Genomic DNA, 55,812 nt, shown 5'->3' on the forward strand with positions numbered 1-55,812 from the left:
GCCTCCAGCCGGATCCGCTCGCGAAACGCCTGCCGTTCAGGCGTCAGCCCACCACCCTGCGGATATCTCACACAACCGGCATACCGCGACGATCACACCTCGTCAGCCCCCAACGACAACACGCCACAAAGGTCAGTAGATGCTTGCCGTTTCATGTTGCCTTTGCCGATGGCGGCTGCCCATGCTGTACCTGTCGGATGCGCTGGGCAAACATTCGGGTGACAGAGTTAAGAACCTTGGGATCGGCTGCGGCTGGACCGTCTGTGTTGATGTTCACATAGGCAAAAACAGAGTCCAGGCGAAGGGTGATCGAAGTGCTGCAATAGTTCTTGCCGATGCAGTAGGAGGCCGTGAACGCTGCGTCGACGTCCGGGATCTGTGCGGGCCCAACTTGGGCGCTTGCCATCTGAGACTTGCTCTCCGTGTACCGGCCGATGGCCTGAGACCGGGTTCGGAAAGATTGGAGACCGAATCCAACAGTGCCTTCGAGGTCAGTCGCAGCGTAACCCTGGGTGCCGTAAGCCAAAGTACCGCCGTCTTTGGGGTTGGCGCCGTTGAGATGAAGCGTGCCAGATTTCTCCCATCCCGGAGGCACGTCGCCCGAGTCCGGTAACACCGCTTTTACTTGATCTTCGCGCAGGACTCTGACGACTTGAGACGAAGGCGCATCGCTCTGGGTGGGACTGTGCTGTTCAGCGTCGGTCCCGGTCGCGCATCCGAAAAGCAACGAAATCGCCCCAATCGCGCATACGCCCTGAACTGTCCCCTTGGCGCGCATCACGTTCCCCCTCTACGGCAAGCGATCAAGCCCGACGATCATATGGGGTGGAGGCTCGGCAGGTCGTCCTGCCGGACCGCGTCGGCCCAGCCCGGGAGGCGCTCGCCCGGGCGCTCGGTGAGCATGACAGCGAAGGACCGGACGTGGCGGGTGAGAGCGTCGAGTACGGGGCAGTTGGTCCGGACGGCCGTGAGCTGGAGCTGCTCGGGCTCGGCGAGGGTGTCCGGGTGTCGGAGAATCCATCCGGCGACGGCGCGGGGTGAGGGTGGCCGGGCGGTCACCGGTCGTGGTGAGGTGCACTTCTCGCGCAGGTAGGCGCGAACGCGCCGGCGACTGCCGTTGTAGCCGGGCGGCATGATCTCCTCCCACAGCTACCACGCGTTGGTGGAGCCCTCGTTCCAGCGGTCGTCTAGGTATGGCTTGTAGTCGTCGAGGACCGAGGACCGAGGACCGGTTTTGCCACTGGCCCGTGAACAGGTCTTCCGGCTTCGCGGCGTCGGCGAGCCGTTTGACGGTGTGCCAAGCCATGCCGAGCTGTCGCTGGACCGAGCGTCGGCTGTGTCCTGCCTCCAGCAGGGCGTGGACGGTTGCGTGCCGAGCCCGGGTTCGGTCGGCGAAGCGGTGACCTGTTGGCCATGGTGACGCGGACGGGTCCGGGGCCGGGGCCGGTGCGGTCTCGGGGTCGGGCTGAAGCGCCGCTGCTGGCGTCAGGACACGCAGGCAGCGACGGTGCTGGGCGACACTCCGCTCGGCGGCCTCGCTCAGGTTGTGCCAGAGATGCCACCTGTCGGCGACCTGCACCCCCTGCGGTGCTCCGGCAGCGGCGCCTTCGGCGAAGAACGGTGCGCGGTCCCGGCAGACGACCTCGACACCAGGTCGCTGGGCGAGCCAGGCGGCCAGACTTGAGGCTTCCCGGTCCGGGAGCAGATCGATCGGCCGACGAGTTTCGACGTCCGCCAGCACGGTGCCGTAGTGGCGGCCCTTGCGGGTGGCGTACTCATCGACGCCGACCACCCGCGGCGCGGGCACCTCCGGCTCGGGCAGTGCGTCGACCAGGCGCAGTACCGTGCTCCGGCTGACGGACATGCCGAGGACGGCGGCCAACCGGGCGCCGGCTCGTCCGGCCAGGGCAAGACCGATCGCGGCCAGAGCGGAGCGCAGCCGCTCGGTGCGCTGGCCGTACCTGCGGGTCAGGCCGGGTATCTGTTCCACGAAGGTCCGCCGAGCGCACACGGTGTCGCGGCAACGGAACCGCCGAACCCGTAACCGGAGCACGACCCTTCGTCCGGCGCTCGGTACGTCAGCAGGAAACCTCAGGTAGGAGCTGTGCACCCGGGTCGACCAAACTCCGCCCCGGGCAGGCGGCGCCGACCCTCGTGCCCTGCACGTCAACGCGTACTATCTCGATATTCACGTATACCGACAGCACCTCGATGTCCGCGACCGACGGGAACAACAGCTCCTTCCGGAGCACGACCTCTTCCACGGCCCGGACTTTCAGCCCAATCACCCTCCTGGCGGCTGCTTTTCAGGCGACTTCCGACGCTGTCCAGAGGCGCCCGGACGTCACTCAGAGTGGCCGCTGCACGGAAGTTGAGCCAGAGCCGGTTCTCGTGAACAGAGCCACTGAACCACTCCGGTTGCGTCACAGGCATGCGCCGCGCTCTCCTCTCACCACTGCCCATGATGCCGGGTCGGCAGGACTCCTCCGAGGCGCCACGACGGGGGCAGGCTGCTCCGTGGGCAGCACAGCGCGAGGTGCGGCGCACCGGTCGAGCGAAGAGGGAATCGCTGGCCCAGAGGGTGATGGAGTCTGGCATCACTGCCGTCGCTGCTCGACGTTCGGGCGCTCCTGGGCCGCCGCTCCTCCCTCGCCGCCGCACCGGCCCCAGTTCCTGCTCGCCCTGTCGTGTGTCGGCGACCGCGTCACCGGTGAGTGGTGCCTCTTAGGTGATCGGCCAACGGGGACCGTCTTCAGCGTCGTTGGCCCACATGTACTGGGCCGCACCGCTGTCCGTGACGGTCATCCCGAAGTCGTACACAGAGGGACTGCCCACCTCCAGCCATGTGTCCCAGGCCGCTTCCAGTTCGTCGGCCAGGCGGCGGGGGGCGCCCTGGGTGGCGACCGTACGACCGCCCCCGATGGCCGAGAGCACGGTCCAGGACCGCTCGGTGTCGTGGATCCAGGCGCTGAGTCCATCCGCGTCACGGGCGAGGGCTACGCCCGCCGATCCCACGTAACTGGCCACGGGCTTGCCGAAGATCGCCACAGTGGCCGCCTACAGCCCGAGCCCGAACGCGACCGCGATCGGGGCGAAATCCGTTGCGTAGCCGCGCATCCCGTCGCCACCCCAGTGCAGGGCGACGATCTCGTTGCTCTCGTTCACCACCACCGACCCGGAGTCCCCGGACCGCGACCACACCCCCTGCGGATTCAGTCCGAGGTCGGGGATCATCACGATCGACACCTGGCCGAGCAGCATCCAGCGCTCGCTGCCGTCGTGGTTGTGTGCCTTGTAGGCGCCGAGCGTGCCCTCGACCACCCCGTGCGACACCCCGGTGCGGTACCCGCGTTTACGGACGACCGAACCGATCCGCGGCGAGGAGATGGCGGTCGCGACACCGATATCGGCGATCCGTCCGACCTCCGCCGTACGCGCGCCGTCGACCGAGCACAGCGCGGCGTCGAAGGAGCCGGAGACAAGACCTCCGGGGAACAGTGATGGGGTGTCAGGCGCCAAACACTGTTGGAGCGAACCGAGCCGTTCGATCGTCGGTGCCGGATCGGTCTGCGGCGCCGGCTGCTGGATCGCATCACCGACCGCACCGCAGATGACGTGGGCGTTGCTGACCGCGACCGGCAACCCTGCCGGGTCGCGGAACACGCAACCGAGCGTGCCCGCGTGGACGTCTCCGCCCGCAATCGCCGCGGGCCCGAGCTGGATTCCGCCCATGATCGGATCCCTGCCCGGCACGCCGTAGGTCTGCTGGTCCGGAATCCCGGCCTGCTCCAGTTGCGGTGTGCCGGCGACGAGGATGTACGCGAATCCCCCGATGGAGTCCGGCAGCCCCGCGGGGGGGTCGTCCGGATTGCTCACCAGAAGTCGCAGCGTGTATTCGTCGGCCTCATCGACCCCGACGTCGATGCCGTTCACACCTTCGAGCTGCAGTAGGCCGAAGGCGCTTTCGTTGAGCGCGGCCGCAATCTCGGCCGGTACCTCGTCCGCGGGCATGTGGGCACTCCTGCCGGTCTAGACGAACTCGTTGGCGATCAACTTGTGCAGGTCGGGCATCACCCCGATGAAGGCGCCCGGAGCCCCCGCGCTGCTGTTGAGCGGGCGAGTGAGCACGCTGCGCATGCGTCGCGCGGAGATCCTCCCCGGCGACCCGGTCGCCGGGTTGAGGGTCTGGAACAGGCCCTGCACCAACAGGCAGACGCCGGCGATCACCGGTGCCGCCGCCGAGGTCCCTCCGAACGGCGGTGCGGTCCAATAGCCGTCCGCCTTCGTCGGTGCCGTGGGGTTGCCGCAGGTCACCACGTTTTCCACCCAGGAATAGCAGTCGATACGAGTACCGAAGCTGCTCACCACCCCATTCGTCGCCGGATTTGGGGCGGCCAGCCTCCCGTGCGGGGGCGCGGAGGAGCCGCCGCCGACCACTATCGCTCCAGAGTCCTGGAAGTCCGGGCTCTGTCGGTCCAGCATCCGATGGCCCTGCGGATCGACGAACTGGTCGAGCGGGGCGCCACTGTTCCCGGCCGCCTCGATGACGCTCACCCCGCGCGCGGTCGCGAGCCGGATCGCGGCGAACACCGCGGGGTCGGTCTCGACCGGGACAAAGTGGTTGGTGCCGCCGATGATCGCCGCGATCTGGGCCTCCAGCAGCAGGACGTCGCCGAGTCGCAGCTGCGCCTGGACGACCATCACCGCATTGGCGATCTCCTGGCGGCTCTGGAAGGAGTTGAACGGCGGATTCGTCTGGTTGTACGACATCACCCGAGTGGACGCGGCCGGCGCGATGCCGCAGATTCCGACGGTGTTGTCGGTGCCGATCACCTCACCGAGCACGGCGGCACCGTGCGGGAAACTCTTGGTGATGTTGTGTCCGCCGAGCAGCTGGATCCCGGTTGGCAGGTCCTGGTGGCCGAGGAACCAGCCCTGTTCGACGTCGATGAACTGCAACCCTGAGCCGTCGGCACCCTTCGCCCACGCCGCCTGCACGCCGATGCCGTCGAGCGCCGGTCGCAGATAGCCCTGCTGGTTGAACAGCGGGTTCGGGGTGCCGACGACAGGGTCGGACGCCAGCGGCGTGGTGTACGCGAATTCCACGGTGCCGGTCAGCTGGGACAACACCGCGGCCAGTCCGTCGGTGTCGAATCCCGGCGGGCAGTCGATCGCGAGGAAGTTGTTGAAGTCGGGTGCCGGGTAGTCTGGGTCCGCAGTGCGGGCCTCGTCGATCATCACCTGGATCTCGTCGCTGGTGTGTGTGTCGAAGACGCGGCGCAGCCACAGGTTCGGCAGTAGCGAGTCGATCACCGCGATCACCGCTTCGAACCCCGGCCCGACCACCGCGTTCGCGAAATCGGTGAGAGTGAGAGCACCGCCAGGACCGAGCGGTACGAAGGTGCCGTCGACCACCTTCACCGTCACCGAAGGCACAAGCTCGCGTTCGAACAGTTCCTGCGTCACGCCGACAGCGGGATCGAAGCGCAGCGATCCCTGCTCGAACCCGTTCATTCGCCCGAACGGGACGGCTGCGTCGTCGATCTCGTCGGTGACCGGATAGCCGAGACCGCTGTACTCCGCGCCGAGGTCCAGGTAGGTGGATAGGTTCAAGCCGTGCAGTTCGAATGCCTCGCCGTTCCGGGGATGGAACAGGATCCGACCGAACTCGTAGGGGCGCATGGCGCCCCCGTCGTACAGGGCCTCCTCCGGCCCCACGGGAGCGCCCAGGTTCAGACCGGACGCCAACAGCTGGGCGTGCTTGTCATCTACCCACGTCACCGTCTCGCGCACCCTTCGGAGGTATGTCACTACCGACGCTCACGAACGGCGCGAACGTATCCCGCTCGGGGGTGCGTTCGGTGATGACACGCTGGTGATGTCGGTGAACGGCTCCGCCGACAATGCGGGGCGTAAAGGTGCGCCGTGCCACCAGAGATGAGCCGCGTTGCCCGAGAGGCTGCTATGTCGCGTCAAGCCCACTTGACGTAGATCTTCTTTAAAGATCACCAACAGCATCCGGGACTCTGGACAGAGCCAAAATTCGAGTTCGACATCAACCTTGACCTCCGCCTTCAACCCCACATCCCAAAGACAGCCTTGCGACTCCTCCTCGGCGCGCTGGCCCCAGTGCGTGGCGCCTTTCGGATCTCGGCCTCGACCGGGGCACCGCCGCCGTCCGCCGCATCCTTCAGCGGACCGCCGCAGGCGGGCTCACCAGGCTGCCCACCAAGACCCGGGCCTCCGAACGCCGCATCGCCCTCCCCACCCGCTGTGCCCAGTCGCTGAAGCTCCACCGCGAGCAGCAGCAGCGCGAACGTGAGGCCGCAGGTACCACATGGCAGGACAGCGGGCACGTGTTCACCACTGCGCGGGGCACACCGACCGACCCGACCAACCTCACCCGCGCCTTCACCACGCCCCTCCGCAAGGCCGGCCTCCGCCGCATCCGCTTCCACGACCTCCGCCACTCGACCGCCACCCTGCTCCTGGAACAGGGCGCCGAACTCGTCGTGATCAAGGAACTCCTCGGCCACGCCCACATCGGCGTCACCGCCACCGTCTACGCACCCGTCCGACTCCGCCTCCAGCGCGACGCCATCGACACCCTCGGCACCGCGCTCAACGGCCCGGCGATCACCGGGGCGGCCAACGGCGACGGCGATGAACCGCCACCCTCCGTGTGCTCCGTCCGCTGACGTTGCCGTCAACTACTGCCGTCACCACACGCAGAAGCCCCGCCAGGACGCACCTGACGGGGCCTCATATTCGCACTCGCGTGGACTTGGCAGAGTTGTCCACCAGTCAGTGGAGGATCGGGGAGGCTCTACAGGAGAGTCCGCATCTCATCCTTGGCTGCACCGACAAGTGAACGCCACCAACTCTCTTGTGCAATCTGCTCCCGAAGATCTTCCACCAGCTTAACTGCGTTCATGTCTTCAGCCAGCTGGCGGAGCCTTTCGTGATATGCAGGAGAGATCGTGAGATCATCTTCATAAATCCACTCGCAGAGTGGATCGAAAGCCAAGGCATATTCGCCGACCGTGAGGAACTCTCGCACATTCCCGGATTACTTCCCCCCGAGTAATAGGGGAATCATCCAAGAGTTCTCCGATCACGCTCCGATGGTGCGACTCCTGCATCACGCCACCCAATCACTTGTAGGGGTACCCAGTGATAATCCGATCACTGGCCGGCTCGTAAATTACCTTAACGTCCACCCCGTATAGGTGGATGCCGGGGGAATGGATCACGTAGCAGACTGCGGACGGACTCCGCGTCATCCTCTTCGCACGTGTCGGGCTCGTCATGATCCGGTAGCCAGGGTGCCGACATGGCCGGCGTTCCTTCTCGACTCGGTTGTTCTTGGAGCAGAGCAGGTGTGAGAAGAGGACTGGCGGGCGTCGAAGCTGTGTGCTGGGGAGGGGGTGTCATTCGGCGGTGGAGCTGCCGGGGGTGACCAGGCCCGTCTCGTAAGCGAGGACGACGGCCTGGGCGCGGTCGCGCAGGGCGAGCTTGGCGAAGATCCTGGCCACGTGGGTCTTCACGGTGGCCTCGCTCAGGGTGAGGGCTTCGGCGAGTTCGGTGTTCGACAGGCCTCGGCCCATCAGGGCCAGCACCTCGCGTTCACGAGGGGTCAGCGCGGCCAGGTCGCGGTGGATCGAGGCAGTGCGGGGCGCGGTCGGCGCAGTGGCGGGGTGGCGCGCTGGGCCGGCCTGGTCGGCCTCGTGGGTGGTCGCGTAGCGCTCGACCAGACGGCGGGTGATCGAGGGGGCGAGCAGCGCGTCGCCCGTGTTCACGAGTCGCACGGCTGCGGCGAGGTGGGCGGCGGTGACGTCCTTGAGCAGGAAGCCGCTCGCCCCGGCGGCGAGCGCCGCGTAGACGTAGCGGTCGAGGTCGAACGTGGTCAGCATAAGGACCCGGCAGTGCGGGAGCAGCCGCAGGACGCGCTTGGCGGCTTCCAGGCCGTCCAGTCTGGGCATGCGGATGTCCATCAGGAGGACGTCCGGGCGTAGCCGTTCGGCTTCTGCGACGGCCTGTACGCCATCCGCGGCATCGCCGATGACCTCGATGCCGCGCGAGGTGAGGATGAGGCGGAAGCCGGTTCGGATGAGTTCCTCGTCGTCGGCGATGAGAACACGCGGGGCGGCGGTTTCCCTGTTCGGGTTCGGTCCCGGTTCCCGGGTGTTCGGGATCCGGTTGGGGACGTGGGGGACGCGGCGGTCGGCGGCGGGCTGGGTCACGGGCGCTCCAGGGGGATGCGTGCGCGGACACGGTACCCGCCACCGACGCGGCGCCGGGCGTCGAAGTGGCCTCCGTAGACGGCGACGCGCTCGCGCAGACCGATCAGGCCGTGTCCCGCTCCGTCGTTCCGGCGCAGGTGGCCACCGGATCGGGCTCCCGTACTCGCGGGGCCGGCGGACAGCACGCTCGGCCCGCTGTTGAGCACCTCGACCCGCAGACCATGGTCCGCATAGCGCACCATCACGGTCGCCGTGCCGCCGTCGCCGTACTTGAGCGCGTTGGTCAGCGCCTCCTGCACGATCCGGTAGGCGGTGACGTCGATGCCGGGCGGCAACGGGCGCGGTTCCCCGGAGATGCGCACCTCGACCGGGAGGCCGGCGAAGGCGATCCGGTCGACCAGGACGCCCAGTTGACTCAGGCTCGGCTGGGGTGCGAGTGCGGAGGGGTCGCCCTCGCCGTCGCGTTCGCTCCGGTCGTCGTCGCCGTCCGGCGACGGTGCCAGCAGGCCCAGCAGGTGCCGCAGTTCTGTCATCGCGTCGCGTCCGGCACCCTCCACGGCCTGCAGCGCGGTCTCCGCCGCGTCCGGCAGGGTGGCGAGCACCTCACGGGCTGCGGTCGCCTGTACGACCATCAGGCTGACCTTGTGGCTGACGATGTCGTGCAACTCCCGGGCGATGCGGGAACGTTCGGCGGCCACCGCCGTGCGGGCGGCGGCCTCCCGCTCGCGTTCCAGCAGCCAGCGCCGGTCCTCCAGGATCCTGCGGTAGCGGCGGTGAGCGCGCGCCAGCAACAGGGTGGCGCCCCCGGTCACCGCCAGGCTCACGGTCGTGAGGGCGATGAGCAGCCAGCCCGTCTCCGATCTCCACACGTCGTCCATCGTGCCAGCCGGCCGGGGAGCGAGCGTCCTTCTCCGGGTCCGCCTCGTACATCGCCAGGATGACCGCCGCCGCGGGATACCTCCGGGGGCTGACGCTTGGGGCTGTCCACGCCGCCTACCGTCCCTGTCATGACCACCGAAGACATCAACGGCGCAACCGCGCAGCCCAGTACGGCCGCCGTGCGCGGGCAGGACGTCGTCCGGGTGAGCGACCTGCGCAAGGAGTACGGCGACACCGTCGCCCTGAACGGGGTGTCGCTGGAGATCGGCGCCGGGGAGGCGGTGGCGGTGATGGGGCCGTCGGGCTGCGGCAAGTCCACTCTGCTCAACATGATCGCCGGCCTTGACCGGCCGAGCGCCGGGCGGGTGCGTGTGTACGGCGAGGACCTGGGCGCGATGAACGAGACCGGGCTGGCGCTCTTCCGGCGCCGCCGGATCGGCATGATCTTCCAGTTCTTCAATCTCATCGACGACCTTCCCACGATCGACAACGTCGCTCTGGCCGCCCAGCTCACCGGAACGCCCACCCGTCAGGCGCGGCGCCGGGCGCTGGAGCTGCTGGACGAACTCGGCATCGCCGACCGCAGGAACGTCTACCCCGCCGCGCTCAGCGGCGGCGAACGCCAGCGCGTGGCGGTGGCCCGCGCGCTGATGAACCGCCCCGCGCTGCTGCTCGCGGACGAACCCACCGGCGCGCTGGACAGCCACGCGGGCGAGCAGGTCATGGACCTCCTCATCGACCTCAACGAACTGGGCCAGACCCTGCTGCTGGTGACGCACGACCAGACACTGGCCACCCGCTGCGCCGGCCGCCTGGTAATGATGGCGGACGGCCGGATCACCGGCGAGCGGACCCTGGAGCGGCCGGCATGAGCGCGGTGTGGCGGGCCTCGCGCGCGGCCGTGCGCCGCCGGCGGCTCCAGACCTCCGTGATCGCGGTGGTGGTCCTGGTCTCCAGCATGGCCCTGGTGGTCGCCCTCGGCCTGCTCGATGTCGCGTCCGGTCCCTTCGACCGGCTCTTCGGCCAGGCGCACGGCGCGCACGTCATTGCCACGTTCGACGCGGCGAAGGTCTCCGGCGCGGAACTGGAGCGGTCTGCGGAACGTCGGGGCGTACGGGCCTCGGCCGGGCCGTTCCGGCAAGCCGTGATCGACATGCCGGAAAGCGCGGCGTCCCAGATGCCCGGGATGGCGCCCGGCCCCCTGACACTCGTCGGGAGGGCGGGCCCCGGTGGCGACGTCGACCGACTGGACCTGTTCGCCGGGCACTGGGCCACCGGCCCGGGCCAGATCGTGCTGGCGTTGCCGGACGCGCCTGGGATGGGCAACGGGCCGCACTCGCCGCTCGGCAAGCGGATCCGACTGCCCGGGCAGCGGCCCCTGACCGTGGTGGGCCTGGCCTCCAGCGTGAGCGGCACCGCGCAGGCATGGGTCTCCCCGCAGCAGATCACGGCACTGCACCCCACGACATACCAGATGCTCTACCGGTTCGACCGGGCCGCGACAGCCCGCGAGATCAGTGAGGATCTCTCGGCGGTGAGCGCCGGTCTGCCGTCTGGATCGCTGGTCGCCCACCAGTCGTACCTGACCTCGAAGGCGCAGGTCGCGGCCAACCCCAACGCCTACGTGCCGTTCCTCATGGCCTTCGGGATCCTCGGCCTGCTGGTGGCCTTCCTGATCGTGGGCAACGTGGTCAGCGGCGCCGTCGTCTCCGGCTTCAGGCACATCGGTGTCCTCAAGTCCCTGGGCTTCACGCCCAATCAGGTCGTCGCGGTCTACCTGGTGATGGTCTGCGTCCCCGCCACGGCGGGCGCGTTGGTCGGCACGGCCCTGGGCGGGGTGGTCGCGCCGCCGCTGCTGCACCAGGTCTTCCAGGGCGCAAAGCTCGGCACCGCGACCGTGCACCCGACGATCAACTCCTGGGCGTACGCGACCGCCGCACTCGGCATGCCCCTGACGGTACTGCTGGCCGCGCTGATCCCGGCCCTGCGCGCACACCGGCTCCCCGCGGCACGCGCCATCAGCGCGGGCAGCGCACCGCACGGTGGACGGCGACCGGCCGTACAGCGGTGGCTGAGCGGGGTCCGGCTGCCGCGCTCGGTGACCCTCGGCCTGGGCCTGCCCTTCGCCCGGCCCGGACGGGCGCTGCTCACCGTCGCCTCGGTCCTGCTCGGCGTGGCCACGGTGACCTTCGCCACCGGTCTGTCGGCCACCATGGTCTCCTACGGCCACGCGGAACAGGACTACGGCAAGGCACAGTCGACCGTCTGGCGAGGACAGCCCAGGTTCGGTCAGACCGCCCCGCATCACAACGACGCCGCGACACAGACTCTCCTGCGCGGTCTGCCCCATGTAGCGGACGTGGCCGCAGTGGGCTTCATCAACGTACGGATCCTCGGCAGGAGCGAAGGAGTGGCGATCGAGGGCGTGCGCGGGGGACCGTCGACTCCCCCGGACAGCCTGGCGCGGGGCCGCTGGATGAGCAGACCCGGCGAAGTGGTGGCCTCCGGCAGATTCCTCGCCAAGCAGGGACTGCGGCTCGGCGACTCCTTCACCCTGACCGCGGCGGACGGCCGCCAGGAGCGCGTGACCCTGGTCGGGGAGATTTTGGCAGGCCCGGAGGACTGGATGCGCGCGGACTGGTCGACGGTGACCGCTCTGGCACCGCACGCGCAGGCCAACCAGTACTGGGTGCGCCTCACCCGCGGCGCCGGCTTCAACGCCTACAAGAAGGCCGTACAAGCCGCCGACCCGGGGCTCTACCCGGCAAAAAACACCGTGCTGAACGCGGACGCCGTGACCGTCATCGGCTCCGCGTCCGTACTGACCCTGATGCTGACGCTGGTCGCGGCGATGGGCGTGTTCAACACCGTCGTACTCAACGCACGGGAGCGTCGGCGCGACCTCGGGATGCTCAAGTCGATCGGCATGACGCCACGCCAGGTCACGGTGATGATGGTGGTGTCCATGGCCGGACTCGGGCTGGTCGGCGGGATCCTGGGACTGCCGCTCGGGGTCGCGGCGTACCATGTGGTGATCCCGGTCACCGAGCGCGCGGCCCAACTCACCTTCCCGGCACGGATGCTGGCCGTGTGGCACCCAGGAGTGATGACCTTGCTGGTGCTGTCCGGGGTGGCGATCGCCGCACTGGGTGCGGTGCTGCCGGCTCGTGCGGCGGCACGGCAGACCATCGCCCGCGTCCTGCATACCGAGTGACGGCCGGTGATCGTCCCTCCTGTGGCGTCGACTCGTCAGACGAGACCTCCGTCGGCCCCAGCCTCCCTGCGTCGAGGCCAAGACCACGTCGGCGTGCGCTTGCCGGAACTGACCGCGTGTAGGGGATCTGGTCCCTCACGTTGGGGGATCGGGCTCCGTCTTCGTCGTGGACGACGGCACACGCCGTGGTTGAGCGCCTTCGAGAAGATCACCCGGCGCTCCCCCACGGCCCCAGGCAGCGAACTGCCCGGTGATCGGCGCCGGCTTCGCAGCCGGGCCGTGTCAACAGCTGTCGCCATGGGTCAGCAGTCCGGGAGGGTCGCCCTCGCCGGTCTCCAGCCAGTCACGTTCCACATCGGTGAGCCGGTGGGCTGCGGCGGCCAGGGAGTCGCGGACCTCCTCGGGCCGCCGGGGCCCGATGAGGGCGACGACCGGGAAGGGCTGGGAGAGGGTCCAGGCGAGGGCGATGCCGGTGGCGGAGATCCCCGCGCGCCGTGCGAACAGGCGGGCGCGGTGGACCCGGGCGGCGTTGGTCTCGCTGTACCAGCTCTCCGCAAGCGGACCGGTGCGCAGCTCGTCCGGGTCGGCCAGCGCGTGCGCGCCGCGGCCCTGGCTGGCCCACGGGTACAGCCGGACGGTCCCTTCGGAGAGCCAGTCGCGCCAGGCGGAGTCGTTGGAGGTCACGGTGCCCGGGTAGATGGGGTGAACCATGTTGATCAGGCTGTACTGGTTGCTGATGCCGACGGGCAGCGGCAACCCGTGTGCTCGCGCGTAGGCGACGGCCTCGACGACCCGTGGCAGGGTCCAGTTGGACATGCCGTAACCGCCGATGAGGCCGCGATCTACGAAGCCGGCGAGGACGGTGACGAACTCCCCTACCGGGACGTCGGTGTTGTCGCGGTGGAGCATGTAGAGCGCGGCGTCGTCGCGGCCCATGCGCTCGAAGCTCTCGGTCAGTTGGGGTTCGACGCGGTCGGGCAGGCACTCCGGGGTGTGCGCGCCCTTCGCCAGCACCCAGACGTCCTTCTCGACGCCACGCGACCGTGCCCAGGCGCCGAAGGTGCGTTCACAGCAGCCGGGGCCGTAGGCATGGCCGTAGAGCCAGGCGGTGTCGAAGGCGCGGCCGCCGCCCTCCCAGTAGGCGTCGTAGACGGGGAAGCCGCGCTCGTTCTGGCCGAAGGCTGAGGTGCCGAGGAGCAGCGGCGGGCCCTCGGGGCCAGGGGGCGGCGCGGAGGCGGGCCGGGGGGTGGCGGTCATGTGGCTCTCCTGGTGTGTCGGGCTCATCGGGAGGGGGCGGGCGCCGCACCGCGGTGGTACGCGACCGGTGCGGCGCCCGTGGGTCCGTCGGCGGACGGGGCGCGGGTCACACCGTGACGGCGACGGCCCGGCGGACCTCGTCGGCGATGTGGTCCAAGTGCCCCTCGGTGAGTCCCGGGTGGGACGGCAGCGCCAGCAGTTCCTGGGACAGCCGCTCGGCGACGGGGAGGGAGACCCCCTCGTGTCCGGCGAACGCGGGCTGCTTGTGCAGCGGGAAGGGGTAGCGCAGCAGAACCGGGACGCCTCGCGAGCGCAACTCGGCCGCGATCTCCCCGGCCGGGCGGCGGCCGCCGCCCGGCGCCACGCGCACCGCGTACTTCCAGAACGCGTGGGTGGTGCCCTCCGGCTCCACCGGCAGTTCCAGGCCCTCGACACCGGCCAGCCGCTCCGAGAGGCGGGCGGCGTTGCGGCGGCGGGCCTCGACCATCTCGCCGAGCCGTTTGTGCTGGGCCAGGCCGATGGCGGCCTGGACGGAGGTGAGGCGGTAGTTGTAGCCCACCTCGTGTGCCCAGATCATGCCGGGGCGGCCCTCGATGTGGCCCTCGCCGTGGCTGCGCAGGCGGCGCAGCCGCTCCGCGTGGTCCGGGTTGTCGGTGAGCACGGCGCCGCCCTCGCCGCCCGACGTGATCACCTTCTGCTCGAAGAGGCTGACGCAGGCGAGGTCGCCGAAGCCGCCGATGGGACGGCCGCCGATCTCGGTGCCCAGCGCCTGCGCCGCGTCCTCGACGACCGGGACGCCCGCCTCGGCGGCGACGGCGGTAAGGGCGGCCATGTCGGCGGCGATGCCGTTGATGTGGACGACCACGATGGCCTTGGTCCGGTCGGTGATCAGCGACTTCACCGAGTCCGGGTCCAGGCAGTGGGTGTCCGGTGTGACGTCGGCGAAGACCGGACGGGCGCCGAGGTACACGACGGGGCTCGCCGAGCCGATGAAGGTGTGGGCGGGCACGATGACCTCGTCGCCGGGCCCGACGTCCAGGACGTGCAGCGCGAGGTGCACGGCCGCCGTGCCGGTGGACACCGCGACCGCGTGCTCCACGCCCTGGCCGGAGGCCAGGGCCGCCTCGAATTCCTGGACGGTGCTGTTGCCCTGCCCCACCAGGCGGTTGGAGCGCAGGGCCGCCACCGCCGCCTCGATGTCGTCGTCCGTCAGCTGGGGCCACCGCGGTAATTCCTGGAAAGAGTTCAAAGAGTTCAAGGTGTGACCTTTCGGTTCGGAAGGGGAACGGTCGGGCATGGGCACGGGGGCCGTCGGGCGCGGCCGTGGTTCATCGCAGTCCGAGCGCCGCGCACACGGTGCCGAACAGCTCTGTGTTCTCGCGGAGGCCGAGCACCCGGTCCGCGAGTGGACCGCGGGCGGCGACCGGCACGGTGACCCCGGTGTGCTCCTGCGTTCCGCCGGGTCCGGTGGTGGCGTACCCGAGCAGCATCCGGCCGCCCTCGTCGGTGACGAGGGTGCTGGACAGCCCGGCCGGCCGTGCGTCCTCGGGCAGGATCTGGGTCGCGTGGCCGTGGTCGGCGGTGACGATGACGAGGGTGCGGGGATGGTGTCCGGCGTATGCGAGGGCGACCGCGACCGCCCTGTCGAACGCCACGGTCTCGCCGATCTGCCCACAGGGGTCGGCCTCGTGTGCCCGGTCGTCGATCGAGGCGCCTTCGACCTGGAGGAAGAAGCCCTTGCCGGTGGCCCGGTCGCGGCGGGCCGTCAACTGGCCGAGCGCGGCGCGGGTGGACTCGGCCAAAGTGGGTGTGCCGGCGGGCCGGGCGGGGTTGTGGACGGCGCACCGCTGGGGCGCGGTGCCACCGGGCGCGGCCGGTGTCCCCGTCCATTCCACGGGCAGGTAGTCGGGCGCGAACAGACCGAGCACGGGCCGGTCGGTGCGGGCCGCCGTCAGTTCCGCCCGGTCGCGTACCACCTGGTAGCCGGCCGCACGGGCCTGCTCCAGCACCGTACGGCCACGGTACGGGCCGTCCCTGACGGTCTGTGCGAAGTGGTCGGCACCGCCGCCGAGGAGGACGTCGGGGCGGGCGGCGACCGTCTGCTCCACGACGGAGCCGGCGCCGCCGGCCGCCCGGGTGTCCGCCGGGCACTCGGCCATGTCGGCGGGGCCCTTGCAGGACCGGTCCGTGACGTGGGCGGTCAGGGCGGCGGGGGTCGCGTCGGCGACCGAGGCGGTGGTGACGATGCCTGTCGCGTAGCCGTGGCGGCGGGCCTTCTCCAGCAGCGTGGGCAGCGGCCGGTTCGTGCCGGGGGTTTTGGAGACCCGTCCGTTGACGGTCCGCCGGCCCGTCGCCCAGGCTGTGGCGCCGGCGGCGGAATCGGTGACGTAGACCGGCCGCCCCCGCTCGTCCACGGAGAAGGTGGTGCGCCGCCCCGTGGTGTCCAGTGTGTCCAGGGCCAGCCTGCCGGCGGCGCCGACGGAGTAGTCGCGCGCCGCGGTGATCTCCGCGTCGCCCATGCCGTCGCCGATGAGCAGGATGACGTCGTCCGCCGGCGCGCGGCCTTGGACGTTGCCCGCCGGTGCGCGGTCCCGGTCCGCTCCGACCGCCCCGTGGGCGGTGGAGGCGGCGGGCAGGGTGACGAGGACCAGCAGAGCGGCGGCCAGGGCGGTGCCTCGCCGCCCCGTACGGCGTCCGGTGGAGGTGCGGCTCATCCGGCCCGGCCCCCCACGGGCGTGGCCGCGTCGTCGGCCGGTGCGGGGTCCAGGACGACACGGGTGCCGGTCGCGGCGGCACGGCCGGCGGCCGCGGCCACTTCCTGCGCGCGCAGCGCTTCCACGGCGGTGCAGGGACTGGGGACACCCCGCGTCATCATGCCGAGGAAGTCATGGATCTCCTGCCGGTAGGCGGTCGCGAAGCGGTCGGTGAAGTCCTGGTACGGGGGGTGCTCACCGGGGGCGGGCGGGCAGCCCGTGCCGTCCTGGCCGAGCAGGCGCAGCGGGGTCCGCGCGTCGAGCCCGACCGCGTAGGAGCCCTCGGTGCCCAGCACCTCGACCCGGTGGTCGTACCCGTGCGGGTCGAGCCGGGACGCGGTGAGCACCGCGCGGGCGCCGTCGGCTAGGGTCAGGACGGCCGTGGCCACGTCGTACCCGGCGCCGCCCAGCAATCGGGCCCCGTCGGCCTGCACGGCCACGGTGGGCTGTCCGGTCAGCCAGTGCACGGCGTCGATGTCGTGGATGAGGCAGTCGGTGAAGATGTCGCCGGCCGTCCGTTCGTACGCGCCGGCCGGCGGTTCGTGGTCGAAGGCGGTGCACCGCACGAGCAGGACGCGGCCGAGCCGGCCCGAGCCGATCCGTTCGCGCAGTGCCCGGTAGGCGGGGTCGCAGCGCCGCTGGAAGCCGACGTGCACGCGGGCGGCGGCGAGAGCGCCGGCCAGCTCGCGGGCCTCGGCCACGTCGGCGGTCAGCGGCTTCTCGCAGAACGCCGGCACACCCGCCCGTGCCGCGGCCAGTAGCGGGGCCCGCCGCTGTGTCGCCGGGGTCGCCACGACCAGCGCGTCCACGCCGGCGACGACCTCGGCGAGTGTCCGCCGCACCGTCACACGGGCCCCGGTCTCCTCCGCCAGGGCGCGGGCCAGCCGGTGGGCGCCGTCGGCGTCGACGTCGTGCACCACCACGGCCGGTGGGTCGGGAAGCTTCAGGAGCGTACGGGCGTGCAGCCGGCCCATGCGGCCGGCCCCGACGATTCCCACTCTCATCGAAAGTCTCCGTAACAGCCCGTCGGCGCCCCCGGGAGGAGTGCCGGTATCAGGTCCTGCGTCAGTCGAGTACGGCGGCCCACCGGGGGTCAGTCACGTCCACGCCGCAGGAGGTGAGCTTGGTGCGCAGCTCCTCACGCAGCCCCGCCAGGTCGGCCTTGGACTGGCGCAGACCAGCGGCGAGCCGGGTGCTGCGGGTCCGGTAGCCCGAGGGGGCGTCCGTCCGTTTGTTGAAGTCCTCCAGCAGGAGGGCGTCGACATGCGCCGACCAGGGCAGCTTGTGGATGCCCGCGGCGATCTCACTGGGCCGCAGCCGGTGCCAGTAGGAGATTCCGCCGGCGTGGACCAGCTCGGGGGCGAAGACCTTGGTGCCCGGGTACTGGTGGAAGTGGCCGATCCGCAGGCCCGCGGCCAGGGCCATCAGCTGGTAGAACATCAGCCCGTCGAAGACGACGCGGATCACCTCGTTGCCGTTGTGGAGATGGTGATGGCGCTCATGGCTGCGCACCTCCCGGCCGTCGTCGAGGACGTCCACCACTCCGCCCTGCGGGAAGGGCAGCCGGGGCCCCTCCAGGGCCATCACCCGGGCCAGCGCCCGCTCGTGGTAGGGCTCGATGAGCCGCACCGTCGCGCCGTCGATCTCCTTCTCCGGCCCCGGGGGGACGTAGGCGTACGCGGCGGGCGTGACGGGGCCGCCGATGGCGCGCTCGATCTCGGGGCGCGCCCGGGGGTCCAGGGCCAGGAAGGGCGGCGCGGCCAGGGGGATGGGGCCGTAGCTGAGCGGGCCGCTGACCACCACGCCCGGCTCCAGTCCGTCCGTGCAGCGGTCGAACCAGTCGGTGTCGGTGACGAAGCAGTCGACGTCGACGATGCCGAACGGCCGGTTCACGTTGCGCAGCAGAAGCTCGAAGATCTCGTGGCTGCCGACCCGGTCGTCCATGTCGAAGACGGGCAGGCCACCGCTCATGCGGTCGCGCAGCGCGGTCTCCTCGGCGTTGAGCGCGGAGCACACGAAGACGCAGTTGAGCCGCTCGGGAACGAAACGCAGGAAGTGGTGGACGACGTGCAGCAGGCCGGAGGAGAAGAAGCAGAACCACGGGGGGCGGTCCGCCGGGAGCCCGGCCAGGAACTCCCGGAAGCGGTGGTCGAGGTGTGTCAGGGACTCCCCGGGGCGTGCGTCGCCCAGGGGCTTCCCGGTCGGATCGGAGGTCATCACCATGTCAGGGCCATTTCGTCGTGGCGCGGGAGCTGGCCGGGGTTCAGACGACGTCCCAGTACTGGCCGAGCAGGAAGGGCATTCCGTAGGACACGGACTTCTTGCCGTTGGGCTGGTACGCGGACCGCGGCAGCGTGCGGAAGTCGATGCTGACCCGGCTGATCTCGGTGTCGTTGACGACGTTCCCGTGCCAGGAGTTGGCGCCGTCGAAGACGATGACCTCGCCGTACTCCGCGTGCACCGGCTCGTTGTCGATCCACAGGGTGTTGTTGCCGAAGGCCCGGGTGACCGGCACCCAGTAGTTGACCTCCGCCGGGTCGTGCCCGAAGTCGCGGTCGCGGTGCCAGGAGCCCACGGCGACGGAGTTGCGCAGGTGCACGCGGAAGGTGGGCACCCGCTGGAGGTAGACGTCGTCGACCGTGTCGCCGAGCAGGTGCCGTGCCAGCGTGCGGTACGCGGGCGAGACGATGTCGAAGTTGTCGTAGAACTGCTTGTGGTACGGCGTGCTCTGGTCGGTCTCCCGGGTGGCGAGCCACTCGCTGGCCGCCAGGCCCTCCAAGTCGTCCACCTTCAGCACCTCGCGCACGACGTCGGCGAGGGGGTTCTGGGTCACGTCATAGCGGAGCCTCGTGTACTTGGCCATGTGTTCTCCTCACACCAGCATGCGACCGCGCAGGCGCTTGCACCGCCGGTACCAGCCGCCGACCAGTTCATCGATCACCGGGTCGCCCGTCTCCCCGTCGCTGACCTCGTGGGCCCGGCCGGCCGCGCGCACCGCCAGCCGGCGGGCGGCGAGCCGCAGGGGGATGGTGGGGATGGTGAGACGCTCCAGGTGGTTGCCCAGCCGCTCGAGCGTGCTGAGTTCGAAGAACTCGCGCTGCCAGCGAAGTTCGTTGTGGCGCCAGTCCTTCAGACCGTTGAAGCCGCGGCCGTCGTTGTGGTGCATGACGTCCTGGAGGTCCTGGACGATCACGCGCTTGCCGGCGGCACGGACCAGGGTGGCGAGGATGACGCCGAGCCCCTCGAAACCGCGGTAGTGCCCCTCGGGGAAGCGGATGTTCTCGATGGTCCAGCGATTGACGCACAGGATGACGTCGTCCACGGCGTGGACCTCGTAGCGGTCCGACCCGTAGTCGTGGACCTTGTCGTAGTCGGTGACCCGGCCGCGCCTGGTCTCCTTCTCGTTCCACCAGGCCAGCGAGACGGTGTCGGAGCCGCCGACTGAGCCGAGCATCCCCACGGAGTCGTCTTCGAACACCGGCTGTGCCACCTCGGCCGGGTTCTTCCGCAGCTCGACGTCGTCGTGGAGCATCACCAGCCCGGTGATGTCGGAGTTGGCGGCCGCCTGGTCGAACATGGCGTTGTACGCCGAGAACAGTGAACGCTGGTTGCGCATGGTGAACACCGGGCTGCCCGGTGCCCGGACCCGCTCGATGCCCGGCAGGCAGATGCGCTCGAACAGATTGCCCGGGCCTACGCATACGCCGTAACCGATCATGTGGTCAACCTCCCCTGGCGGTAGCGAACATGGCGGGACATCAGAACCGGTAGGTCTCCAGCGAGCCGGTGCGACGGACGTCGAGCGTGGCGCAGTGGAAGCCGCCGCCGAGGGTGCGCGAGTGGGTGAGCTGGAGCGGCAGCACGTCCATCCCGTGCTTCTCGAGCAGCTTGATCAGGCCGGTCTGCCGGCGGTCCACGACGGCCAGGTCGGGTCGCACCACCAGCAGGTTCATTCCGATCCACACCGAGCAGTGCGGCTTGTCGCCGGTGAAGCCGATGTCCACCAGCTCCGGGCAGGTGATGGTCTCCCACGACCGCAGGAAGTCGGGCATGTTCCGGTCGTTCACCCGCGAGGGGTTGATCAGCACGAGGCCGGGCCGCAGCGGCACGATGGTGGAGTCCACGTGGGTGGATGCGTACAGCCCCCGGCAGGGGTGCACCGTGTAGGTGTCACCGACCGCTGACTGAAGCCACTTGGCGCCGAGTTCGTTGCCGCTGTCGGACACCAGGTAGAGCAGGTCGGTGCCGAAGCGCAGCACGTTCGCGGCGTCGAACACCGGCTCCACGTCGGTCAGCCGCTCACCGGCCGGGGCCTGCGGGTCGTACGAGGCGTCGGCCAGCCGCGGCTTGGGCGCGGAAAGCCACCGGGCCCCGCTGGCGAAGTAGTCCAGCAGGATGTCCTTGTAGGCGAGCGACTCCAGGAAGCGGGCGCGCAGCGCCATCGGGGTCTCGATCACGGTCCGGCCGATGGACAGCAGGCCGTCGCGCGGGCAGTAGTCGTGGAACCCGTCCGTCTCCCAGTCGGGGGTCCTGATCAGTGCCGCGTTGTCGCGTGCCTGGGGCCGACGCACCGCGACCCCGAGCTTGGTCAGTTCCTCCACCAGGATCTGGAGTTCCTCCTCGGTCTCCTTCACCACCCGGTCCGGGTAGGCGCCGGACGGGACCTGGTCCTGGCTGTCGTACTCACTCGCGTACTCCACCGCGAAGACGCTTCGGTCGGCGCGGGGGACGCGGGCACCCACAGCCGTTCCGACGATGATCTCCTCCAGCGGGTCCCATTCGTTGTGCACGCTGACAAGGCTCATGACACTCCTCACGTGGATGGGCAGGGGTGCGGCGACCGGTGACCGGTGCGGCGTGGGCCGGCCCGCGGCGTAGGCCGCCGGCCCGAGGCGCGGCGGTGCGCGGAAGGCAGGCCGGGACATGTGCCACCCGCCGGTGTCGGCCCCGGCAGGCACGGCGGACGACGGGAGTTCGGAAGGAACGGCGGGAACTGCCTCGACGGTGCCAATGGGCGTTCGGCCCCGCTCCGGGGGACCGCGCGGGATCCCGGTGCGGCGTTCCTCAGCGGTGCCGCCCGGACCACCGGACCGCCTGAAGGCTAACAACCGCCGCCTCGATTCGCGACTGTGTCCGCTGCCGCTGCGCGCTGTCTCGGACGAGGTCGCAACCTGGGCTTTCCCGGGCGCGCGGTCGCGCAACGCAGCGCCTTCCGCGGCACCGGGAGGGCGGCGCGCGGTGCACGGGGGTCCGGGCGACGCGATGGGGGCGTCCGGACGAAGAACGCGACGCGCACCCGGCTGGGTGCGCGTCGCGTTCAGCGGCGTACGGCTCGTGCGGCCGGTGTCCCCTGGGGCGTGTGGCGGGTCAGCGGCGCGACAGAGCGTCGGCCACGGCGGTCTGCGACGGGTCGATCGTGGTCCGCCCGTCCTCGATGTCCCACAGCGTGTTCTGGAGCAGCCGGCCCAGGGTCCAGCCGGCCGCGCGTTCGCGTTCCAGTCCCAGCGCCTCGGTCAGCAGGTCGAAGCGCCGACGGACCACCCGCAGGGGGTCCCCGGCCGCCACGAGTTTCTCCCAGCCGGTGTCCAGCGCGGGCCACAGGTCGAAGCCCGGGTCACCGGCCAGGGGTTCGGGGTCGATGGCCAGCCATGGCTCACGCTCGGCGGCCAGCACATTGTCGTAGTGCAGGTCCCAGTGCAGCATCCGGTCCCCCGGCTCGCCGACCAGCTCGGTGACAGCCGACGCCCAGCCGCGCAGGCGCTGTCGGTCGGCCGGGTCCGTCAGCGAGCTGACCGCCGCGGGCACGGCCTCCAGCATCTCGCGGGCGATGCCGCCAAGACCGCGCAGCCCTTCGGGCGCCGGGACGGAATGCAGCCGGGCCAGCAGCCCGGCCAGCGTTCGCACGGCCACGTCATCGTCCTTGACGGACGCCAGCGTGCGAGAGGCGTCCAAGCGTTCCAGCAGCATGGCGCTGCTGACCGGGTCGTGGTCGAGCAGCTGTACGACGCCGTTGCCGTTCCAGGCGCGCAGCCCGGTCAGCGCGGCGGTCGTCTCCTCACGCGGCATCTGAAGCTTGATCGCGACCCGGGTGCCGTCGGCACGCCGTGCCGGCACCACGAGCGAGGCCTCACCGGAGGCGACGCATCCGTCCCGCTCCAGGTCCCACCGGCTGAGCAGCTGCGCGACCAGGTCGGGCAGGCCGGCGATCCAGGCCCGTTCCTCCTCACCACCGCTCCTCGACAGGGACGCAGCCAGGGCGTCGGGGACTTCGATTCTTTCCTGCGTGCTCATCGGTCTTTCCTTCACGGGGGAATTGCCCGCCGCGGCCCCGCCAGCGGGACCGAGCGGTCTACCAGGGTCGCGCGGTCTCCGCGCGGTCGGCCGCGGGGCCGGCGTCCACTGAGGTGCCGTCCGTGGCTGTGGCCGGGCACCTCACTGCTGGCCGGCCTGGTGCACCGGGGCGTCCGTGTCGCCGTCGCCGACGTCCGGAACCTGCTCGTCGATCCTGTCGGCATCGGCCCGCTCAAGCTGTTCGGCCACGCGCTGCCATATCTCGGCGCAGCCCCGGGCGAGTTCGGCGATGACCTCGGCACGGTGCGGCGGCACGTTGGCCAGCAGCCGGTCCCAGTCCTGGCTGCGCACGGCCACCACGTTGAGCCAGCGCAGCAGGACCCGGCCGTCCTCGGTGAGCCGTATGGACGGGTCGCGGCTGAGGTGACGCAGCATCAGGGCGCGCGAGGGGACAGTCTCCTCAGCTCGCTCGGCAGGTGTGGGCGGCTTTTCGGCGGCCGTCGGCCTCGCCCGCGCACCGTCACTTCCGGGCAGCGGGCTCTCGCCCCGGCGCAGCCGTTTTCGGACGTCGGAGGCGGTGCCCAGGGACACCCCGGCCTGGGCGGCGATCTGACGCAGCGGCGCCGTAGGGTTCTCCTGGATGAAACGGGCCGCCAACCGCCGTCCCTCCGTGGCGTCCAGGGGCCGGGTCCGCCCGTCCCGGCCGACCCGTACGTTCGACTGTGTAACTCCCGCGGTCGAACAGGACCGCAGGGTTCCCACCGTTGCTGCCGAGAGTCCGGTCGCCCGTCCGATGGCCCGGTCGGACCAGAGCGGGTGGCTGCTGAGGATGCGGCTCGCGGCGGCCTTGCGGTCGTCGAGGGAGAGCGGCAGGCCGTGGGCGATGTTCGCTTTGACCGCGAGGACGAATGCCTCCTTCTCCTCCCCCTCGAAGTACCGGACCGCGATCTCGGTGGCGCCGCGGAGCCCAGCGGCTCGCAGCCGGTGCATACCGTCGATGACCCGCAGGGTGGAGCGCATCACCACAATGGGGGGAAGTTCCGCTCCGGATTCTGCGAGAGTACGAATGTGTTCGGCGTCCTCGCCGGAGCTGCGGGGGGAGTCGGAGGCCTGGAGCGAATCGATCGGCACCATGATCACGTCGGACAATTGGAAGCTATTCCCGTCGGATTCTCCCAGGCACGCCATTGACTGGTCGCCCGATCGAACAGGGCCGTTACCTAAAAGAGGTTCCATTACCTATCCTTTGGTCGCCGGGCATTGACGGCAGCACGAGCCAGGGCCTTCGATCTCTCACCCGGCATATGCTTATCATCTATGCACGGTTCGGTAAAGTAACCGCAAACGGCCGAAAGGTGATCCCGGGACGGCCGGGGCACTCGCCGACGGGGCCACCGGCGCCGCACAGCAGACCGGCGGGACCGGGGGTGCCGAACAGGAGCGCGGGGCGTCGGCCCGAGCCATGCACCCTTTCCAGCCACCGCTGACCATCGAACGGTCGCCCTAGCCGACACTTTTTAACGCAAAAGGATTCACTACGCGGCGGAAACACGTCGCACCGTCCGCCACCTCCCGCCGCCGTGCGGCGGCTCGGCCTCATGTACGGCAGCCCCCACCCGTGTTCCCGAGACCACGCAGGGAGAACAACATGAAAGCGCTCGTACTGGCCGGCGGAGCGGGCACGCGTCTGAGGCCCATCACGCACACGTCCGCGAAGCAGTTGGTGCCGGTGGCCAACAAACCCGTCCTGTTCTACGGGCTGGAGGCGATCGCCACAGCCGGCATCACCGATGTCGGTATCGTCGTCGGTGACACCTTCGGTGAAATAAGCGACGCCGTAGGGGACGGCTCGAAATTCGGTCTCGACGTGAGTTACATACCGCAGCCGAAACCCCTGGGACTGGCTCATGCCGTCCTGGTCGCCCGCCGTTACCTGGGCGAGGACGACTTCATCATGTATCTCGGTGACAACTTCGTGGTGGGGGGCATCGAGGGCCCCATACGGGACTTCCGCGCCGCCCGGCCGGACGCGCACCTGCTGCTCACCCATGTGTCCGACCCCCGGTCCTTCGGCGTGGCTGAACTGGACGCTTCCGGGCAGGTGTGCGGGCTGGAGGAGAAGCCCGCCCACCCCAGGAGCGACCTGGCCCTGGTCGGGGTGTACCTCTTCTCCCCCGCCATCCACGAGGCCGTGCGAGCCATCAAGCCGTCGTGGCGCGGAGAGTTGGAGATCACCGACGCGGTGCAGTGGCTGATCGACGCCGGCCGGGACGTGCGCTCCACGCAGATCACCGGCTACTGGAAGGACACCGGCAACGTGGCCGACATGCTGGAGGTGAACCGGCTCGTGCTGGAGGCGACCGAGCCGCGCTGCGACGGCCTGGTGGACGAGCACAGCGACCTCATCGGCCGCGTCTGGGTCGAGGAGGGCGCCGAGGTACGCAACTCCCGGGTGGTGGGCCCCGCCGTGATCGGCGCCCGCGCGGTCGTGGCCGGCTCGTACGTCGGACCGTTCACCTCCATCGCCGAGGACTGCCTCGTGGAGGACAGCGAGGTCGAGTTCTCCATCGTGCTGCGCGGCGCCTCCATCAGCGGGGTGCGGCGCATCGAGGCGTCGCTCATCGGCCGCCATGCGCGGGTGACGTCCGCGCCGCCGGTGCCGCACGCCCACCGCCTCGTACTCGGCGACCACAGCAAGGCGCAGATCTCCTCCTGATGCCTCCTGGCCCCGACCCGTTCCGACCGGAAGGCGGAAGCCCGTTCCCATGACCACACATCTGCTCGTCACCGGGGGAGCCGGTTTCATCGGTTCCCACTACGTCCGCCACCTGCTCGGCCCCGAAGGCCCGCCCGGTTTGGTGGTGACCGTGCTGGACGCCCTGAGCTACGCCGGCAATCCGGCCAACCTGGCAACCGTGCGCGACCACCCCCGGTACCGGTTCGTGCACGGCGACATCTGCGACGCGGCGCTGGTCGACCGGGTGATGGCCGGGCAGGACCAGGTCGTGCACCTCGCCGCCGAGTCCCACGTGGACCGCTCCCTGATCGACGCCTCCGCCTTCGTACGCACCAATGTGCACGGCACCCAGACGCTGCTGGACGCGGCGCGGCGGCACGGGGCGGCGCCGTTCGTCCAGGTGTCCACCGACGAGGTCTACGGGTCCATCGAGCACGGCTCGTGGACCGAGGACGAACCGCTGCGGCCCAACAGCCCCTACTCCGCCTCCAAGGCGTCCGCCGACCTGCTGGTGCTGGCCCACCACGTCAGCCACGGCCTGGACGTGCGGGTGACCCGCTGCTCCAACAACTACGGGCCCCACCAGTTCCCGGAGAAGCTGGTCCCCCGCTTCATCACCCTGCTGATGGACGGACACCGGGTGCCGCTGTACGGGGACGGGCTGCACGTGCGCGAGTGGTTGCACGTCGACGACCACGTACGGGGCATCGAGGCGGTCCGCACCCGCGGCCGGGCCGGCCGGGTGTACAACATCGGAGGGGGCACCACGCTGAGCAACAGGGAGCTGGTCGGGCTGCTCCTCGAGGCGTGCGGTGCCGACTGGAGCAGCGTGGTGCACGTCGAGGACCGCAAGGGGCACGACCGGCGCTACTCGGTGGACTCCACCCGGATACGGCGGGAACTGGGCTTTGCGCCGGCCACCGGCCTGGCCGAGGGGCTGGCCGCCACCGTCGCCTGGTACCGGGCGAACCGCTCCTGGTGGGAGCCGCTGCTCCCGGCCGGCTCGCTGCCCGCCTAGGGCGTCGCCTTTCGGACCGCGCCCGGCAAGATCCGAAAGCACGCCCCCTGGGTTCCCTCCGCCCGACGCCGGGCGCGCATCCCCCGGAGACCGACACCATGTCCCCGTACCCTCGCCCGCGCTGGCTCGTCACCGGTGCGTCCGGCATGCTGGGGCGCGAACTCACCTCCCTGCTGCTACGCCGGGGTGCGGCGGTGACCGCGCTCGGCCGCGGTGCCCTGGACATCACGGACGGCGTGGCCGTGCGGGCCGCACTGGCACGCCACCGGCCGGCGGTGGTGGTCAACTGCGCGGCGTGGACCGCGGTCGACGCGGCGGAGTCGGAGCCGTCGAGGGCCATGGCGGTGAACGGCGACGGGCCGCGTCATCTCGCGGGGGCCTGCCGCACCCTGGACGCCGTCCTGCTCCAGCTCTCCACCGACTACGTGTTCGCCGGGTCGGCCGCGCGGCCGTACCGGGAGGACGATCCCACCGCTCCGCGCACGGTGTACGGCTGCACCAAGCGGGCCGGGGAACGGGCGGTGCTGAGCACACTGCCGGAGGCCGGCTACGTGGTCCGCACCGCCTGGCTGTACGGGGCGGGCGGGTCCAACTTCGTGGCCAAGATGATCCGCCTGGAGGCCGAGCAGGACACCGTGCGCGTGGTGGACGACCAGCACGGCCAGCCGACCTGGACCGCCGACCTCGCCGGCCGGCTGGCGGCGCTGGGCTCGGCGGCACTCGCCGGAGCGGCGCCCGCCGGTGTCTACCACGCGACCAACACCGGCAGCACCACCTGGTACGGCCTGGCCCGCGAGACGTTCCGGCTGCTCGGCGCCGATCCCGACCGGGTCCGTCCCACCACCAGCCGGGCGCTGGCCCGGCCGGCCACGCGGCCCGGCTACAGCGTGCTGGACCAGCCGCGCTGGCGGGAGGCGGGCATGGAGCCGTTGCGGGACTGGCGCGCCGCGCTGGCGGAGGCGTTCCCCCCGCTGTGCGGTGCGGTGGGCCGTTCGGCGGTGCCCCGGCGGTGAGGTGCCGCCCCCGGCAGGGGGCGCACGCGGACGACGGCCCACCGGTGGAGGTCCACCGGTGGGCCGTCCCGTCGTGCGCTCAGGCCACGAACCGCTCGCGCAGGGAGCGGTGGAAGGCGACGCACTCCCCGTACGCCGGCAGCAGGCCGCGCCGCTCCATCTCCGCGACACCGGGGGCCTGCCGGTCCTTGTGCGAGAGCACCGGCTCGATGTCCTCGGGCCATGCGATGCCGAGGTCCGGATCGAGCGGGTGCACGCCGTGCTCCCGCCCGGGCGCGTAGCCCCGCGAGGTGAGGTAGACGACGACGGCGTCGTCGGTGAGCGCCATGAACGCGTGGCCGAGCCCGGCCTCGACGTACAGGCTGCGGTGCGGGTCGTCGAGGCGGACGGCGTCCCAGTCACGGTAGGTGGGCGAGCCGACGCGGATGTCGACCACCACGTCCAGTACGGCACCGCTGAGACAGGTGACGTATTTGGCCTGGCCGGGCGGGACCTGGGCGAAGTGCACGCCCCGCAGCACCCCGCGCCGTGAGACGGACCGGTTGACCTGGGCGACGCCGGGTTCGTAACCGAGCATTGCGCTCAGCTCCCGGCCGCTGTACAGCTCCTGGAACGCGCCCCGGTCGTCGGCGAACGCACGGGTCTCGGCCAGCCAGGCGCCGTCCACACTGAGCGGACGCATCCGCCCTCCTCTCGTCAGAAGCGGTAGGTAGCGAGGGTTCCGGTCCTGCGGACGTCGAGGGTGACGTCGTGGAAGCCTCCTCCGAGCACCCGGGCATGGGTGAGCCGCAGCGGCAACCCTCCGGTACGAGTCGGTCACGGGACGCTCGCGGCGGTGTACGGGGCTTCAGGCGGCGGGCAGGTAGCGGGCCAGCCGGCCCCACATGGCGTCGTCGTCGGCGTCCCCGGTGTGGGGGCCGGTGAAGCGGCTGGCGTACTCGGCGATCTCGGCGAGCGTCCAGCGCAGTTCGTAGAAGCGCAGGAACACCGGGCGGCCCTCGGGGGCGGCACCGAACACCCGGGTCAGGGCGGCCCAGTCGCGTTCCGGTGGGGCCCACATCGCCCCGCCCCAGTCGATGATGTTCACGTCCCGCCCGAACAGGACGTTCGCCGGGCTGGGGTCTCCGTGGGTCAGCGCGGGGCGTTCGCCGCGCCACTGCGCGGTGCATCGGGCGGCCACCCGGGCGGCTTCCTCGCGCAGCGCGGTGAGGTGGTCCCACCGCCGGGCCACCAGACCGGCCAGCCGGCCGCCGTAAGGGCCGCACTCCGCGGCGCCGCCGTTCAGGGCCGCCTCCAGCGCCTTGTCGAGGTCGGTCTCGAAGGGGAGGCGGAAGTCCTCGGTGGGCACGTCGACGTGCCGGGCGGCGGGCGGCTCGAAGCCGTGCACGTCACGCAACTGATGTATCAGCAGGTCCAGTTGTGCGGGGCTGGGTGGTGCCGAGGGGGCGGTGGCACACTCCACGTACGGGAAGACCACGACGGGGAAGTCGGCCAACCGGTGCACCACCCGTCCGTCCCGCCCGGCGAGCGGGGCGAGCACGTACTCCTTGCCGCTCTCGCGCAGCAGGAGCGCCACTTCGTACGCCCCGGGGAAATGTCCGTCCAGATCGCGGCGGACACTGATCCACAGGGGTCCGCAGCGGTAGGACCAACTGTCCTCGCCGAGCGGGAAGAATTCCGGCTCGGGCAATTCCCGGCCGCTCGGTATGTATTCCTGGAAGTTCTCCTCGACAAGCCGGACGAGGCTCCGGCGATCCACGAGCTTGTTCTCCAAGAGCATGCCAGAGAGTAACACCGGGAACGACCACGGGGCTTTTTCCTCACGGGTGTTCAACTGTCCGGTGCCGGGGAGCTGCGGCGGGGAATGCGGCGCGCCGCCGGTAATCCATCCGCCGATATGGTGGGCCGATGGAGAATGACAGTGACGTACTGCTGGCGCACCGACTCGCCGATCTGGCGGGCGAATTAGCGCTGCGATTCTTCGGACGGCGGCCGGCCGCGCGGCACAAGAGCGACGGCAGCCCGGTCAGCGAGGCCGATCTCGCCGTGGAGCGGGCGATGCTGGCGGTGCTGGAGGAGGAACGGCCCGGGGACGCGGTGCTGAGCGAGGAGTGCGGCGCGCTGAGGACCACGTCCCGGCGCCGCTGGATACTGGACCCCATCGACGGGACGATCCCGTTCCTGGCCGGGGCGCGCGACTGGGGCAGCCATGTGGCCCTGGAGGTCGACGGTGCGCTGCGGGCCGCCGTGCTGACCCGGCCGACCGAGGGTGTGAGGTGGTGGGCGGTCCAGGGCCGGGGGGCGTTCGCGTCGACCGACGGACAGCCGTTGTCGGCGGCACGTCCGCTGCGCATCCCCGGGGCCACGGTGCCGCTGGGTGAGACCCGGGTGGGCGGCTTCCTGATGCCGGGCTCCCCCGTCGAGCCGGTGCGCGGCCGGGTCCGGTGGGTGGAGTCCCCGGTGTGCCTGGTCGCGGACCTGCTGGAGGGCCGGGCCGACGCGGTGGTCGACGAGGGCGGCCACGTCTGGGACCGCGCCCCGGCCGCCCTGCTGGTGAGGGAGGCCGGGGGGCGTGTCGACGACCTGTGCGGCGCCAGCCGGCTGGACGGACGCTGGCTGGTGTACGCGGCGGACGGCGTCGCGGACGGGCTGACCGGGCTGCTGCGGGACGCGGGGGTGTGACGTCACCGGCCGGCACCGCCGCCGGCCTGTCCCGGGCGGCCCCCACCGCTCAGGGCAGCGCCTCGCCCTTGACCGCGCGGCGGAAGGTGTCCGCCGCGCGGTCGATCTCGGTGTCCGAGGAGCCGGGGTGGACGCCGAATCCGGGGCCCAGGTAGCCGTCGGAGACGCCGGTGGCCAGGGCGAGGGAACGCGCGAGGACGCTGTCGGTGCGGGGCAGGGCGCCGGGCTCGAACGCGTGGGGGGCGGGGCGTCCGCCGGGGGCGCGGAAGGGCACGGTGGAACGGTCGCCGCGGCCGAACGCGGTGAGCGCGGGCAGCCCGCCGTAGTAGTGCGTCGGCGAGTCGAGGAGCGTCCGGGTGCCGAGCCGGGTGGCGACGTCCCGGGCGTGCGCGGCGTCGTCGAAGACGTACACGGCGGTCGTGCCGCACTCCCCCTCGGGGTCGTGCAGGTGCCGTCGGCGCACTCCGGGCAGCTCGCCGACGGCCCGGACCAGCCGCTGTTTGACGTCGCGGACCCGGGCGAGGATGCGGTCGAGCTTGCCGAGCTGGGCGAGCGCCACGGCGGCGTGCAGTTCGCCGAGTCCCAGGTTCATGCCGAGCAGCAGGTCGCCCCGGCCGCTGTCCTGGCGGTAGGGGAACCAGCCCTGGTCGTGGAAGGAGTAGGCGCGCTGGAAGACCAGCGGGTCGTCGGTGAGCACGAACCCGCCCTGGAGCGAGGTGATCACCTTGTAGTGGTTGAGGGAGAAGGTGCCGGCGCTGCCCAGGGTGCCGAGCGGGCGGCCCCGGTGACTGCCGCCGGCGCTCTGGGCGCAGTCCTCCAGCAGGAGCAGACCGTGTTCGTCGGCGAGGGCGCACAGGGCGTCCATGTCCGAAGGGGCGCCGAGCATGTGCACGGGCATGATCGCCCGGGTGCGCGGGGTGATCCTGGCCCGTACGTCGGCCGGGTCCAGGGTGAGGGACTCGTCGATCTCGGCGAGCACCACATCGGCACCGCAGTGCAGTACCGCGGCGATCGAGGCGACGAACATGTAGCCGGGCACGATGACCTCGTCACCCGGTCCGATGCCGAGGGCCACGAGGGCGGCGACCAGCGCGGAGGTCCCACTGTTGACGCCGAGGCAGTGGGCGGCGCCGAAGCGCTCGGCCGCCGCCCGTTCGAAGCGGCGCACCCACTCCCCCTCGCCGGGGTCGTCGAACGCCTCTCGGCCCGCGTACCAGCGGTCGAGCACGGCCATCACATTGGCGCGCTCCTCGTCGCCGAAGAAGCGGTAGCCCGGTCCCGGCACTGTGGTTCCTCCTGGTGTCGCCCCGTGGTCCGGGGTGCGGTGTCAGCCGGCCGCGAGCAGGGAGGCGAGCCGACGGGACAGCGCGATGGTGGTCAAGGACGGGTTGGCGGCGCCCAGCCGGGGGAACACGGCCGGCCCGGCGGCGTACAGGCCGGGCAGCGCGGGGAAGGCCTGGCGCGCGTCGAGCAAGCGGCCGAGCGGCAGGCTGCCGCCCTCGTGGTCCTCGGTGCCGAGCAGGCTCGCCCAGGTCTCGGGCCGGCCGGTGGACTGGCCTCGGGTGTGGTCGGGCAGCACCCGGGTGTTGTCGCGGTCGGCGTCACCGAAGCCGGCGAACTCCAGCGCAGTGGCGGGCAGTCCCAGTTCCCGGGCGGCCGCCGCCCAGAAGTCGCGCAGCAGGTCGCGCTGTCCGCCGATCATCTTGTGGTCCTCGGGCAGCAGTTCGGTGCGGACGTGCGCCCGCCAGGGCTGTCCGGCGGACGGCCGGCACTCCACCACGCTGTCCTCGTTGGGGAGTTGCTCGCCGGTGACCCGCACGTCCAGCAGCGCCTCGCCGTGCCCCTCGTCGTACACGTCCATCCGCAGGTAGGAGCGCAGCACGGGGTCCGCCGGGAGGTGGTACGAGCCGGGTGCGGGCAGCCGGCCGGCGGGGAGCCGGACCACGAAGCCCTGCACGATGTGGTCGGCGAGGCCGCCGAGCCGGGGGGCGCGCAGTGCGCCCGCCTCGGTGAGGGCCTGCGCGGCCAGCCGGGTGCTCTCCACGGTGCCCGCGCACAGCACCACGGTGTCGGCGGCGACCGTCGCCACGGTGCCGTCGGCGGCGCGCACCCGGACCCCGCGGGCCCGTCCGTCCCGCACGTCCACGGCGAGCACCTCGGTGTCGCAGCGCACCCGGACGCCGGGGGGCGGGGTGGGGCGGCCGCCGGGCCCGCGCCAGGCGGCCAGGGCGGTGTATGCCTCCCAGCGGTCGGTGCCGGGCAGGTGCCGGCAGGCCCGGGGCAGCGGGTGGAACTCCCGGCCGCCGAACGGGGTCCGGGCGGGCTGCGCGGGGTCCCACAGAACGCCGCCGCTCCAGGCGGTCAGGTCCGCGGTGACCCGGTCGTACCAGGACGGCCCTCCAGCGGCGGTGGTGGTCAGGTCGGCTACGACCTCGGCGGGCCACGCGGGCGGCCGCAGCGCCCAGTCCTCCAGCGGCAGGATGACGCCGTGCCAGTACAGGGACCGGCCGCCCAGCCGGCATCGCAGCCCGGAGATGCCGGTGTAGTGCGGGGGCGCGTCGGACAGCCAGGGCCGGTGGAAGTGCGGGTCGCGGTCCGGCGCGAACACGACCTCGGTGGCGGGCCCCCGCGGGTGGGTCATGTGGATGTGGGACAGCTCCTCCCCCGGGCCCGCCTCCAGCAGCAGGACGTCCTCGGCGCCGTGGCCGGCGAGCGCGGCGGCGAGTTCGACGCCCGCCAGGCCGCCGCCGACGATCACCGTTCGGGCGTGCCCCGGCAGGGGCCCCCACGGGCCCGGTCCGGCGACACGGGAGGCGGCCGGGTCGTGGTGCGACGGGGGATTGCCGGACATCTCTGACTCCTCGCCTGATGCTTTCCCGCCTCCGGCCGCGGAGAGGCGACCTGATATCCGGGCGGCCGGTTCGCCGCAGCGTACCCATCCCGTTCGACTGCGTGCCTTACCCGGTCGAACACGGCCGGGAGTTCCAGGTGGTCCGTGCGCACCGTACGCACTGTGGCGTACGGCTGGTGGGGGTGCGTAAATTCTGATGCCCATCCGTCGCATTCTCGAAAACGAGGGCATTCATGGGAAATGCACTGGCGATCTCCGGTGGACCGCGTCTGACGGAGCGGGAGTGGCCCCGTTGGCCACAGCCGGGCGAGCGGGCACTGAAAAGCCTCGAGGACGTATTGACCAGCGGTCGCTGGACCATCAGCTGCGCATATCAGGGGCGGCAGTCCTACGAGCGCCAATTCGCGGCCGCATTCGCGGACTACTGCCGTTCGGCGGTGTGCGTGCCGATGGCGACGGGAACCGCCTCGCTGGCCATCGCGCTGGAGGCGTGCGGGGTGGGGGCCGGGGACGAAGTGATCGTGCCCGGGCTGAGCTGGGTGGCGTCCGCGTCGGCCGTGCTCGGCATCAACGCCGTACCGGTGCTGGTGGACGTCGATCCGGCCACGTACTGCCTCGATCCGGCGGCCGTGGAGTCGGCGATCACGGAGCGGACCCGGGCCATCACCGTGGTGCACGCGTACTCGGCCGTGGCGGACCTGGACCCGCTGCTGGACATCGCCCAGCGGCACGGTCTGCCCCTGATCGAGGACTGCGCGCATGCGCACGGCGCCGGTTACGGCAACTGGCCGGTGGGTGCGTTCGGCGCGGCGGGGGTGTTCAGCATGCAGGGCAGCAAGTTGCTGACCTGTGGCGAGGGCGGTGCGCTGGTGACCGATGACGCGGAGATCGCCAACCGCGCGGAACACCTGCGGGCGGACGGGCGGGTGCTGCGCCAGGAACAGGTGGGTGTGGGCGAGATGGAGCTGGAGGAGACCGGCCGGCTGATGGGCAGCAACGCCTGCCTGTCGGAGTTCCACGCGGCTGTGCTGCTGGACCAGCTGGCCCTGCTCGACGGGCAGAACGCCCGCCGGGTGCGTGCCGCCGACCATCTGACCGGCCGACTCACCGACATGGGGATGACGGTGCAGGACACCTCGCCGGGGACCACCGCCCGGGCGTACTACCGCTACATGGTGCGGCTGCCCGACGAGCTGCTGGCGGTGGCGCCGGTGGACCGGATCGCCCGGGCGCTCACCGCCGAGCTGGGCTTCCCGGTGATGCTGACCCACCGGCCACTGAACGACAATCCGCTGCACCGGCCCGCCTCGCGCCGGCGGTTCGCCACCGACGCGCGTTACCTGGAGCGGGTGGACCCGGCGCGGTTCGACCTTCCGGTCGCCAAGCGCATCCACGAGAGCGTGGTGAGCTTCGGCCACGAGGTGCTGCTGGCCCCGCTCGACGCCATCGACGACATCGCCCGGGCGTTCCGGAAGGTCTTGGACAACGTCCGGGAGATCCACCGCTGAAGGGGGTCACGGAATGGAAGGCAGCACGTCCCCACGGATCGCCGGGCCGAGCCGCTCGGCGAGGACCTCCGGGGTGGACACGTGCAGCGTGTGCATCCCCAGTTCCGCCCCCACCCGCAGCACCGTGACGCGGTCGTCGACGAGCAGCGTCTCGGCGGCCGCCACCCGGCAGCCCCGCAGGGCCTCGGTGAAGAACGACAGCTCCGGTTTCACCCGGCCCACGCGCCATGACGAGTACAGCGCGTCGAACAGGGCGAAGTGCCCGTAGGCGGCGTCCTTCATACGATCCCAGTGCTCCGCCTCGTTGTTGGTGAGTACCGTCGTCAGGCCCGGCCGCTCCTGCCGCAGGCGGCGCAGGGCGCGGAAGTTGTCCCGGTGGGCACGGACGGAGCCCAGGTACGCGCGGTCAAGCCACCGCGCCTCCTCGTGTGTATCGGCCGGTGGCCCCGCTCCGTCCGCGACGAGGGTTCTCAGCACCTGGTGCACATGGCAGGCGCCGCTCTCGTATCGGGGCGCCGACGCCTCGACGCGCCGGGCGAGTTCGGGGCGGTCCACGCCGTACCGGTCGGCGACCCGGTCGAGGAAATCCGTCTCCTCGTTGATGTTGTTGTAGAGCACGCCGCCGGCGTCCACGAACAGTGCTCGAATCATGCTCCAGACCCTTTCCCCGGGGCCGGTGACGGCCCCGCAGGCTCAACGCCCCAGCAGGGGGGCGTAATGACCGCTGTCGGTGTGCGCGCAGGCGACCAGCATCCGGTACGGCTCCCAGTCCTCGTAGGACTTCCTGCCGGGCTTGGCCAGCTCGCGCTCCAGCCCCCAGGTCTCCAGCTGGATGGAGTGGCCGATCAGCAGGTCGGCGTCCGCGTCGGTGCGCAGCAGGGGCCGGGCCAGTTCGGCCACCGCCTCCTGGAGCAGTGCCCGGTCGGCGCGTTCCCGGGCGGTCGGCCCGGCGTCGGCCGGCGGGGGCGCGAAGGCCAGCTTCACCAGTTCGTTCAGGTCCAGTTGTACGGGGGCGAGCACGGCGAACTCGAAGTCCAGCAGGGCCACCACGTCGGTGCCGTCCCACAGCGCGTTGACCGGGGAGAGGTCGCCGTGGTTGAGCACCCGGGGGGCGTTGGGCAGGACCGCCCAGTGGCGGTCGAGCGCGGCACTCAGCCGTGCGTGTTCGTCCCGGGTGAGCACCCCGGCCGTGTGCAGCCGCAGGAGGGCGGCCCCGGCCTCGTCCGGGGAGCGCGCGTAGAAGGGGTTGTGGGGCCGGACCACGGCCGCGGCGGCAGCCGGGTCGACCCGGTGCACCGCCCGGGCGCGCTCCCACAGCCGGCGGGCCGCGGCCACGCGCCGTTCGCCGTCCAGGGTGTCCCAGGCGTCGTCCAGGCTGGTCGCGGCGATCTCCCGGGTGACGACCCACTCGAAGCCGCGGGTCGCGCCGGAGTCGAGTACCGTCGGGTAGCCCACCTCGGGGGGCAGCAGAGCGGCCAGCCGGGTCTCGCGGACCAGGTCCCGGGCGCCGGCGGAACCGGCGACGCGTACGGCGAGCCCGCCGCCCAGCCAGGTGGCGTTCGTCCAGCCGGTCGCGCGGCGGGCGGCCGCGAAGTCCGCGCCGTGGCGCCGGAAGACCTCGGCGGCCACGGCGGCGGTCTCGGCGGCGCGCGCCGCGCGTTCGGCGCCGGTGGTGACGCCGGTCATCCGTGCGCCCTCAGTCGCAGCGACACGACCAAGCGCAGCGGGTCCGGACCGTCGGGCAGCCGGAGCAGCGGCGGTACCTCGTGCCACATGTGCGGGCCGAGGAGGCGGGCGTCGCCGTCGCGGTCGTACATGGGCTCCAGGAAACCCTCGCGCAGGACGCGCATGGAGCCGACCGTGCCGTAGCAGAGCGGGAACTGGAGGTTGAACCGGTCGAGGTCGGTGTCCTCCTCGGCTCCGTGCGGGCCGATGTAGTCGCCCTCGCGGTAGACCAGGACGAACACCCGCTCGTAGTGCAGCCGGCGGCCGGTGATGGTGTCGACGACGGGCAGCAGCTGGTGTGCCGCGTGTTGGGCCCAGTCGAGCAGGCCGTGGTCCCGCAGGACGGTGGTGACGCGTTCGGCGCGGGCCGGTGAGTCGGTCTTGGCGTCGATGCGCCGCAGCCGGAAGCCGTAGCCGAGCGCGCCGTCGGCGGAGGTGTGCTCCTGGGCGTCGAGTTCGACCTCGTCGCCCAGTTCGCGGTAGGCCGACAGGACCGCCCCCTTGAGCTCGGTGACGTCGACGACCCGCGGTATCTGGGCGCAGCGGTAGGCGGAGTAGTGGGCGCGCAGGGCGTCGACGCCGATGTCGGCGCCCTCGGTGCGGAACCGGCCGGTCGAGGCCACGGGATGGGCGGAGTGGACGTCCACAAGAACCTCTCTTTCGCGGATGGTCGTCACGGTGGGCTGTCCTGGACGAGGCCGGGCACGCGTGACCCGGCGGGGACGGGCCCGGGGTGGGTCAGGCTGTGCCGAGGACCACCAGGCGGCGGCTGCTGACGGTGAAGGTGCCGCCGGACTCGTTCATGACCCGCGCCTGGGAGAAGCCGGCGGCCCGGAACCACTCGAGGATCTCGGGGGCGGTGAACATGCGGACGCTGTAGCGGGCCCGCTCCGCCTTGCCGTCGCGGATGGTGATCTTCTCCGCGTAGTAGCGGCTGGCCTCGGCGTCCAGCTCCTGGATGTCGACGGCCATGTCCGGTCCCCGGCGCAGGATGTCGACGTGCATCTCGTGATTGGCGAGCACGCTCGGAATGTGCCGGTAGGGGGAATGCATGTCGAGCAGGAACCGGCCGCCGGGACGGAGTGCGCGGCGATAGCGCCGGAGAATGTCGCGGTCCGTCTCGTCGTCGAAGTAGCCGAAGGAACTGTACCAGGAGACGGCCGCATCGAATTCCGCCTCGAAGGACATGTCCCGCAGGTCGACGCGCCGGTAATCCACCTGGACGCCCATTTCCCTGGCCTCGCTGCGGGCCATCGCGAGAAAGCGCTCGTCGCGGTCGATGCCGACCACCCGATAGCCGCGCGAGGCAAGCACGTTGGCGTGCCGACCGTGCCCGCACGGGGCGTCCAGGAGGTCCATTTCCGGTTCGAATCCGCCGAGTGCGACCATGCTCGACGCTTCCTTCTCACTCAGTTCCGGAGTGAGATCGGGGAGATCGAAGTAGTCGTAGTCGTCACCGAAAAGGGCGTCCCAGTCCACCTGCGGCTTCCTTGGATTCATATTCCTCAGGCTAGGACCGGGGCCGTAATCGCCGCAACGATTTCAATCGTCGTCCGGGTACCGCTATTTCATTCGCCGTGCCAGGCGCGCCACAGTGCGGCATAGGCGCCGCCGGCGGCCAGCAGTTCGTGGTGGCTGCCCAGTTCGGTGATACGGCCGTTCTCGACGACCGCGATCCGGTCGGCGTCCTCGGCGGTGTGCAGCCGGTGCGCGATGGCGATGACGGACCGGTCGCTCAGGACGGCGGCCATGGCTCGTTCTGTGTGCCGTGCCGTGGCCGGGTCGAGCAGCGCGGTGGCCTCGTCGAGCACCAGAGTGTGCGGGTCGGCGAGCAACAGGCGTGCCAGTGCGACCTGTTGGGCCTGTGCGGCGGTGAGGTCGTGCCCGGTGGTGCCGACCGGGGTGTCCAGGCCGTCCGGCAGGGCCGCCGCCCAGTCGCCGGCGCCGACCACCTTCAGGGCGCGGCGCACCTCGGTGTCGTCGGCGACCGGCCGGGCGAGGGTGAGGTTCCCCCGCAGGGTGTCGCGGAAGATGTGGTGTTCCTGGGTGACCAGGGCGATGCGGCCGCGCAGGTCCCGGGTGCTCAGCTCGACCAGCGGTACGCCACCGAGGCGGACCGTGCCGGAGCCGGGGTGGTAGATGCCGGCGAGCAGCTTGCCGAGGGTGGACTTGCCGGATCCTGAGGGGCCGACCACGGCAAGCCGTTCGCCCGGCGCGAGTTCCAGGTCGACGCCGTGCAGTACGGGGCGCCCCGGCACGTAGGAGTAGGTGACCGCGCGGGCGGTGAGGTCCTGGCCCGCGGGCCGGGCGCCGGTGGGCTCGCGGTCGGCGGGCAGTTTGCTCACCCCGAGAACCCGGGCCAGTGAGGCGGAGCCGATCTGGAGCTCGTCCATCCAGCTCAGCACGTCGTCCAGGGGGAAGATCAGCTGCCGTACGTAGAGGGTCGCGGCGACCACCTGGCCCAGCGAGGCGAGGCCCTTGCTGTGGAGCAGCCCGCCGATGGCGAGGGTGGCGACCAGCGGGACGGCGTAGCTGAGCTCCACCAGCAGGTACCAGGAGCTGCGCAGCCACATGGTGTGCCGCTCGGCCCGGTAGGCCCTGCCCAGGTCGCGGTCGAGCGCCCGGCGGCGCCATTGCCGGAGGCCGAACGCCTCGGCGGTGCGGGCCCCTGGCACCGTCTCGGCGAGGCTGTCGCCGAGCGCCACGTAACTGGCCCCGCGCCTGCGGTAGGCGATGCCGGAGCGCCGCAGGTACCAGCGGGTGCCGATCCACAGGGGCGGGATGACGAGAAGGCTGGGCAGCGCGGTGAGCGGGCCGGTCAGCAGCAGGGCTCCGAAGGTGAACAGGCAGGTCAGCGAGGCGATCAGGGTCTCGGGCACGGCGTAGCGGACGGTGTTGGTGAGGGCGTCGGTGTCGCGCGAGGCGCGGGTGATCAGGTCGCCGGGTTCGGCGTCCTCGACGGTGGACAGCGGCAGGTCCACCACCCGGTCAACGAAGTCCTCGCGCACCTCGGCGGTGATCTTCTCGCCGAACCGGCAGGAGCGCTGCACCGCACCGTAGGTGAGCGCTGCCTGGGCGACCAGTGAGGCCAGCAGGGCGAGGGCGAGCAGGTCGACGGTGCCGACCGTGGTGCCGCCGACCACCTCGTCGATGAGTCGGCCGATCAGCCAGGGGGCGACCAGGCCGCACGCCGCGGCCAGTCCGTGCAGCAACAGCAGCCGGCCGAGGTCTCCGGTGTGACGGCGGGCCAGGGCGCGGGCGTGCCGGCGCACCTCGGCCGTGTCGGCGACCGGCAGTGCTGCCCTGCTCATTCCGTGTTCTCCCGGGTGACGAGGCTGGTGGCGGGCGCGTCCCCGATGGGCTCCGCGCCGGACTCGCGCTGGATGACCCGGCGGTACGGGGCGCTGGTGGCGAGCAGGTCGCGGTGGCCTCCGGTGGCGACGACCGAGCCGTCGTGGACGAGGGCGACCTGCTGGGCGTGGTCGAGCAGCAGCGGGCTGGAGCTGACGAGAACGGTGGTGCGGCCCTTGCGGGCCGCTCGCAGCCGACGGCCGATCCGGTCCTCGGTGTGCGCGTCGACGGCGGAGGTCGGGTCGACGACGACGAGGACGTCCGGGTCGGCGAGCACGGCCCGGGCGAGGACCAGCCGCTGGCGCTGGCCACCGGAGAAACGGCTCCCGTCGGCGGTGATCTCGGTGTCCAGGCCGTCGGGCAGCGCCTCGACGATGTCCTCCGCGGCGGCCACCCGCAGCGCGGCGAGCACCTCGTCGTCGCCGGCGGTGCGGTGCGGGTCGAGGCTGTCGCGCAGGGGGCCGCGGAAGAGCCGGGAGCGGTTGTCGACCACGAGGACGCGTTTGAGGAGATCGTCGCGGCGCAGCTCGGTCAGCGGCAGCCCGGCGTAGCGGACGGGCCCGTGGGCGTAGCCTCCGAGCCGGTCGGCCAGGTGTACGCCGTCGGCCGGCGGCGCGACGACCACGAGGAACGAGCCGGCGGTCACGACCAGCCCGGTGCGCTCGTCGACCAGGTCGTGCGGACCGGCGGGTACGGGGGTGCGGCCGTGCGTGCCGTCGGGCGGACCGGTCGGCAGGGCGAGCACGGCGATGGCGCGGCGGGCGGCGACGTGGGCGCGGGCGAACCGGTCGGCAGTGTCGGTGAAGATGGCGAACGGTTCGACGAGGAAGGCGGCGTACGCGTAGAAGGCGACAAGCTCGCCGGGCGTGACCGCGCCGGTCAGCGCGGCGCGGGCGCCGATCCAGGTGACGGTGCCGACCAGCATGCCGGGCAGCAGTACCTGGGCGGCGCGGATCAGGGCCTCGGCGCCGGCGACCCGGGAGCCGGCGGCGCGCACCCGCTGGGAGCGCTCGCGGTAGGAGCGGGCGAAGGAGGTCTCGCCGCCGACGCCGCGCAGGACCCGGAGGCCGGTGACCACATCGGTGAGCCGGGAAGTCAGTTCGCCCTGGAGCTCCCGGTAGGCGCTCTGTCTACGGTGCAGCGGGCGCAGGGTGTAGCCCATGGTGAGGATGATCGCGGGCAGGGCGACGATCAGGAGAAGGGCGAGGGAGGGCGACTGGTCGAGCAACACCACGGCCACCAGCAGCATCGAGACGACGGCGCCGAAGGCCCTGCCGACGACGTCGAAGGCGTTGCCGATGGTCGTCATGTCGGCTGTGCCCACGCTGACGAGTTCACCGTCGTCGACGCGGCGTTCGAGGTCCGCGCCCATCCGGTCCGCGTGGCCGACCACGAGTTGCACTGTACGGAAGCCGGCGGCCAGTGCGTTGTGCATGCTCAGCCGGCGCCGGATCGTGCCGGACACCGCCTGCACCACCCCGAGGCCGAGGAGCACAGCCGCCCACAGCAGCACGGCGCGCGTGTCACCGGGAACGAGTCCTTCGTCGATGGCCTCGCGGACGACGACCGGCATGAGTGCCTGCGAGCCTAGCCAGAGCAGGCCCAGGAAGGCCGCCGCGCTCAACGGCCCGGCGATACGGCCGGCGAGCCACAGCAAATAGCGCGAGGCCGACCGGATATCGGGATGACCTGGGTCTGCGACGGGGAGCGGACGCATTACGCGACGATATCGAGTGCGCCGGACGAACCGTCAACTCTGTTGTTCACAAGTCTTGTTCGTTGTTCGACTGCCTACGGTAAGCAGTCGAAAGCGTGGCCGCCAGAGTTCCGTGCGGCTTTCGGCGTGATGCCCTCCGGCGGCTGTTGCCCAGCTTCTGCTACCGACCTAGCCTCGCAATTCCCTGACGCATCGACAGGCATCGGAGACTCGCCATGCTGGTTCACGCCACTCCGCCGACGGGTGCGGCCCTCATCGAGCGGGAACAACCGGATGACGACCGCGGATCACCCGCCCGCTTCTCGCGTCCTCTCCCTTCGGGCGAGATACGACCTTTCCGCTCGGGTGAGCGGTGTGACACGACGTCCGGTCGCTGCGCGGGTGCCCCGTACTCCCCCCGCCGGCCCCGGTCGCCCGAGGTCCCGGCGGTCAGGCGATGATCATTATCGACACCGCGCTGCGCCGGCGCGCGGAAGAGGACCGGCCGATCAGGGTCGGCATGGTGGGTGCCGGCTACATGGGGCGCGGCCTGGTGCGGCACATCTCCGCGTCGGTGCCCGGCATGCGGGTAGCGGCGATCTCCAACCGCAATCCGGCCAACGCCGAACGCGCCTACAAAGAAGCGGGGCTGGCGCCCGCGCGGGCCGACACGGCGGACGCTATCTCGGCCGCGGTGGCCGGAGGCCGGCCGGTGGTCACCGAGGACGCGTTCGCGCTGATTGCCGCGGAGGGCATCGACTGTCTGGTGGACGTCACCGGTGCTGTGGACTTCGGCGCCCGGATCACCCTCGCCGCCATCGAGCGGGGCCTGCCGGTGGTGACGATGAATGCCGAACTCGACTGCACCGTGGGTCCGCTCCTCGCACACCGGGCGCGCTCGGCCGGGGTCGTACTCACCGGGGCGGACGGCGACCAGCCGGCGGTGCAGGCCAACCTGCTCCGCTTCGTGCGCAGCCTGGGGGTGACCCCGCTGGTGGCCGGCAACATCAAGGGCTTCCAGGACGAGTACCGCACCCCCACTACCCAGCAGCCGTTCGCCGACCGGTGGGGCCAGAACGTCCACATGATCACCAGCTTCACCGACGGGACGAAGGTCTCCTTCGAGCAGGCGATCGTGGCCAACGCCTTCGGCTTCACCGTGCCCCGGCGCGGGATGTACGGACTCGACCACACCGGCCACGTCGACGAGCTGGCCCAGATGTACGATGTCGACGAACTGCGCGAGTCGGGCGGCATCGTGGACTATGTGGTGGGCACCAAGCCCGCCCCCGGTGTGTATGTGCTCGGCACCCACGACGACCCGGTGCAGCGCAGCTACCTGGAGCTGTACAAGCTCGGTCGCGGTCCGCTGTACAGCTTCTACACGCCCTACCACCTGTGCCACTTCGAGGTGCCGCACACCGTGGTCCGTGCCGTGGACTTCGGCGACGCGGCCCTGACCCCGCCCGCGGGCCCCCGGGTCGATGTGGTGGCCACCGCCAAGCGGGACCTGCCGACCGGCACGGTGCTGGACGGGATCGGCGGCTACGACACCTACGGGGTGGCTGAGTCACACACCGTGACACGGGCGGACGACCTCCTGCCGATGGGCATCTCCGAAGGCTGTGTGCTGCGTCGCGCCGTCACCAAGGACACCGTGCTCAGCTATGCGGACGTGACCCTCCCGCGGGGTCGGCTCGTCGACACGCTCCGCGCCGAGCAGGACGAGCTGTTCGCTGCCTGATCCCATCGAGGGCCCGGAAACTTCGTGGAACCGTCGAGCGGGTGCTGAACGGCAACGGCTCCTGCTACCGCTCACGCGACTGGCGCGACGAGCTGACCCGGGCAGGCATCACGCACCAGCGCACCCGGGCCCTACAGGGCGCAGACCAGCGGCAACGTCGAACGCTTCGACCGCACCCTGCTGGAGGAATGGGCCTACGCCCGCCCCCTACCGATCCGAAGGCGAGCGGCGGGCAGCATTCCCGCAGTGGCTGCACACCTACAATCACCACCGCGGGCACACCGCGCTGAAAGGCCAACCACCCGCCGGCCGCGTCCCCAACGTCCCGGGACAGCAGATCTAGAACGGCGTCAGGGTCAGCCGGATCCCGGTGGGTGCGGTGTCCTGGATGTAGGACGCGAAGTCGGCGACGTCGTCGAAGGCGAAGCCGTAGGCCTCGCCGTCCTGTGTCGCCGCGTGAACGGCCTTCGCGTAGTGGTTCGTCAGGTCGGTCCGGTAGAAGGCCGATGCGTCGGTGACCGGCTGGGCGGGGTTGCTGAGCAGGGTGGAGCGGTTGAAGCCGGCACCCAGGACGGCGGCGACAGGACCGGTGGTGCCGTCGTTCGGGGCGGCGAGGTTGCCGTCGCAGAACAGGACGTCGCGGGTGGACGGTTTGCCGAAGGCGACCGGGGCCGGACCGTCGAAGGTGAACTTGTCGGCGCGTACCCGGCCGGTGAAGGTGCCCGCGTTGGTGGTGACCGTGAGGTCCTTACCGGTGTAGGTGCTCCACACCTGGTCGATGTACGGGGCGAAGTAGTCCTTGGCGAACAGGCCCGCGTCGAGCCCGTGGCCGGGAGCGATGACGCGAAGGTCGTCGACGACCAGGGGGGCGAACTCCGCGACCTGCTTGACGGCGCTGAACACCGCGGCCCGGCCGCCGTCGCGCAGGGTGCCCGTGGTCTGGTCCTTGGCTCCCGTGAGCCGGATGCTCATCGGCACGCTGAACATGTCGACCATGGTCGTGTTGCAGAACATGCCCGAGGCGTTGTGGGTGAACTCGGCGCAGTCGTGCAGGACGCGGTAGTTGGGGTCGGAGGTCACCCAGCCGGCGGGGTACTGCAGTGCCGCATTGCCGTTCCCGTCCGCGACGGCCTTGAACTTCAGTTTCTCGCCGAGCGACACGTAGATGCGGCCTGACATGCGGGGCAGCGTGAGGGCGGCCTCCCCGCTCGCGGGCAGGGAAAGCGCGTAGTCGGTGAAGCCGTCCGCGCCGTTGTCGGACAGCGATATCGGGGCCAGGGTGCCGTCAGGTGTGACCCGGACCTGCTTGCCGTCCTGGTTGCCGACGATGTAGACGTGCACCGAGGCGTTGTCGAACGAGCCGCTGTTGTTGACGATCGTCAGCGGGAGCGCCCCTGCCGTTGCGGCCTTCGTGCCGTTGTCCGTCGTGCCGGCGAGGGCGTGGGGAGCCAGGGCCGCCGCGGCGGGCGCCGCTATCGCCGCTCCGCCCAGGGCGACGAGCAGCTTGCGGCGGCTGAGACTGCGCTGGTGACGTGGTGCCATGTTCTTGCGCCTTTCCTTGGTGCGTGTGCCTCGTGGAAGCGAGTGGGGGGTGGGGTGGGGTGGGCCGTGCGCCGTGCGGGGTCAGCCCACGGTCCACTTCTGGTTGGCGGTGCCGCCGCAGGTCCAGATCTGCAGCCGGGTGCCGTCGGCCGCCGCGTTGTCCTTGGCGTCGAGGCACTTGCCCGCACCGGTGTTGGTGAGGTCGTGGGCGGAGGTGTAGGTCCACTGCTGGGCCTTGCTGCCGTTGCAGCCGTAGAGCTGGACGGGGGTGCCGTCCTCGGTGGAACCGCCGCGTACGTCGAGACACTTGCCCAGCGCGCGGAGGGTGCCGTCACTGCCCAGCGTCCATTTCTGGGCGTCGACGCCGTTGCAGTCGTGCAGTTGGATCGGCGTCCCGTCCGCGGCGGAAGCGCCGGCAACGTCGACGCACATTCCGCCGATGCCCTTGATGGCACCGCCGGCGCCGGTCGAGCCGGTCGAGCCGCCCGCGTCGGAGGTCGAGACGTGGACGTAGTCGACGGTCATCGTCTGCGGGAAAGAAGTGGCCGAGTCGGGGCTGCCGGGCCAGTCGCCGCCGACGGCGAGGTTCAGGATGAGGAAGAACGGATGGTCGTAGACCCACTTCTTGCCACCGAGGTCGGACGGCGTGCGGGTCTCGTAGGCGTGGCCGTCCACCGACCAGGTGATCGCCGCCGGGCTCCAGTCGACGGCGAAGACGTGGAAGTCGTCGGCGAACGCTTTGCCGTCCGGAAGGGTGTACGCGGCACCGAGCCCGCCGGAGCCGGAGTAGCCGGGGCCGTGGATGGTGCCGTGGACCATGCCGGGCTCCTTGCCGACGTTCTCCATGACGTCGATCTCCCCGCTGCCGGGCCAGCCCGCGCTGGGGAGGTTGTCGCCGAGCATCCAGAAGGCCGGCCACATCCCCTGGCCGCGGGGAATCTTGATACGGGACTCGAAGTGGCCGTACGCCTGGGTGAAGCCGCGGGCCGTGTTGAGGCGGGCCGATGTGTACTGGCACGTCCCGTTCCAGCACTGCAGCCCGGAGTCGGTGTTCTTGCGTGCTGTGATCACCAGGTGGCCCTGGCCGTCGAGGGCGGCGTTCTGGTTGCCCGGTGTGTAGTACTGCAGCTCGTGGTTGCCATTGCCCGAACCGCCGGTCTCGAGCGTCCACTTGGTGGGGTCGGGAGCGCTTCCCGCGCTGCCGTCGAAGTCGTCGGACCAGGTCACCGCGGCGGGTGCGGCGCTGGCCCGGTTCGCCCCGGAGCCGGTCGTGGTGATGAGGAGGACGGTGACGAGTGCGACGGCGACCAGTGAGACCAGTCCGCCGAGCGTCCACCGCCGAGCGCGATGAGCTGCCATGGCTGGGATGACACCTTGTCTGTGGGGGGTACAGGTGGTTCCGCCCGTACGGCGTACCGCGAACGAGGGGGCAGATCGTTCCGCTTGAGAGCGCTCTCTCAGCTGCGGTGAGCCGTGGGGGGATCCCGATGGTACGCACGGCCGTTGCCTCGGCCAACTTGTGCGGAGTGCCATCAAACCCCGCTGAACTGCGGTTACTTGGGGAACGAGTCGAGACTCAAGAATGCTTAAGAAGCGTTTAAGCCTCACTTAAGAAGAGCGACTCTCCGGGACCACCCCCCGGAATGGTCAATTCCGTTGATGTGGCGGCATTCGGGCACAAGGGCCGCGGCCAGACCGCAGACGGGGCCGACAGTGCAATTTGAGGCAGGAGAGGCTTCGTCCGGTACGGGGAAGCGACCGGATGGGCCGGCCCGCGCTCCCGGCCTGGCTCGTTCACCCGCGCATCCGGCATCGGCGGGGTGCGGCAGCACCTTCCCGGCACGCGGGGCTGGTGTCCTACGCGCGGACGAGCCGCTCACCCGTTCAGGGCAGGTAGAGGTACACCGAGTTGATCGGCGTGAAGTCCATCCACCAACCGTCCTGCGGTCCCATGTCGTAGCCACAGTTTCCGGTGCCGTCACCGCCCTACGACGCATTCCGGAACCCCGGGGCGCAGCGGGAGTTGGTCGCCTCCCGGTTCCCCGAGCGGAGCTGGCACGTCCCCCGGCTGGTGGCCACGATGCGGGAGGCGGATGACCTGTTCTTCGACGTGGTCGGCCAGATCCACATGCCCACTTGGTCGTCGGGCCGCGTGGCACTCGCGGGCGACGCGGCCCACGCCACCTCGCCCCCTGCCGGGCCAGGGCTCCAGCGTCTCCCCGGTCGGCGCCTACGTGCCGGCCGGTGAGCTGGCTGAGTCCTACCCCAGGCGGCTGTAATCCGGCAGTACCAGGCCGGCGTTGGCGGCGTGGCCCTCGTCCCCGGTGAGCGTGGCGGCGTCGGCACCTTCGTGACCCCTATCACCCATGAGATGCTGGACGCCCGCAACGCGGCCTGCAGAGCGGGCCACCAGGCTCGACCCCCGTGCCACCAGCTCCGGTTGGAGCACAACCCGGCGGTGGGTGTGGCCGTCAGAGGACTCGGACTCCGTCTCCTCCAGCAGGAGTTCGGTGGCCAGCGCGCCCGGTGACGGCGGGCGAACCGGCTCGGCGGTGGTGCCACCTATGTGGTGGCGCCACTTCGAACTGACCGCAGTATGTCTCCTACGGCAGGGAACGGGTGAGCCACACCAGTTCGCCACTGTCATCGGTCGAGACGTGGTCGCGCTGGAACCCAAGCTTTTCGAGGACGCGAAACGACGGCGCGTTCCAGGGGCGCACCGTCGACCAGAGCCGTTTCCGCCCCGTCGCCATCGCCGCGTCGAGCACCGCGGACGCCGCCTCGGTGGCATAGCCCTGTCCGTGTGCGCGCCGGAACAGCTCGTAGGCGATCTCCGGCTCGTCAACGGAAGCCCGACCGACGGTGAGCCCGCAATACCCGATGAAGTCGCCCACATCGCGGCGGATGACGGGCAGCAGAGCAATCCCTGTCAGTGCCGACGCAGTGCGCTGATCCTCGATCATCCGCCGGTTGTCCTCGACCGATGGCATGCCACCACCTCGCTCGGCGACGAGCGCGCGATGGGCGTCGATGTCGGCCTCGGTCCATGGACGCAACGTCAACCGGGCGGTGTCGAGTTGGAGCGGCATCGGCGAGTACGGCATGTCGGCACTCTATCGACGCCGTAGCCCTCATCGGCACTTCTATCGGAGAGGCCGGCACTCACGGCCGTATTCGACTGGCGTGCCAGTGGTCCAGCTACGGGGCCGGCGTACGTGGAGCCGCAATGGCCGTCCGGCTGAGCCGCCTGCGCAGGGACGCGTGACCGGGGCCGCGGTCGGCGGGAATCTTCACCTACAGCTCGGCGCGGAGTTGAGGGACGAGCATGACGATGCGTGAGTACGACCTGAGCGGCGCCCGTCGGCGCAGGAGCACCTGCAGCAACGGCGACGGCGGCAACTGCGTCGAGGTCGCCGAGGGAGTCCCCGCTGTCGGTCCCGTCTGTGACGGCAGGGTGACCGGCGGGTCCGTGGTCCTCGCCGGGGCCGCCGCCTGGGTGGAGTCCGTCAGGGGGATGGTGGGGTAAACCCCAGGTCGTTTCAGGTTGTTGCCCGGATGGGGCGAGCCCCTGAGATCCGCGAAGCTCGTCGTATGACGCAGCCCGCACGCACCATCCGCAACGCCGCCATCGTCGGCGTCTCCACCGCCCTTCTGGCCGTCACCGCGCCCGTGACCGCCTCCGTGGCCGCGAGCCCCTCCGAGGGTCTCGCCTGGACCGCCTGCGAGGGCTCCGGCATCGACCCCCGTCAGCAGTGCGCCACCCTCCGGGTCCCCATGGACTACGCCGACCCCGACAGTCCCCGCATCGACATCGCCGTCTCGCGCATCCGAAGCGAGAATCCCGTGGCCCGGCGCGGCACCCTGCTTCTGATCCCCGGCGGGCCGGGCGGCTCCAGCCTGAACGACCCCTCGGGGAAGGGGCAGAAGCTCCCCCAGGACGTCCTCGACGCCTACGACCTGGTCGGCTTCGCCCCACGGGGGCTCGCCCCGTCCACGCCCGTGGACTGCGGGCTCGACCACGGCGACCTCGCCACGTCCAAGCTCCGCCCCTGGCCCGCCGCCGACGGTTCGGTGGACGAGAACATGGCCACCGCCCGCCGCATGGCCGACGCCTGTGCCGCGAACGGCGGCGAACTGATCCGGCACCTCAGCACCGCCAACGAGGCCCGCGACATCGACCGCCTCCGCGCCGCGCTCGGCGAGCGCAAACTCTCCGCGTGGGGCGTGTCGTACGGAACATACGTCGGAGCCGTGTACGCGCAGCTGTTCCCGCACCGCACCGACCGCATCGTGTTGGACAGCAACGACAACCCCGACCCCACCCGCGTCGCCCGCGCCTGGCTGGCCGGGCACGAGCAGGGCGTCGAGGACACCTTCCCGGACTTCGCCGCCTGGGCGTCGAAGCCGGACAACCCGGACCGCGTCGCGAGCAGTGCCGCCGACGTCCGGCCGCTGTTCCTGCGGCTGGCCGCCCGCCTCGACCGAGAACCCCTCCCTTGGCCCGGCGCCACCCCGGAGGAACTGAACGGCAACGTCCTGCGCCAGACCATGCTGGACAGCCTCTACTCCCCCAGCCGCTATCCCGCGCTCGCCAAGCTGATGCGGGCCGCGCAGCAGGGCACCGTGCCACCCGCTCCCGCCGCGCCGCCCGAGGCCGTCCTGCAGAACGTCGCCGCCGTCGGGGCAGGCACACTGTGCAACGACGTCGCGTGGCCCACGTCGAAGGCCGTGTACGAGAAGGACGTCGCCGAGAGCCGCGCCAAGTACCCGCTCACCGCCGGCATGCCCCGCAACGCGATGACGTGCGCCGCCTGGCCGTATCCGCCACGTGAGGCGCCGGTGCGGATCACCGGCCGGGGGCCGTCCGACATCCTGCTCGTCCAGAACGAGCGGGACGTCGCGACCCCGCTCAGCGGCGCCCAAAAGCTCCGGGAGGCGCTCGGCCGGCGTGCGATCATGGTGACGGTGAACTCCATCGGGCACGACGCCTTCCTCGCCAACGGCAACGCTTGCGGCGACCGCACGGTCTCCCGCTTCCTGGCAACCGGGCAGCGGCCGGGCACGGACATCTACTGCGCCTGACGATCGCCCCGCGTCACCAGCCCCGACTCATAGGCCGTGATGACCAGCTACACCCGGTCCCGGGCCGCCCGGATCGCCCACGACGCACCTCACCTGGGCTGGCCTCCGCCGACAAAGGCATCGTCGAGCGGACCTTCGGCACCATCGACGCGCTGCGTGCGTCACCTCGGGCGGTGCTCCTGTGGCCACTGTCCGGTGATCTTGCCGTCGGGCGTCAGGGTGAACCGCGTTCCGTCCATATCCGTCGAGGCACTGCCTCGCGTGCCGTACGCCTTCATGGTGAAGCTCTCCGCTTTGCCCATGTACACGTACGCCTCAGCGGCGTTGCTCCACGAGTTGACCCGCACCTGCACTCCCCAGTCATTCACTTGCGGCCTCTCCCGCCAGGACCCCCAGCTGCTCTGCGGTAGCAGCCCGGCGCCTCGGCCCGAGAAGACGTACCAGCTCGCGAGGCCAAACAGGGTCACAGAGGCAATGAGCGCAAACGCGGTCGACCGGCGACGAATGCGGGGGGAGAGAGCCACTTGATGGGTTCCTTCATCGTTCGAGGAGCGCTTCGCCACAGTCCAAGACGGTTTCGGGCCGGGCCGCGTTCCTGACCGTCGGGATCAATCGGCTGAACCCTCATCTGTCAAGGTCAAACCGCTGTGTCGTCAGGCCGACCCGGTCGCGTCCTGAGATGTGGTGTGCCGGTCCCCACCTGATCCGGGCGTTTGTCCCGGCGTCGGAGTGAGTGCCCGGATACGAGAACGGCCACCGGCTGATCTTCGAGATGCCCTGCTGACACACCGGCTCACACAGCCGGCACACGTGGCTCCCGGGCTGGCGGCCCGGGAGCCACGCTCTCGTACTACGCCGGCACCATGATCCATGCCTCGCCGGTCGCGGTCTGGCGGGCGCCGAGGAGCCGAGGAGCTGGGCCCGGTCGTCGGTGCGGCGGGTGCCGTACGGCTCTCGACCACGCGGCTCACGTCGGCTTCAGCCCGGAGCCGTGCGCCCTCGCCCGGCACGCAGGCGGCCACACGCCCGCCTGCTGCCCCCGTAGGCCGGGGCGGTGTAGGAAGCACGTCGATGCATCCGATGTCGCGCGTGCGGGGGAAACATCGGGTAAGGGTTCGGGACTATGCGCCCGTTCGAGCGCCTGCCGCCACGAGGGATACGGGAGGCGGCCCGCTCCCGGGCTCCCGGCGCGGCGGCGTCGGTGGGCCCGGTCCGAATCCTGCCCCAGCCTGCCCTCCAGCGCGCGGGAACCGGTCCCCTGGCGGAAGCCGTCGCGGAACAGCGCCGAGGAGCCAGCGCCGTGGCCAGGCGGCCAAGCGAGTGGGACAGCCGGTCGGTGATCCACGTGCACTGATGACCGGGTCGGCAGACTGTGCGACTCAGTAGTAGATCGTTTGTGACGAATTCCGGGACTCGCCGCTTCTCCCTTCACGGGCGGCGACGTAGCTGTGAAGGACCGACCTGGCCAACAAGTGCAAGCCGGAGCCGGGCCTGGCTGACGTCCTGACGCTCCAGCGACAGACCGCAGCGACCGCGTCCGCGGAAGCCGGGCGGGCGCTCTTCCAGGACTCCCTCGCCGAGTACGTATGGGCCCGAGACGTCGCGGGCCTGTCACCGCGCACGCTGGAGTCGTTGGTCCAGCCGGTGCTGGAGATCTGCTCGCACTACGACGTCACACCGTGGCACCTGACCGCGCGGCAACCGGACAAGTACTTCGCGGACCCGGGCAAGCGGCCGCGGCACACGACGGTCCGGTCATGAAGATCAACCGGACCGACCAGCAGCCGATCCGTGTCGACCGCGCTGCCTTCCGACCGCGCCGGTCTCCTGGACCGCCTGGACGACCCGCGCGACCGCCTCACGGTCGCCCTCGTGGCCATCTACGCCCTCCTCCCCGGGCAGCTCGCCCACCTCCGGCGAATTGACGTCGACCGCAGCAAGGGCCAGCTGTGCCTGCGTCGAGTGGGACGCATGGATCACGCCATCTACCTCGGCGCCTTCACCCTGCGTCTCGCCACAGCGTGAGAGCTCCAGCACCACCAGCGCTGGCCCGACAGCTCCCATCCCTGCTTCTTCGTCACCCGGAACACCGCCGTTGACGATTCCGGCCCGCCCATCAGTGCTGGCGTGGTTCAGTCGCTCTTCCAGCGAGTCGGCCTGCCCGCGGGCCGCCTGCGTGTGGACCGAATCGTCGACGAGGCGCGCCACAGCGCCGACCCCGTCCGGCTGATGGAACTCTTTGGCCTGTCCAACCTCTCCGCCACCCGCCACGTCCTGTCGGCACACCCGGACAAGAAGAATGACCCCATCGGCCCGTGAGGCCCGCTCGGTCTGATCTGTCAGGTGGGATCCAGGGCGGACAGCCTGTGCCACCAGTGACCGCATCCGTGGGGGCAGTAGCGCTCGCGGCGCCGTGCATCGGAGATCGCGAGTACCGCGATCAGCCCCACAGTCCTATCAACGCCTTAACTGATCGGCATGACGCCGCCTAACTCCTGATCACAGTCAGGAGCGGAGCCGTCGGAGAAAGCCGGGAGGGAGCGTCGAAGATCGCTGGGTATAGTGCAGGCGCTTCGCCCCGATGACCCCGTCGCCGAGGAGGCCGTCCCCATGGAACCCGTCACGCTGATCACCGGCGGCTCGACCGGAATCGGCGCCGCCACCGCCCGCGCCCTGCTCAAGCAGGGCCACCGCGTGGCCGTCACCGGACGCGACGCGGGCAAGCTGGCCGCCTTCGCCACCACAGCGGGGGCGGGCGAGCGGCTGCTGATGATCACCGGCGACGCCAGCGAAGCGGATGACGTCGCCGCCGCCGTCCGCCACGTGCTGGACACCTGGGGCCAGCTGGACAACGTCATAGCCAACGCTGGTTTCTCCCTGCCCGGCAACCTGGAGACCCACGCCCCTGAGGACATGCGCGCCATGGTCCTCACCAACGTCCTGGGCCCCGCCCTGCTGATCCAGGAGACCCTGCCCCACCTGAGGAGCTCCAAGGGCCGAATCATGATCATCGGCTCGGTCGCCGGCGTCCGCCACACCCCCGGCAACCTCTACTCCGTCACCAAGTGGGCCGCCCACGCCCTCGCCGAGAACACCCGACTCCTGGTCGGCCAGGACGGGGTCGGCGTCACCGTAGTCGCTCCCGGCATCGTGGACACCCCCTTCTGGCACGCCCGCGGCGGCACTCCCGAGGCAGCTGCCACGATGACCGCCGAGCAGATCGCGGACACCATTGTGTTCGCCATCAACCAGCCCGCGGGCGTGGACATCAACCACATCACGGTGCGGCCGACGGGGCAGGTTGGCTGAGGTAGAGCCCCCACGGGCCGTACGGGGAGGCGCCTGGCTCCGCCGAGCATGGTGTGGCGCGGACCAGGGGCCGCCCCTTCGGATCTGGGCCGCCACCCCGCGGCGTTCCTAGGCACCGCTACCGCCGTTGCCCTGATCATATGGGTTTGGCCGGTTCGGGCTGGTCTCGCGGCTTGGTCCTGCTGGGCTGCTCGGGTGAGTGACCGCAAGCCCTGCAAGAGCGACCTGGCCCGTACGAGAGCAGGCCGGCATCCTCCGAGTCCCGGGTGCGCTGGCCCATGATCGACGTAATAGCGCGCCGGCTCACCGGCCAGACGACGCCCACCTGGCGCGGGTGAGCCCGTGGACGCTCAGGTCAATCCGCTCGTGGAGCGGATTGACGCACACGAACGCGAACTCGTCGGCGATGCGGAGCAGATCCGCGCGCAGATGGACGAGCTCACCGCGCGTCTGCGTGCACTCGACGAGGAAATCGGGAACCTGGCGGTGACCCGTAAGACCCTCCTCGCCCTCCCGCCGGCGGCCCCGGAGCCGACCGAGGAGCCGCCCGTCCTGCCGAACCACCCGGCCTACCAGCAGATCCTCGACGCCTTCGCCGAGACTCCTGGGCCGAAGCGCGCCCGCGACCCGTGCCAGGTCCTGGACTTCCCGCTCACGCCGAAGACCATCGAGAGCACCCGGCACAAGCTCAAGGGTCTGGTCAGCCTGGGCGTCCTTACCGACACCGAACCGGGCCTGTTCGCCCAGCGCCGCCCGTAGCTGCCCTCCGCTCCGAACCACCCGTCCATCACGGCCGCCGCATTCGTCATCCGGCTCACGACGCGAGCGCTAGTGACCCGTCGTGCGGAGCCACCGCATGGTGGTGACGAGCTCTTCGCGCTCTTCGTCGAAGTCCTCGCACAGCGCGAGCAACTCGCGACCGGTGGACGAGTCCAGCCGCCCTGCGGAATCGGGGAGAGCCCGGAGAACACCGTGGCAGGCGGACTCGACAGCGAAATTTCGTGACCCGAAACAGCCCTCGCTCGCCCGGTCCGCCCGGTCCGCGAGGTACTGACGGTGGGCTTCCTCCGAGGGGTGGGAGTAGAACGAGCCCTCGACGAGGTCATCGAGGTAGTTCGCCAGGCCGGCCGAGGATTCGACCACTCGCTCCGCTTCGTCCACGCCAGGCTTGTCCAGCAACTCTCCGAAAGCCAGCAGGCTGCTGATGGTCTCCAGTTGGAAGAGCTGGACCGTGTCCGGGTCCACTTCAGACGTGAAGAGCGGGGCGGTGCACAGCTCGGCGATTGCTCGCCGGTATGCGCGATCCGACTGTTCACCAGCAGGTGATGCTGCCAGTCGGAACAGCGACTCCAGCGCAGCCTGGTCGACGCCCCACTCTGCATCGAGCTCGAACGCGAGTACTGGCGCACGCCACCGCCACAGGGCCAGGACGGCAGCCTGACGCTGGTAGGCGGGCTTCAGGTCCACCAACCGCTCGATCCGCACCACGTCCTTGAGCCGACCCTTCTGATCTACCGATCCTCACCCGACCCCTTCACCACGGGACACTGTAGAAGCCGCCGAAGGACCAAGCGATCGCCTGGACAACGCCTCACCTCCGAGCCAACGCCAGAATCGGGCATACCGTTTCAGAATGTCGTCTGACATTTGACGACAACTCCTAGAAAGGTGCTGTGCCGCTGGCGATCTTCTGTCGCTGTATGGCCAGCCCTTCGCTGCGCCCGTGCCGGTACGTCTCGCGTACTCGGTCAAGGTGGGCGGCGCGCCGGTCCGCTTGGGTTGGCTTGTCGATTCCGGCAGCCGGTGAGGCATGCGACGACCAACAGAGCACCGCACACGCCGATGCTCGCACTCCCCCGAGTCCTCATGATCGGAGGCTGCCAGGACAACGCGGCCAAGAGAGATGGCCACAGAAGCGCGGCTGCCACGGAGTTGAGGAAATCTGCCCCGAACCAGGGAGCCGATGCATAGGGTCGGTTTGCCACGGCTGTCGGTCACCCATCCCGCTCGCCCGCTCACACGTTCGGTGCGTTCGGGCACCCCACGGTGAAGGGAGAGTGAGATGGGAGAACACGCCAAGCCGAGGCGAAGGCGGCTCACTGGCCGCCGATTCTGGTTTACTCATCCAGATCGCGGTCTGGCTGAGCAGCCACTTCGGCGACCAGTAGCCCGATGGGTACCGGCCGTTCAGGACGCCAATCTCGGCGGCCGGTGCCCGCATTCGCCTGCAAACTATGCACACCCTCACGGGGTGTTCAACGCTCACGAGCATAGCCACGCAGGACTACGTATGACACGTAAAACTTGATGCCGGTGTAGCGACACGGCCAGGTTCCCGTGTCGCTACACGGTGAGGCGGCTCGGTGACCGGGCAGTTCCCTCTTGGGTCCGTGACTGGGGCTGGGAGGAGGCCAGGCCCTGGTCCGACGCCATGACCCACGCCCTGGTCGAGCACTACAGTCGCTGGGTCGCCGGCTGACGGTGGGCGTACGACGAAGGGGACTTCGACTGAGGGCCGGTCGGCAGCCGATGCCGCCCCCAGGACTCGGTCACCTCCCCGGACGAGACCCTCGACCGTGTGACCGCGGCACAGCGGGTAGCGCACCGAACTCGTGCTGCCCCGGCGCACGATCTGCTGCAGCGTCTGCCCCTCCCGGTGGGTCAGTCTGCGCACATGAACAGGCTCAGCCACCACACCCCAGCGGTCGGACGGACGTCTACGGACATCCAACCGCCGGAACCACCACTCCGGCCTACCTTCCCGGTCGGAGCACTACCCGGACACGGCCGCGATCATCTCGTCGAGAGTCATGCCCAGGAGGATCGGTGTGACACCGCGAGGCGGGTCGAGTACGAGACCATGGCTGCCCTCCATACGGGCCGCCCCGCTCAGATGCGGTCCGCGACCAGAACGTAG

Annotated in this window: 52 protein-coding genes and 4 pseudogenes (1 of these 56 only partly in view); 18 read left to right on the forward strand and 38 right to left on the reverse strand. The window is 70.8% G+C overall.

Annotated elements, in window-relative coordinates:
• Positions 1-151: 151 nt before the first annotated feature.
• The 7 genes and pseudogenes from AB0B40_RS23880 to AB0B40_RS23910 all read right to left on the reverse strand — a co-directional run bounded on the left by AB0B40_RS23880 (position 152) and on the right by AB0B40_RS23910 (position 5,793).
• On the reverse strand, positions 152-781 hold the full coding sequence (locus tag AB0B40_RS23880; protein WP_362265459.1) for a hypothetical protein: 630 nt from the start codon (positions 779-781) through the stop codon (positions 152-154).
• A 35-nt stretch (positions 782-816) separates the two neighbouring features.
• Positions 817-1,134 carry a hypothetical protein gene (locus AB0B40_RS23885; protein WP_345055619.1) on the reverse strand — a complete coding sequence of 106 codons (318 nt, stop codon included), beginning with the start codon at positions 1,132-1,134 and terminating at the stop codon, positions 817-819.
• A gap of 421 nt (positions 1,135-1,555) precedes the next feature.
• Positions 1,556-2,110: pseudogene (locus AB0B40_RS23890) on the reverse strand (ISL3 family transposase); the annotation flags it as partial.
• On the reverse strand, positions 2,079-2,264 hold the full coding sequence (locus tag AB0B40_RS23895) for a hypothetical protein (protein ID WP_345055522.1): 186 nt from the start codon (positions 2,262-2,264) through the stop codon (positions 2,079-2,081). The pseudogene AB0B40_RS23890 and the gene AB0B40_RS23895, both read right to left, overlap by 32 nt.
• 460 nt (positions 2,265-2,724) lie before the next feature.
• A complete protein-coding gene (locus AB0B40_RS23900; protein WP_345055524.1) occupies positions 2,725-3,048 on the reverse strand; it encodes a hypothetical protein in 324 nt (107 codons plus the stop codon).
• Between the two features lie 9 nt (positions 3,049-3,057).
• Positions 3,058-4,011 (reverse strand): hypothetical protein, encoded by a 954-nt coding sequence (locus tag AB0B40_RS23905; protein ID WP_345055526.1) that lies wholly within the window; start codon positions 4,009-4,011, stop codon positions 3,058-3,060.
• Between the two features lie 18 nt (positions 4,012-4,029).
• Positions 4,030-5,793, reverse strand: coding sequence for a S8 family serine peptidase (locus AB0B40_RS23910; RefSeq protein WP_362265461.1), 1,764 nt, complete (start codon positions 5,791-5,793; stop codon positions 4,030-4,032).
• Positions 5,794-6,146: 353 nt separating this feature from the next.
• Between AB0B40_RS23910 and AB0B40_RS23915 the strand changes: the two are divergent.
• A pseudogene (locus tag AB0B40_RS23915) lies at positions 6,147-6,698 on the forward strand (site-specific integrase); the annotation flags it as partial.
• Positions 6,699-6,826: 128 nt separating this feature from the next.
• On the opposite strand, the gene AB0B40_RS23920 reads toward AB0B40_RS23915, so the two are convergent.
• The 3 genes from AB0B40_RS23920 to AB0B40_RS23930 all read right to left on the reverse strand — a co-directional run bounded on the left by AB0B40_RS23920 (position 6,827) and on the right by AB0B40_RS23930 (position 9,121).
• Positions 6,827-7,060, reverse strand: a complete 234-nt coding sequence (locus tag AB0B40_RS23920; RefSeq protein ID WP_345055529.1) for a MafI family immunity protein — start codon at positions 7,058-7,060, stop codon at positions 6,827-6,829.
• Positions 7,061-7,430: 370 nt separating this feature from the next.
• Positions 7,431-8,195 carry a response regulator transcription factor gene (locus AB0B40_RS23925; protein ID WP_362265535.1) on the reverse strand — a complete coding sequence of 255 codons (765 nt, stop codon included), beginning with the start codon at positions 8,193-8,195 and terminating at the stop codon, positions 7,431-7,433.
• Between the two features lie 44 nt (positions 8,196-8,239).
• Positions 8,240-9,121, reverse strand: coding sequence for a histidine kinase (locus AB0B40_RS23930; RefSeq protein WP_345055531.1), 882 nt, complete (start codon positions 9,119-9,121; stop codon positions 8,240-8,242).
• 129 nt (positions 9,122-9,250) lie between these two features.
• On the opposite strand from AB0B40_RS23930, the gene AB0B40_RS23935 reads away from it, so the two are divergent.
• Positions 9,251-9,994, forward strand: coding sequence for an ABC transporter ATP-binding protein (locus AB0B40_RS23935; RefSeq protein WP_345055533.1), 744 nt, complete (start codon positions 9,251-9,253; stop codon positions 9,992-9,994).
• Complete coding sequence (locus AB0B40_RS23940; RefSeq protein ID WP_362265464.1) at positions 9,991-12,336, forward strand: FtsX-like permease family protein; 2,346 nt, start codon at positions 9,991-9,993, stop codon at positions 12,334-12,336. The genes AB0B40_RS23935 and AB0B40_RS23940 overlap by 4 nt, the downstream gene beginning before the upstream one ends.
• Positions 12,337-12,618: 282 nt before the next feature.
• Here the strand turns inward: AB0B40_RS23940 and AB0B40_RS23945 are convergent, their stop codons facing one another.
• From AB0B40_RS23945 to AB0B40_RS23990, 10 genes are all read right to left on the reverse strand, one after another.
• Positions 12,619-13,593: an aldo/keto reductase gene (locus AB0B40_RS23945; RefSeq protein WP_362265466.1), complete on the reverse strand. Its 975-nt coding sequence runs from the start codon at positions 13,591-13,593 to the stop codon at positions 12,619-12,621.
• A 106-nt stretch (positions 13,594-13,699) separates the two neighbouring features.
• Positions 13,700-14,842 carry a DegT/DnrJ/EryC1/StrS family aminotransferase gene (locus AB0B40_RS23950; RefSeq protein WP_345055537.1) on the reverse strand — a complete coding sequence of 381 codons (1,143 nt, stop codon included), beginning with the start codon at positions 14,840-14,842 and terminating at the stop codon, positions 13,700-13,702.
• 79 nt (positions 14,843-14,921) lie between these two features.
• Entirely contained in the window at positions 14,922-16,307 is a 1,386-nt protein-coding gene (locus AB0B40_RS23955) for an alkaline phosphatase (RefSeq protein WP_362265469.1), read from the reverse strand.
• Positions 16,304-17,350: a Gfo/Idh/MocA family oxidoreductase gene (locus AB0B40_RS23960; protein ID WP_345055540.1), complete on the reverse strand. Its 1,047-nt coding sequence runs from the start codon at positions 17,348-17,350 to the stop codon at positions 16,304-16,306. The genes AB0B40_RS23955 and AB0B40_RS23960 overlap by 4 nt, the downstream gene beginning before the upstream one ends.
• Before the next feature lie 61 nt (positions 17,351-17,411).
• On the reverse strand, positions 17,412-18,569 hold the full coding sequence (locus AB0B40_RS23965; protein WP_345055542.1) for a dTDP-dihydrostreptose--streptidine-6-phosphate dihydrostreptosyltransferase: 1,158 nt from the start codon (positions 18,567-18,569) through the stop codon (positions 17,412-17,414).
• Positions 18,570-18,609: 40 nt separating this feature from the next.
• Positions 18,610-19,209, reverse strand: coding sequence for a streptomycin biosynthesis protein StrG (locus AB0B40_RS23970; protein ID WP_345055543.1), 600 nt, complete (start codon positions 19,207-19,209; stop codon positions 18,610-18,612).
• Positions 19,210-19,218: 9 nt separating this feature from the next.
• Entirely contained in the window at positions 19,219-20,064 is an 846-nt protein-coding gene (locus tag AB0B40_RS23975) for a glycosyltransferase (RefSeq protein ID WP_362265472.1), read from the reverse strand.
• A 40-nt stretch (positions 20,065-20,104) separates the two neighbouring features.
• Positions 20,105-21,151 carry an inosamine-phosphate amidinotransferase 1 gene (locus AB0B40_RS23980; RefSeq protein ID WP_345055546.1) on the reverse strand — a complete coding sequence of 349 codons (1,047 nt, stop codon included), beginning with the start codon at positions 21,149-21,151 and terminating at the stop codon, positions 20,105-20,107.
• 562 nt (positions 21,152-21,713) lie between these two features.
• On the reverse strand, positions 21,714-22,637 hold the full coding sequence (locus AB0B40_RS23985; protein ID WP_345055548.1) for an aminoglycoside phosphotransferase family protein: 924 nt from the start codon (positions 22,635-22,637) through the stop codon (positions 21,714-21,716).
• Positions 22,638-22,778: 141 nt separating this feature from the next.
• Positions 22,779-23,873 (reverse strand): ParB/RepB/Spo0J family partition protein, encoded by a 1,095-nt coding sequence (locus AB0B40_RS23990; RefSeq protein ID WP_362265474.1) that lies wholly within the window; start codon positions 23,871-23,873, stop codon positions 22,779-22,781.
• A 412-nt stretch (positions 23,874-24,285) separates the two neighbouring features.
• On the opposite strand from AB0B40_RS23990, the gene AB0B40_RS23995 reads away from it, so the two are divergent.
• The 3 genes from AB0B40_RS23995 to rfbD all read left to right on the forward strand — a co-directional run bounded on the left by AB0B40_RS23995 (position 24,286) and on the right by rfbD (position 27,405).
• Positions 24,286-25,353 carry a glucose-1-phosphate thymidylyltransferase gene (locus AB0B40_RS23995; protein WP_345055551.1) on the forward strand — a complete coding sequence of 356 codons (1,068 nt, stop codon included), beginning with the start codon at positions 24,286-24,288 and terminating at the stop codon, positions 25,351-25,353.
• Between the two features lie 49 nt (positions 25,354-25,402).
• Positions 25,403-26,392: a dTDP-glucose 4,6-dehydratase gene (gene rfbB, locus AB0B40_RS24000; RefSeq protein ID WP_362265476.1), complete on the forward strand. Its 990-nt coding sequence runs from the start codon at positions 25,403-25,405 to the stop codon at positions 26,390-26,392.
• Between the two features lie 98 nt (positions 26,393-26,490).
• On the forward strand, positions 26,491-27,405 hold the full coding sequence (rfbD, locus tag AB0B40_RS24005) for a dTDP-4-dehydrorhamnose reductase (RefSeq protein ID WP_362265478.1): 915 nt from the start codon (positions 26,491-26,493) through the stop codon (positions 27,403-27,405).
• A gap of 79 nt (positions 27,406-27,484) precedes the next feature.
• On the opposite strand, the gene rfbC is transcribed toward rfbD, so the two are convergent.
• A complete protein-coding gene (rfbC, locus tag AB0B40_RS24010; protein WP_345055555.1) occupies positions 27,485-28,087 on the reverse strand; it encodes a dTDP-4-dehydrorhamnose 3,5-epimerase in 603 nt (200 codons plus the stop codon).
• A 165-nt stretch (positions 28,088-28,252) separates the two neighbouring features.
• Entirely contained in the window at positions 28,253-29,185 is a 933-nt protein-coding gene (locus AB0B40_RS24015) for an aminoglycoside phosphotransferase family protein (RefSeq protein ID WP_345055556.1), read from the reverse strand.
• A 128-nt stretch (positions 29,186-29,313) separates the two neighbouring features.
• Between AB0B40_RS24015 and AB0B40_RS24020 the strand changes: the two genes are divergently transcribed.
• Complete coding sequence (locus AB0B40_RS24020; protein WP_362265480.1) at positions 29,314-30,087, forward strand: inositol monophosphatase family protein; 774 nt, start codon at positions 29,314-29,316, stop codon at positions 30,085-30,087.
• 49 nt (positions 30,088-30,136) lie between these two features.
• On the opposite strand, the gene AB0B40_RS24025 is transcribed toward AB0B40_RS24020, so the two are convergent.
• Together AB0B40_RS24025 and AB0B40_RS24030 are read right to left on the reverse strand one after the other, a co-directional pair.
• A complete protein-coding gene (locus AB0B40_RS24025; RefSeq protein WP_345055559.1) occupies positions 30,137-31,372 on the reverse strand; it encodes a DegT/DnrJ/EryC1/StrS family aminotransferase in 1,236 nt (411 codons plus the stop codon).
• A gap of 42 nt (positions 31,373-31,414) precedes the next feature.
• The gene (locus AB0B40_RS24030; protein WP_345055561.1) at positions 31,415-32,938 is read right to left on the reverse strand and encodes a GMC family oxidoreductase; all 1,524 of its coding nucleotides are present in this window, start codon (positions 32,936-32,938) and stop codon (positions 31,415-31,417) included.
• 233 nt (positions 32,939-33,171) lie between these two features.
• Between AB0B40_RS24030 and AB0B40_RS24035 the strand changes: the two genes are divergently transcribed.
• Complete coding sequence (locus AB0B40_RS24035; protein ID WP_345055562.1) at positions 33,172-34,446, forward strand: DegT/DnrJ/EryC1/StrS family aminotransferase; 1,275 nt, start codon at positions 33,172-33,174, stop codon at positions 34,444-34,446.
• A 6-nt stretch (positions 34,447-34,452) separates the two neighbouring features.
• Here AB0B40_RS24035 and AB0B40_RS24040 read toward each other — a convergent pair whose 3' ends face one another.
• From AB0B40_RS24040 to AB0B40_RS24065, 6 genes are all read right to left on the reverse strand, one after another.
• Positions 34,453-35,097 carry an HAD-IA family hydrolase gene (locus AB0B40_RS24040; protein WP_345055564.1) on the reverse strand — a complete coding sequence of 215 codons (645 nt, stop codon included), beginning with the start codon at positions 35,095-35,097 and terminating at the stop codon, positions 34,453-34,455.
• A 42-nt stretch (positions 35,098-35,139) separates the two neighbouring features.
• Positions 35,140-36,132: an aminoglycoside phosphotransferase family protein gene (locus tag AB0B40_RS24045; protein WP_362265483.1), complete on the reverse strand. Its 993-nt coding sequence runs from the start codon at positions 36,130-36,132 to the stop codon at positions 35,140-35,142.
• Positions 36,129-36,848 carry a StsF protein gene (locus tag AB0B40_RS24050; protein WP_362265485.1) on the reverse strand — a complete coding sequence of 240 codons (720 nt, stop codon included), beginning with the start codon at positions 36,846-36,848 and terminating at the stop codon, positions 36,129-36,131. The genes AB0B40_RS24045 and AB0B40_RS24050 overlap by 4 nt, the downstream gene beginning before the upstream one ends.
• 61 nt (positions 36,849-36,909) lie before the next feature.
• Positions 36,910-37,671 (reverse strand): methyltransferase domain-containing protein, encoded by a 762-nt coding sequence (locus tag AB0B40_RS24055; protein ID WP_362265487.1) that lies wholly within the window; start codon positions 37,669-37,671, stop codon positions 36,910-36,912.
• A 68-nt stretch (positions 37,672-37,739) separates the two neighbouring features.
• Positions 37,740-39,482 carry an ABC transporter ATP-binding protein gene (locus tag AB0B40_RS24060; RefSeq protein WP_362265489.1) on the reverse strand — a complete coding sequence of 581 codons (1,743 nt, stop codon included), beginning with the start codon at positions 39,480-39,482 and terminating at the stop codon, positions 37,740-37,742.
• Entirely contained in the window at positions 39,479-41,239 is a 1,761-nt protein-coding gene (locus AB0B40_RS24065) for an ABC transporter ATP-binding protein (RefSeq protein ID WP_362265492.1), read from the reverse strand. The genes AB0B40_RS24060 and AB0B40_RS24065 overlap by 4 nt, the downstream gene beginning before the upstream one ends.
• A 436-nt stretch (positions 41,240-41,675) precedes the next feature.
• On the opposite strand from AB0B40_RS24065, the gene AB0B40_RS24070 reads away from it, so the two are divergent.
• Together AB0B40_RS24070 and AB0B40_RS24075 are read left to right on the forward strand one after the other, a co-directional pair.
• The gene (locus AB0B40_RS24070) at positions 41,676-42,962 is read left to right on the forward strand and encodes a Gfo/Idh/MocA family oxidoreductase (RefSeq protein ID WP_345055576.1); all 1,287 of its coding nucleotides are present in this window, start codon (positions 41,676-41,678) and stop codon (positions 42,960-42,962) included.
• Positions 42,963-42,991: 29 nt separating this feature from the next.
• Positions 42,992-43,305, forward strand: a pseudogene (locus tag AB0B40_RS24075) (integrase core domain-containing protein); the annotation flags it as partial.
• Here AB0B40_RS24075 and AB0B40_RS24080 read toward each other — a convergent pair.
• Entirely contained in the window at positions 43,302-44,504 is a 1,203-nt protein-coding gene (locus AB0B40_RS24080) for a glycoside hydrolase family 64 protein (protein WP_362265494.1), read from the reverse strand. The pseudogene AB0B40_RS24075 and the gene AB0B40_RS24080 sit on opposite strands and share 4 nt — an antisense overlap.
• An 81-nt stretch (positions 44,505-44,585) precedes the next feature.
• Positions 44,586-45,863: a family 16 glycosylhydrolase gene (locus tag AB0B40_RS24085; protein ID WP_345055579.1), complete on the reverse strand. Its 1,278-nt coding sequence runs from the start codon at positions 45,861-45,863 to the stop codon at positions 44,586-44,588.
• A 769-nt stretch (positions 45,864-46,632) separates the two neighbouring features.
• Here AB0B40_RS24085 and AB0B40_RS24090 point away from each other — a divergent pair.
• On the forward strand, positions 46,633-46,752 hold the full coding sequence (locus AB0B40_RS24090) for an FAD-dependent monooxygenase (RefSeq protein ID WP_362265537.1): 120 nt from the start codon (positions 46,633-46,635) through the stop codon (positions 46,750-46,752).
• A 153-nt stretch (positions 46,753-46,905) separates the two neighbouring features.
• On the opposite strand, the pseudogene AB0B40_RS24095 reads toward AB0B40_RS24090, so the two are convergent.
• Both AB0B40_RS24095 and AB0B40_RS24100 read right to left on the reverse strand, forming a co-directional pair.
• Positions 46,906-47,046 (reverse strand): annotated as a pseudogene (locus tag AB0B40_RS24095) (LacI family transcriptional regulator); the annotation flags it as partial.
• 61 nt (positions 47,047-47,107) lie between these two features.
• A complete protein-coding gene (locus AB0B40_RS24100; RefSeq protein WP_345055582.1) occupies positions 47,108-47,608 on the reverse strand; it encodes a GNAT family N-acetyltransferase in 501 nt (166 codons plus the stop codon).
• Between the two features lie 221 nt (positions 47,609-47,829).
• Here AB0B40_RS24100 and AB0B40_RS24105 point away from each other — a divergent pair, with 221 nt between their 5' ends.
• Both AB0B40_RS24105 and AB0B40_RS24110 read left to right on the forward strand, forming a co-directional pair.
• The gene (locus AB0B40_RS24105) at positions 47,830-48,030 is read left to right on the forward strand and encodes a DUF397 domain-containing protein (RefSeq protein WP_362265496.1); all 201 of its coding nucleotides are present in this window, start codon (positions 47,830-47,832) and stop codon (positions 48,028-48,030) included.
• Positions 48,031-48,095: 65 nt separating this feature from the next.
• Complete coding sequence (locus tag AB0B40_RS24110) at positions 48,096-49,586, forward strand: alpha/beta hydrolase (protein WP_362265498.1); 1,491 nt, start codon at positions 48,096-48,098, stop codon at positions 49,584-49,586.
• A gap of 161 nt (positions 49,587-49,747) precedes the next feature.
• On the opposite strand, the gene AB0B40_RS24115 is transcribed toward AB0B40_RS24110, so the two are convergent.
• A complete protein-coding gene (locus AB0B40_RS24115; RefSeq protein WP_362265500.1) occupies positions 49,748-49,954 on the reverse strand; it encodes a hypothetical protein in 207 nt (68 codons plus the stop codon).
• A 1,264-nt stretch (positions 49,955-51,218) separates the two neighbouring features.
• Here AB0B40_RS24115 and AB0B40_RS24120 point away from each other — a divergent pair.
• The 3 genes from AB0B40_RS24120 (at position 51,219) to AB0B40_RS24130 (ending at position 51,905) form a co-directional block, all read left to right on the forward strand.
• Positions 51,219-51,347 carry a hypothetical protein gene (locus AB0B40_RS24120; RefSeq protein ID WP_345055588.1) on the forward strand — a complete coding sequence of 43 codons (129 nt, stop codon included), beginning with the start codon at positions 51,219-51,221 and terminating at the stop codon, positions 51,345-51,347.
• A gap of 30 nt (positions 51,348-51,377) precedes the next feature.
• Complete coding sequence (locus AB0B40_RS24125; protein WP_345055589.1) at positions 51,378-51,611, forward strand: hypothetical protein; 234 nt, start codon at positions 51,378-51,380, stop codon at positions 51,609-51,611.
• Positions 51,612-51,713: 102 nt separating this feature from the next.
• Entirely contained in the window at positions 51,714-51,905 is a 192-nt protein-coding gene (locus tag AB0B40_RS24130) for a hypothetical protein (protein ID WP_345055591.1), read from the forward strand.
• Between the two features lie 20 nt (positions 51,906-51,925).
• Here AB0B40_RS24130 and AB0B40_RS24135 read toward each other — a convergent pair whose 3' ends face one another.
• Entirely contained in the window at positions 51,926-52,036 is a 111-nt protein-coding gene (locus AB0B40_RS24135; RefSeq protein WP_345055592.1) for a DUF5958 family protein, read from the reverse strand.
• 160 nt (positions 52,037-52,196) lie between these two features.
• Here AB0B40_RS24135 and AB0B40_RS24140 point away from each other — a divergent pair, with 160 nt between their 5' ends.
• Together AB0B40_RS24140 and AB0B40_RS24145 are read left to right on the forward strand one after the other, a co-directional pair.
• The gene (locus AB0B40_RS24140; protein WP_345055593.1) at positions 52,197-52,895 is read left to right on the forward strand and encodes an SDR family oxidoreductase; all 699 of its coding nucleotides are present in this window, start codon (positions 52,197-52,199) and stop codon (positions 52,893-52,895) included.
• 342 nt (positions 52,896-53,237) lie between these two features.
• The gene (locus AB0B40_RS24145; protein ID WP_345055595.1) at positions 53,238-53,654 is read left to right on the forward strand and encodes a hypothetical protein; all 417 of its coding nucleotides are present in this window, start codon (positions 53,238-53,240) and stop codon (positions 53,652-53,654) included.
• Between the two features lie 69 nt (positions 53,655-53,723).
• On the opposite strand, the gene AB0B40_RS24150 is transcribed toward AB0B40_RS24145, so the two are convergent.
• Both AB0B40_RS24150 and AB0B40_RS24155 read right to left on the reverse strand, forming a co-directional pair.
• Positions 53,724-54,383, reverse strand: a complete 660-nt coding sequence (locus AB0B40_RS24150; RefSeq protein ID WP_362265503.1) for a hypothetical protein — start codon at positions 54,381-54,383, stop codon at positions 53,724-53,726.
• A gap of 1,401 nt (positions 54,384-55,784) precedes the next feature.
• On the reverse strand, positions 55,785-55,812 hold the 3' portion of the coding sequence (locus AB0B40_RS24155) for a hypothetical protein (RefSeq protein WP_362265505.1). Its footprint extends 434 nt past the window's final position; the window shows 28 of its 462 coding nt (coding positions 435-462); its start codon lies off the right edge, out of view; the stop codon is at positions 55,785-55,787.

The sequence above is a fragment of the Streptomyces sp. NPDC042638 genome (genome assembly GCF_040647235.1).
GTDB classification, from domain to species: Bacteria; Actinomycetota; Actinomycetes; order Streptomycetales; family Streptomycetaceae; genus Streptomyces; species Streptomyces rameus.

Excerpts from the sequence above, each read along its gene's own strand:
- AB0B40_RS23885 (WP_345055619.1), bottom strand. The coding sequence starts at position 1,134 with ATGCCGCCCGGCTACAACGGCAGTCGCCGGCGCGTTCGCGCCTACCTG.
- AB0B40_RS23905 (WP_345055526.1), bottom strand. The coding sequence starts at position 4,011 with ATGCCCGCGGACGAGGTACCGGCCGAGATTGCGGCCGCGCTCAACGAA.
- AB0B40_RS23930 (WP_345055531.1), bottom strand. The coding sequence starts at position 9,121 with ATGGACGACGTGTGGAGATCGGAGACGGGCTGGCTGCTCATCGCCCTC.
- AB0B40_RS23935 (WP_345055533.1), top strand. The coding sequence starts at position 9,251 with ATGACCACCGAAGACATCAACGGCGCAACCGCGCAGCCCAGTACGGCC.
- AB0B40_RS23940 (WP_362265464.1), top strand. The coding sequence starts at position 9,991 with ATGAGCGCGGTGTGGCGGGCCTCGCGCGCGGCCGTGCGCCGCCGGCGG.
- AB0B40_RS23945 (WP_362265466.1), bottom strand. The coding sequence starts at position 13,593 with ATGACCGCCACCCCCCGGCCCGCCTCCGCGCCGCCCCCTGGCCCCGAG.
- AB0B40_RS23955 (WP_362265469.1), bottom strand. The coding sequence starts at position 16,307 with ATGAGCCGCACCTCCACCGGACGCCGTACGGGGCGGCGAGGCACCGCC.
- AB0B40_RS23960 (WP_345055540.1), bottom strand. The coding sequence starts at position 17,350 with ATGAGAGTGGGAATCGTCGGGGCCGGCCGCATGGGCCGGCTGCACGCC.
- AB0B40_RS23965 (WP_345055542.1), bottom strand. The coding sequence starts at position 18,569 with ATGGTGATGACCTCCGATCCGACCGGGAAGCCCCTGGGCGACGCACGC.
- AB0B40_RS23970 (WP_345055543.1), bottom strand. The coding sequence starts at position 19,209 with ATGGCCAAGTACACGAGGCTCCGCTATGACGTGACCCAGAACCCCCTC.
- AB0B40_RS23975 (WP_362265472.1), bottom strand. The coding sequence starts at position 20,064 with ATGATCGGTTACGGCGTATGCGTAGGCCCGGGCAATCTGTTCGAGCGC.
- AB0B40_RS23980 (WP_345055546.1), bottom strand. The coding sequence starts at position 21,151 with ATGAGCCTTGTCAGCGTGCACAACGAATGGGACCCGCTGGAGGAGATC.
- AB0B40_RS23985 (WP_345055548.1), bottom strand. The coding sequence starts at position 22,637 with ATGAGCACGCAGGAAAGAATCGAAGTCCCCGACGCCCTGGCTGCGTCC.
- AB0B40_RS23990 (WP_362265474.1), bottom strand. The coding sequence starts at position 23,873 with ATGGAACCTCTTTTAGGTAACGGCCCTGTTCGATCGGGCGACCAGTCA.
- AB0B40_RS23995 (WP_345055551.1), top strand. The coding sequence starts at position 24,286 with ATGAAAGCGCTCGTACTGGCCGGCGGAGCGGGCACGCGTCTGAGGCCC.
- rfbB (WP_362265476.1), top strand. The coding sequence starts at position 25,403 with ATGACCACACATCTGCTCGTCACCGGGGGAGCCGGTTTCATCGGTTCC.
- rfbD (WP_362265478.1), top strand. The coding sequence starts at position 26,491 with ATGTCCCCGTACCCTCGCCCGCGCTGGCTCGTCACCGGTGCGTCCGGC.
- rfbC (WP_345055555.1), bottom strand. The coding sequence starts at position 28,087 with ATGCGTCCGCTCAGTGTGGACGGCGCCTGGCTGGCCGAGACCCGTGCG.
- AB0B40_RS24015 (WP_345055556.1), bottom strand. The coding sequence starts at position 29,185 with ATGCTCTTGGAGAACAAGCTCGTGGATCGCCGGAGCCTCGTCCGGCTT.
- AB0B40_RS24020 (WP_362265480.1), top strand. The coding sequence starts at position 29,314 with ATGGAGAATGACAGTGACGTACTGCTGGCGCACCGACTCGCCGATCTG.
- AB0B40_RS24030 (WP_345055561.1), bottom strand. The coding sequence starts at position 32,938 with ATGTCCGGCAATCCCCCGTCGCACCACGACCCGGCCGCCTCCCGTGTC.
- AB0B40_RS24035 (WP_345055562.1), top strand. The coding sequence starts at position 33,172 with ATGGGAAATGCACTGGCGATCTCCGGTGGACCGCGTCTGACGGAGCGG.
- AB0B40_RS24040 (WP_345055564.1), bottom strand. The coding sequence starts at position 35,097 with ATGATTCGAGCACTGTTCGTGGACGCCGGCGGCGTGCTCTACAACAAC.
- AB0B40_RS24045 (WP_362265483.1), bottom strand. The coding sequence starts at position 36,132 with ATGACCGGCGTCACCACCGGCGCCGAACGCGCGGCGCGCGCCGCCGAG.
- AB0B40_RS24055 (WP_362265487.1), bottom strand. The coding sequence starts at position 37,671 with ATGAATCCAAGGAAGCCGCAGGTGGACTGGGACGCCCTTTTCGGTGAC.
- AB0B40_RS24060 (WP_362265489.1), bottom strand. The coding sequence starts at position 39,482 with ATGAGCAGGGCAGCACTGCCGGTCGCCGACACGGCCGAGGTGCGCCGG.
- AB0B40_RS24065 (WP_362265492.1), bottom strand. The coding sequence starts at position 41,239 with ATGCGTCCGCTCCCCGTCGCAGACCCAGGTCATCCCGATATCCGGTCG.
- AB0B40_RS24070 (WP_345055576.1), top strand. The coding sequence starts at position 41,676 with ATGATCATTATCGACACCGCGCTGCGCCGGCGCGCGGAAGAGGACCGG.
- AB0B40_RS24080 (WP_362265494.1), bottom strand. The coding sequence starts at position 44,504 with ATGGCACCACGTCACCAGCGCAGTCTCAGCCGCCGCAAGCTGCTCGTC.
- AB0B40_RS24085 (WP_345055579.1), bottom strand. The coding sequence starts at position 45,863 with ATGGCAGCTCATCGCGCTCGGCGGTGGACGCTCGGCGGACTGGTCTCA.
- AB0B40_RS24090 (WP_362265537.1), top strand. The coding sequence starts at position 46,633 with ATGCCCACTTGGTCGTCGGGCCGCGTGGCACTCGCGGGCGACGCGGCC.
- AB0B40_RS24100 (WP_345055582.1), bottom strand. The coding sequence starts at position 47,608 with ATGCCGTACTCGCCGATGCCGCTCCAACTCGACACCGCCCGGTTGACG.
- AB0B40_RS24105 (WP_362265496.1), top strand. The coding sequence starts at position 47,830 with ATGACGATGCGTGAGTACGACCTGAGCGGCGCCCGTCGGCGCAGGAGC.
- AB0B40_RS24110 (WP_362265498.1), top strand. The coding sequence starts at position 48,096 with ATGACGCAGCCCGCACGCACCATCCGCAACGCCGCCATCGTCGGCGTC.
- AB0B40_RS24140 (WP_345055593.1), top strand. The coding sequence starts at position 52,197 with ATGGAACCCGTCACGCTGATCACCGGCGGCTCGACCGGAATCGGCGCC.